Below are 57,671 nucleotides of genomic sequence, written 5' to 3'. Positions count from 1 at the left end.
GTGAAGGGGAGAGCCATGGCACTGAATGATGAAAGCCTGCAAGAATTAAAAGCCGAACTGCTCGACGAGCTGGCCAAGGAAGTGCCGAGTAAATCGGTGCTCTCTTTGCGTTTGGCCGAAACCCGCTCAGCGGATATCGGTGAAGTGCTCGAAGAGATGATTGAAGATGACGAAGAGCTGCCTGCGGCGCTCTTGCTGTTGGATATCCTGTCTGCCGAACGTGCTGCTAACGTGTTGGGTTATTTGCCCGGTGAGAGCCAGCTTGAGGTGGTCGGACAACTGGATGACAGCCAGGTACTGAAGCTGTTGGAAGAGATGAGTTCGGACGAACGTGCCGACCTGTTTAATCTGCTCAGTGAAGACCGCCGAGAGGCGCTATTGCGGCGCATGGCCCACCGCGAGCGTGAAGCTCTCAAGCGGTTAGCAAGCTACGAAGAGGGCACCGCAGGCGCCATCATGACCTCTGACTATGTCTCCATAGCCAGTGGCATGACGGTGTCGCAAGCAATGATGCGGGTGCGTCAAACCGCCCCGGATGCGGAAACGGTCTACCAACTGTATATCCTGGATAGCGATGGGCAACTGATCGGCACCATGTCGCTGCGCCAACTGATGGTGGCGCGCCCTGGTGCCATTGTCGATGACATTATGATCAAAGATGTTATCAGCACCGGGGTCGATAAACCTCAGGAGGATGTCGCGCGTATAGTGGCGAAGTACGACCTTTTAGCCCTGCCGGTGATCGATGCCGATGACCGTATGGTGGGTATTGTGACCCACGATGATGCCATGGACGTAGCCGAATCCGAGGCCACCGAGGATTTCCATAAAGGGATGTCGATTGGCCAGCTAGAAGATGGCGTTAGCCGTGTGAAACTCTGGAGCCTCTACCGTAAGCGGGTGTTTTGGCTGGTTCTGCTGGTCTTCGCCAACCTGTTTTCAGGCGCTGGGATTGCCTACTTTGAAGAGACCATTGCTGCCCAGGTGGCCCTGGTGTTCTTTTTACCGCTGCTGATCGGCAGTGGCGGTAACGCCGGTGCTCAGGCCGCCACACTGATGGTGCGCGGTATGGCGACCGGCGACGTAGGCGTTAAAGATTGGGGTAAACTACTCGGCCGCGAGCTTCTGGTGGCGGGCTCGCTGGGTATTACCATGGCGATTGCGGTAACGCCGATTGGCATCATGCGCGGTGGCGAGGCGCTGGCCATGGTGGTCGCCTTTAGCATGGTGGTTATTGTGCTGTTCGGCAGCCTGCTGGGGATGTGTCTGCCGTTTGTGCTGGAACGCTTTAAGGTTGACCCGGCAACTGCGTCGGCACCGCTGGTGACCACGCTGATTGATGCTTCTGGGGTAGTGATTTACTTCAGTATCGCCACACTCATGCTGTCCGGATTGTAATAACTTTAGATTGTAATAACTTTAGATTGTAAGCTAGCGGTTAAACCTAGTGTATCGAAACTAGTTTATCGAAACTAACGCATCGAACCTAGCGCATCGAACTGCTGGCGGCGCGGGTAATAAACAGCACTTCTACATGACCGAGCCACTCAATATCGCTAGCCAGCGCTTTTAGCTGGCTGGCGAGGCACTGGGGCGGTTGATGCACCGCGTCATCGATGATCAGCGATACTGATACCTTATCGTCCAGGTAGTGCAACTGAAGCTCGTTTAGCGTGCGCCACACCGGGTGCTTATACCAGCGCGCATCCAGGGCGGCCTCCACTTCAGGGCGCAGCGGTAGGCCGGGAAGGCGGCTGGGGTCGCCCGCACCGGCGTCGTCTTCGGGGTCAACGTGGAAGATCACATCGGTCAGCGCGGGGAATTCATGGCGTAGGCGACGGCTCACTTCGTTGCCGATTTCGTGGGCTTCCGAGACGGTAATTTTTGGCCCCACCACCACGTGCAGATCGACCATCACCCAGCCCGCCGACTGGCGGGTGCGCAGGTCGTGCACGCTATCCACACCCGGCACGCTGCAGGCAACGTCGTGCATCTGATTTTGTACATCCACCGGTAGCGCAGTATCCACCAGCTCCCGCGCCGACTCCCACAGCAAGTCCAAACCAACCTTGCCGACCAATAAGCCCACGATGATGGCGGCCACGGCGTCCAGCCAACCCAAACCAAACTGGGCGCCCACCAATGCCACTAGAACCACGGCGGTGGATAGCGCATCGCTGCGCGAGTGCCAGGCGTTGGCTTCGAGTAATTTAGACTTTACCCGCTTGGCGACCCGCATGGTGTAGCGAAAAATCCACTCTTTGCTAAACAGTGCAATCACGGTAATAACGATCGCCACCGCGCCAGGAGCGTTAACGTCGGCCCCGCTAAACAGGCGATCCAGGCTCGACCAGGCAATCGCGCCAGCCACGAAAATCAGCACGCTACCGAGTAGCAGCGTGGTCAGCGTTTCGATTCGGCCGTGGCCGTAGTGGTGGTCTTTATCGGGTTCTTGACGCCCATAGTGAATGGCCGCCAGTACAAAGCCGTCGGTGACTAAATCAGACAGGGAGTGAATGCCATCGGCGATTAATGCCGCTGAGCCGACCATAAAGCCGATCGTGACTTTGACGATGCTCAACAGGCCATCCAACCACGCACCTATGTAGGTGACACGCTTAGCTTCCTGGCTAAGTCGCGCTTGGTCGTGAACCACTGGCGTTTCGATGGTCTGAGTCATGGCTACCTTGCAGGGACGCACGCATTCAATAGTCGCCTATTGTAGCGCACTCCTTATATCCTCTATAGCCTCCACTGCGTTCAAACTGTGAAACGGCTTTTTGAGAGTCAGTGGCGGATAGCGTCAGTAAAAGTGTGTCAGTAAAAGCGTGTCAGTAAAAGCGTGTCAGTAAAAGCAGTGGCGGACAACGAATAAGCGGATGTGTATCCTTAAGCGCCATTGCAAACCATCAAATTGTTTCTATTACACAGGATGTTTTTATGGATTGGCTCCAGGTGGTGGTGTTAGCGATTGTTCAGGGAGTTTCAGAATTTTTACCCGTTTCGAGCTCTGCCCATCTGATTTTGGTGCCCGTTCTGACAGATTGGCAAGATCAAGGCTTAGCCTTTGATGTGGCACTGCATTTAGGCAGCCTCTCCGCAGTTATCCTCTATTTCAGGCACGAAATTTGGCAAATGATCACCAGCAGCCTGGCTGCCATCGGTGGGAAGGGCATCAACGATGATGCGCGGCTCGCCTTTTGGGTAACGCTGGCGACCATCCCCGTGGGGGTTGTTGGCTTGCTGCTGCACGATGTTATTTCTGACTATATGCGTTCTACATTGATTATCGGCGTTAGCTTAATTGGTTTCGGTTTATTGTTGGGCTACGCCGACTGGCGCAAACGGGGAACGCGTAGCGAATACCAACTGCGATTAAAGGATGTGCTGATTATTGGTGGTGCTCAAGCATTGGCGCTGATTCCCGGCACGTCGCGCTCGGGGATTACCATTACGGCGGCGCTCATGGTCGGGATGAGTCGAGAAGGGGCTGCGCGCTTCTCTTTCTTGCTATCGATTCCAGTGATTGTGTTAGCCGGTGGACTGGAAGCCATAGGCCTTGTTAATGCGTCGCAGTCGGTCGACTGGGCCGCGATGCTAGTGGGTACTCTACTTTCAGGGGTAAGCGCGTATTTGTGTATCCACTACTTTCTGGTGATTATAAAAAAATTGGGAATGCAGCCCTTTGTGATTTACCGCGTGCTGTTCGGCGCCTGGTTGCTGTGGTTCTTTCATTTTTAAGCACTTCACTTTTAGGGCTTTAAGTTTAGGTAAGGCAATGATGAAAAAAATGAAACAGAAACTGGGTGGCGAACAGAATCTGGCTGTTGAACGCAGTACAAGGTGGCGACGTGGATTGACCGTGATGGGCGTTTTACTGGGCTTAGTGATAGCCATGGCTGGCTGCTCAGAGAGTGATCGTCCGCTGGAACCTCCGGTACGCTTTGAGGGTAATATTTTTGGCACCTTCTATCAGGTGACCATTATGGATCCGCTTACACAAGGCGAGTCCCTTGAGCTGGAAGCGGGTTTTAAAGCAGAACTGGAGAGCGTTGACCAGGCGATGTCCACCTACCGGGATGATTCAGAGCTGATCGCGTTTAATGAAGCCCCGTTAGGGGAGTGGCAGCCGCTCTCCAATGAACTTATTGAAGTGTTGGCGATCAGCCAGTCAGTGGCTGAAGCCAGTCACGGTGCCTTTGATATTACCGTGGGCGACCTGGTTAATTTATGGAGTTTTGGCCCTGGTGCAAGGCCTGAAGAGGTGCCCGCCGATGATGTTCTGGCCGAGCAGCTTGCTGAGGTAGGCTTTGATGCGGTGGAGGTCGATACGCAAAATATGCAGGCACGACGTATCCGCGATGTGTTTGTCGACCTGTCTGGCGTCGCGAAAGGCCATGCCACTGATAGGGTGGCCGCTTACCTTAATCAGCAGGGCATAGAGCACTACTTGGTGAATTTAGGCGGTGACCTAATTGCTCGTGGAGTGCGTGATGAAGAGGAACAGACACCGTGGCGAATTGGCATTGAGGTGCCCGAGGATGGTGAGCAGCGAGCCCAGCATATCATTCCGCTAGAGAGTATGTCGGTGGCTACCTCCGGCGATTACCGCAACTATTTTGAAGTCGACGGCCAGCGCTTCTCTCACACCATTGATCCACGTTCGGGGCGGCCAGTCACCCACCAGCTTGCATCGGTGTCGGTGTTCCATCCATCCAATGCTTGGGCGGATGCCTGGGCGACAGCGCTACTGGTGGTGGGCGAATCGGACGCTATACAGATGGCCCTCGAGAACAATCTCAAGGTACTCCTGTTGGTGCGCGACGGTGAGCAGTGGCGCAGCATTGCAAGCCCTGAATTTGTTAACTATTTCGGTGAAGCACTGGTCAATGAATTGGGCATTGAATCATTTTCAATCTCTCCATCACCAGCCCCCGAGGCAGTGCCCGCCATCCAACCGGTAACAGGTGAATAACATGCAAGAACTGGATATTGTCATTCTCGCCGCGGGTAAAGGCACACGGATGCATTCGCAAATTCCTAAGGTGCTTCACCCCTTGGCAGGCAAGCCTATGGTGCAGCATGTGCTGGATACAGCTTCTGGGTTGCAGCCTGACAGAACCCATGTGGTGATTGGTCATGGCGCTGACCAGCTGCGCGAAGCGCTGACAGACAATGCCGTGCAGTTTGCCGTCCAGGCCGAGCAGAAGGGCACTGGGCACGCGGTGGCTCAAGCGCTTGAGCAGTTGGGGAGCGGCAAGGTGTTAGTCCTTTACGGTGACGTTCCCTTGCTGCAGCGGGAATCGCTGAGCGAACTATTAGCCTATGTGGATGAGCAGCACATGGGGCTATTAACGGTAACGCTAGCTGACCCCACTGGCTATGGGCGGATCGAGCGCAATGAGGCGGGCGATGCCGTGGCGATTGTTGAGCAAAAAGATGCCAGCAGTGCCCAGCTTGCTATCACCGAATGCAATACCGGCATTATGGCCATGACCAGCGCCCAGCTAAAACGCTGGTTACCGCAACTTTCCGCTGAGAACGCGCAGGGCGAGTACTACTTGACCGATGTGATCGCCATGGCTGCAGATGAGGGCATCAAAGTTTGCACTGTCCAACCGGCCACCACCGTTGAAGTGGAAGGCGTCAACAACCGGGCACAAATGGCTCGCTTGGAGCGTTTTTATCAGCGCCAATTGGCCGATAAGTTAATGGCGCAGGGGGTGGCCCTTGCTGACCCTGAACGTCTCGATGTGCGTGGGCGCCTGACCTGCGGCCACGATGTGTTTATTGATGTGGGCTGCGTGTTTGAAGGCGACGTTGAGCTAGGCGAAGGCGTGCGGGTTGGCCCTTACTGCGTGATTAAAAACAGCACTATTGGTGCCCAGAGCGTGGTAGATACCCATAGCGTGATAGAACGCACCGTGGCTGCGGGCCTCAACCAGATTGGCCCCTTTGCCCGGTTACGCCCCGGCACGCGGCTAGCGGTAAAAGCCAAAGTGGGCAATTTTGTCGAAACCAAAAACGCCGATGTGGGTGAGGGCAGCAAGATTAATCACCTAAGCTACGTTGGGGATGCACGCTTAGGACGGGATGTGAATGTGGGAGCAGGCACCATTACCTGTAACTACGACGGGGCTAATAAGCACCATACTGAGATTGGTGATAATGCCTTTATTGGCTCGAATTCTGCGCTGGTGGCGCCTGTCACCATAGGCAAAGGCGCCACTGTCGGGGCAGGTTCCACGATTGCCAAAGATGTCACCGATTACGCCCTGGCAGTCACCCGTAGTCGCCAGCTAGAAAAAATTGACTGGTTGCGCCCTTGCAAGCACGAAGAGCCATAGTGCTGATAGCAAGCGCTTAAAGTAAGTTTTTAAAATCGCTCTAAAGCAGTTCTAAAAGAGTTTTTAAAAGAGCTCTTAAAAGAGTCCTTAAAATAGCCCTAAGCATCATTAAAAAGCCGTATTTATATTCGCAGGCGGTTGATTTACCGTTCTGCGGATTGGTAGAACTTTTGTAAGGGCTCTGGTTAATAACCTAGGAGAGTAGCTATGTGTGGCATTGTGGCCGCCGTTGCCCAGCGCAACGTCCAAGAAATTTTATTAGAAGGACTGAGGCGCCTGGAGTATCGCGGCTACGATTCGGCCGGTATGACAGTGTTCAGTGACGGCGTATTAACTCGCCACCGGGCGCTTGGTAAAGTCGCGGCGCTGGCTGCACAGCTGGAGGCCTCGGCACTACCGGGTTTGTCGGGGATCGCCCACACTCGCTGGGCCACTCACGGTAAACCCTCTGAGGCCAATGCCCATCCGCATCATAGCAGTGATCAGATTGCCGTTGTTCATAACGGTATTATTGAGAACTACGAACACATAAAAGATAGCCTGCAGCGTAACGGTTACTCGTTCAGCTCCGAAACCGATACTGAAGTGATTGCTCACTTACTCGCTGAGAAGCTGAAAGATGGATTCAGCCTGTTTGCTGCTACCCAGCAGATCGTAAACGGTTTAGGCGGTGCTTACGCGTTGGGTGTGATGAGCGCCAAGGAGCCGGGTGTGGTGGTCGGTGCTCGCCAAGGCAGCCCGCTGGTAGTCGGTGTAGGTATCAACGAAGCCTTTTTAGCTTCTGACCCGCTGGCGCTACTGCCGGTGACCGATCGCTTTATTTACCTTGAAGAGGGCGATTTGGTTGAGCTTCGCGAGCAGGGCACCATTCGCATTGTGGATCGCGACGGTAACGACGTAAAGCGTCCTATTCATACCTTTGAGCACGGCGATGGCGCGGCTAGTAAGGGCGAATATCGTCACTATATGCTTAAGGAAATCTTTGAGCAGCCAACGGTTATCGAGGCAGCATTAGAGGGTCGGCTGAGCGCCCAAAGCGTGTTGGTCGAAAGTTTTGGCCCGGATGCCCAGGCGCTTTTCCAGCGTACTCGCCATGTGCATATTATTGCCTGCGGCACCAGCTATCATGCAGGGCTAGTGGCGCGATACTGGCTAGAGCGTTACGCAGGCGTACCGGTGCAGGTCGAGATTGCTTCTGAATATCGCTACCGCCATCCGGTGGTGCCTGAAGGTACGCTGTTTATCAGCCTCTCACAGTCCGGCGAGACCGCCGATACACTGGCCGCGCTACGCTTCGCTAAAACCCTCAACTATGTAGGCTCGCTGGCGATCTGTAACGTGCCGGGTAGTTCGCTGGTGCGTGAGTCGGATATTACCCTTATGACCCGCGCAGGCCCTGAAATTGGTGTCGCCTCGACCAAAGCCTTTACCACCCAGCTGGTAGCGCTAATGCTGCTAACGCTTTCAGTGAGTAAAGCCAAAGATCAGGCTGAATACCCGGATATTATCGCTGCGCTGCGCTCGCTGCCCGAGGTGTGCCAGCAGGTGCTGGCGCTGGATAGCCAAATTGAAGCGCTTTCCCAGGCGTTTGCTGAAAAACATCACGCGCTGTTTCTGGGGCGCGGTGCCCACTACCCGATTGCCCTGGAAGGCGCACTTAAGCTCAAAGAGATCTCCTATATCCATGCCGAGGCTTACCCCGCCGGGGAGTTAAAGCATGGCCCGCTGGCGCTGGTGGACAGCGAAATGCCAGTGGTTTCGGTCGCCCCCAACGATGACCTGCTGGAAAAGCTTAAATCCAACCTTCAGGAAGTCCGCGCCCGCGGCGGCCAGCTGTTTGTGTTTGCCGATGAGAGTGTGGGGATCGACGCCCAGGAAGATATTCGTGTACTGACCCTGCCCCACGTCCACGAAGCGCTGGCGCCGCTGCTGTATACCCTGCCGTTACAGCTGTTGAGTTACCACGTGGCGGTCTTAAAAGGCACCGATGTCGACCAACCTCGCAACCTAGCCAAAAGTGTCACGGTGGAGTGATTGAGGCGTCAGACTTTCGTTTTAGTTAAACCCATAAAAATGCTTTACAAGATGCGGCGATAAGTCGCATCTTATGCGCAACCGTTGCGTTGCAGCATGTGGTTAGGGTGCTTATGATCGTGGCGGTCTTCCCTCCCTTCTGATTGGATAACATTGCTATGAAACCACCAAACGTCCTCGTAACCCGGCATTATGCCAGCCGGGTCGCTTGGCTGTTGCTCGCCTGCTGTCTGTTTGTTTTTCCTTCCCTCTCTTATGCCGCCGCCGGGCCCCTTGATCTTACTCTTTCGCTTGCCGGTATCTCTTCTGTCGTGATCTTCGTGCTCGCCTACGCGTTGGTGATGAGTGAAGAGCTACTGCATATGCGTAAGTCTAAGCCGGTACTGGTCGCGGCGGGGCTTATCTGGGGGCTAGTGGCTTGGGTTTATGTACAAGCGGGGATGCCGGAAGAGGCGGAAACCGCCTTCCGTGAAACGCTGCTTGAGTACGCCGAACTACTGCTGTTTTTGCTGGTCGCGATGACCTATATCAACGCCATGGAGGAGCGTCGGGTATTTGATGCGCTGCGTTCCTGGCTGGTGCGTAAAGGTTTCAGCTACCGCACGCTATTCTGGATTACCGGTGTGATGGCCTTCGGTATTTCGGCGATCGCCAACAATATGACCACCGCCATGCTGATGTGTGCTGTGGTACTCAAAGTGGCCGAAGGTGACAATAAGTTTATCGGCCTTTGCTGCGTGAACGTGGTGGTCGCCTCTAACGCGGGTGGTGCCTTCAGTCCGTTTGGCGATATCACCACATTAATGGTGTGGCAGGCAGGGCAAGTGCCGTTCGAAGGTTTCTTCGCGCTGCTGCTTCCTGCAGTGGTTAATTTTATGGTGCCTGCGGTCATCATGAACTTCTTTATCGTCAATCGTCAGCCTGCCTCGCTTAAAGAGAATGTCTGGCTCAAGCGTGGCGCGCGGCGCATTATCGTGCTGTTTTTAATCACCGTGGCCATCTCGGTACTGTGTCACTCAGTTCTCTATTTACCGCCTGCCATGGGCATGATGTTTGGTTTGGGCCTGTTGCAGTTCTTTGGCTACTACCTGCGCCGCAGCCTGCCACGTTCGCTTGAACGCAAGCGCGAGCGCTACTCCCGCCGGGGTGACTGGAAGAAGCTGGAGCAGCTTGGCAGCGTCGTTCCCTTTGATATTTTTAGCCGTATCGCGCGCTCCGAGTGGGACACGCTGCTGTTCTTCTATGGGGTAGTCATGTGCGTAGGTGGCCTTGGCTTTATGGGCTATCTCAGCCTGCTTTCCGAAACGCTCTACGGCAGTTGGAACCCGGTGTGGGCGAACGTGGTACTGGGGCTTATCTCGGCCGTCGTCGATAACATCCCGGTGATGTTTGCGGTGCTTTCTATGGCCCCGGATATGAGCGAGGGGAACTGGCTGTTGATTACCCTTACCGCCGGTGTGGGGGGTAGTTTGCTTTCCATGGGCTCCGCTGCGGGGGTTGCCCTTATGGGCCAGGCACGCGGCATCTATACCTTTGCCGTTCACCTGCGCTGGGTGCCGGCCATTTTGTTGGGCTATGCTGCCAGCATTGCGACGCATCTTTGGATTAACGCCGGTTTATTCTAGACAGCGTTAGGTGCGTTAAAACCTAAAACGCCCTTCACCGAGGAATCGGTGAAGGGCGTTTTGCTTTATGCATCCGGCAGTTAAAGGCGATTAACTTAAAACGGTCAGCGATGAAGTGTTATAGGTCGTGGCCGGTAATGACCTGGCAAATCTCCGCGAAGCTCTTCGCTCTGGGCACTGGGTTAATCTCTTTATCCACTGCACTCTGTATATCGCTGGCCGAAATAATGCCGCGAATTCTAAGTTCATGGTGATCATTTTGCTCGGTGATTAACAGGTGTTGCTCGGTAAACGCTTCCATCGACATCACCAAGTCCTCAATTGTCAGCGAGGCCAGTTGGGCGACGGGCATGGCGCTGAGCTTGTGCCACGGGGTCATAATCATTTCCGCCGTTATATCTTCACGCGAGAGATTGCGCTGCTGCATGGCTAAATTAATACGCCGGGTGCCAATCATCTCTTTTGAGGTAATAATGCCGACACAGTGCGCTTGGTGATCCATGACGAATAGCAGTCTAACACCGCTATAACGCATCTTATGATGAGCCTCATCGATAGGGGTATCGGCATCAACCGATTGAGGCGCTACTTGGGAAAAATCGGTCAGCACGGTCATGGCAGGGCTGGTGGGCAGTAGCCGACGCGCTGCTGGGATAGCGAGTAGTGGCGCTGAGTTCAGTTGAATTAAGGGTTTATGTGAAAAGGTGACTTGGTTCATCAGGGGAACCTCCATGTGGAGAAAAGGGCGAGCCGTTGGTATCTGGCTCACCATGCATCTCCACAGTTGCACGCAATTCTTATCGCAATCTTAAGAGAGTCATAAAACGCCGCTTAGTACACAAAGAAAGTGTTATTCCTCTTTCGGGCGCTGCAGAGAAATACGTACGCGCAATCCCCCGCGAGGAGCGTCATCAAGCTGTAGGGATCCGCCGTGACGCGTGACCAGTCGCTCAACAATGGAAAGTCCTAACCCTGATCCTGCGCTGGGGCCAGCACGCTGAAAACGCTCAACCACTTTTTTGCGTTCATTGATCGGTATGCCTGGGCCCTGGTCATCCACCATTAACTGGAAGCCTTGTGATGTCATCGCTAGAGAGATGCTGATCTCACTTTGATTAGGCGAGTGCTGGATGGCATTACCGACCAAATTCTGTACTAGAGTTTCAATGGCGCCCGGTTCTTCTAGCATTAACCAATCCGCCTGTTCATCCGCGTTTATCAACAGCTGCTGCTCGCGTTCAGCGGCCAGTGGCGAAAGTTTGGCCAAGGTTTCTCGCACTTCACTAAGCAAGTGGCTAGTACGGTACTCGGGCTGGGACTCCTCTTCAGGCTCCAGGCGAGCCAGCGTTAATAGCTGGGTGACCAAACGCGTGGCTCGTGCAACGCCTCCGCGCAGGTGGTTGAGTGCCTCTTGGCGATCTTCGAGGTTATCGGCAGTCAAGGCGTTCTGAGCGTGTAGATCAAGAACCGCTAAGGGCGTGCGTAGCTCATGGGCGGCATCGGCAATAAAGCGCTTTTCGCGCACACGCATTATGCGGATTCGCTTTAACAGCCGATTAAGCGCTCCGGCGATAGTGTCTAACTCATGAGGCAGGGGGCTAAGCGTTAAGGGCTGCAAATTATGCGGATCACGGCTGCGAATTTGCTCAGCCATGCGCGATAGCGGTGCTAATCCCCAGCCGATAGACCACCACAGCAGAGCGGTCAGTAGTGGCAGGCCAATGAGGTCGGGCATCAATGTGCGTAGTGCAACCGCTCTTATGATATCGCCGCGAACGTCCTCACGCTCGCTAACGACAATTCGCTGAGTGGAATGGGTGACTTCAAGTACATAAATGCGCCATTCGACTTCATCAATAGAGCGACTAATGAAGCCTGAGGGGAGACTCTCCAGAGGTGGTTCGGGGGCATTGGCCGAGCGTAGCAGGAGGTGGCCCTCTTCCCAGAGTTGGAAGCCCAACTGACTATCCGCACGGTATCCCGCAAAGCGGCGATCAGACCTCGCCGTACCCCCAAGGGCATTTTCCAGACTACTGAGCAGCACGCCGCGTGTCTCATCCGGCAGAGGGGCTTGCAGTAGGCCTGCTAATAAACGCGCGTCTTGCTCAAGACTGGCATCGTACAACGCTTCAATTTCATGGGCAGCGTAGCGATAGCTGATAAAGCCAATCACCAGCATGCTAATGCCAAACACCAGCAGCGCTAGCCCAAGTGTGCGTTGGCGAATAGAGGTCATGGGTGCTGATCCTTATCCGCTTTATCCATTACGTAACCAATGCCGCGCAGCGTGCGAATCAGGTGAGGAAAAAATTTGCGCCGTAGGTGGTGCACATGGACTTCAATGGCATTGCTTTCTACGTCTTCATCCCAGCCATAGACCAAGCGCGTTAGCGTATCGCGGGTGAATACTCGCCCAGGGTGGCTCATAAACTCTTGCAGCAGGGTGAGCTCGCGGCGTGATAATGCCACGAGTTTCCCCTGATAACTCACCTGCATGGTCAAAGGGTCAAGGCGGATTCCACGGCACTCCAAGGCACTGTTGACTTGATCACTACTACGCCGCAACAAGGCACGGAGGCGGGCTTTTAATTCAGCGACTTCAAACGGCTTGGTTAAATAATCATCGGCACCCGCATCTAACCCCGCGATGCGTTCGTCAACAGCATCCCGGGCGGTTAACACCAAAATAGGCACGCGATTGCCTTGCCGCCGAACGGCTTCGAGTACCTGCATGCCATCCATGCGTGGCAGCCCCAGGTCGAGAATGACTACGTCAAAGGGTTCGCCTTCCTTTAATGCAGCCAGAGCGGTAATACCATCGCTAAGGTGATCCACCGTGAAGTGCTCGGGCTTTAACGCCAAGCGAATGCCCGAGGCTAAACTTGGGTCGTCTTCTACCAACAATATACGCATGGCGGGTTGATTACTCCTTCAGAACGATTCCTTCAAAACAATTCCTTCAAAACGATTTCTTCAAGACGATTTCTTCAAGATAATCGCCATCATGAAAACATGAAATAAGCCCTGATAAGGGTGGCGTATAAAGGCTTAGGAAGTCAGGATAAGGCTATAAATTGTAGGCTAATAACGTAGCACGCTTTATTACTCCTTCGGAGCTCTACATTTGATTGATCAGCCATGACGTCTCAGCATCCTTCAAGCACCCCAAAGGTAATGCCTTGCCCACCCGATAAGCGACGCGAGGCGCTGCTGCAGCTTGCTGCCGCCCATAACCCTAAGCTTCAAGCCGCTCTGAGCGCTGCAGTAAAGGCAATGTACAATCAGCCAGATGCCGAGTGGGAAGGGCTATGGGTAACGCTTGAGGCGGGCCAGCTAACGGCTGCTATCTGGGTGCAACGCCTGCCCATGAACATGGCGCAGCTGTGGCTGCCAAAGACGGGGTTACCAAAGACAGGGTTACCAAAGACAGAGTTACCGAAAGCTGGTGTGTCGAGAGCAGGGGGAGAGGCCGCCGATTTGTTGTTAGATAGGGCTCGTCAGTGGGTGAAAACGCAGAATATTCGCCTGTGTCACCTGGAGCTTTCTTGCGAAGACGCCGACACGGAAGGGTTGTTGCTTAAACACGCTATGCAGCGGTTAGTCTGCTTGGCGTATTTAACCGGTAGCAGTGACCGCCGCTTAGCGATGAATGAAGCGGTGCCGCTGTCACTGCAGCCATTTGGCGGGCTTTCTCAAGCGGATCAGCTGAGCCTATTGGCCGCAGTAGGGCAGGATTCGCTGGATAGCCGTCCTCTGCGCGACGTACTCTCGGTTAAAGAGTTGTTAGCTGGGTTTTATCAGCAGGTTCCCCAAGCGCCTCAGCACTGGTACGCCGTTGGTTATCAAGGTGCCGTTGTAGGCGTGTTACTGCTTGCGCCGCGCCCGGCGCTTGGCCGCTGGGAGCTAATGTTAATGGGACTTACACCGGATTGGCGCGGCAGAGGCTTGGGTCGTTCGCTGTTAAATAAAGCCCTGGAGCTTGCCCAACAGGCCGGCGTTCAGGAAATGGTGCTGGGCGTTGATGAGGTTAACTTACCGGCTAAGCGGCTCTACCAGCAGGCCGGTTTTGTGCGCTATGCACAGCAACGTTTATTAGCGTGGAAAGGTGGTGGTGAGAAGGACGAAGCGCCAAAATAAGGCGTAGATAGTACCTATGGATCACGTAAGCGCGCTTAGTAGCATTTTCTTGTGCTTTGCGTTGCCGTTATACTGGTTCTATAAGCGTGTCTTGGCGTCTCGGCGATGCATCGTGGATTTTAGCGCTGCCGCGCATAGGGTTTGAGGCAACGGTTAAGACAGAGGTTGAGAACAAACGTTTGATGACAATACTCAAGAGGTGGTGAGAGTGAAAGCTAAGCTGATCATGAGCGGGCTGGCGGCCCTCGGCTTCATGGCGGGCACATCCAGTGTTTATGCCCAAGATGATGCCGCACGTGATGCGATTGCCGAGCGTTTGGCGCCGGTAGGGCAACTCTGTTTACAAGGCCAAGACTGTGGCACCGCGGCGGCACCGGCGGCAGCCGCTAGCAGCGGCGGTGATATCGACGGAGAGGGCATTTACGGCAATGTGTGTAGCGCCTGCCACGAATCCGGTGCTGCGGGTGCCCCTATCCGTGGCGATGAAGCGGCCTGGGCCGAGCGTACTGAGCAAGGCTTTGCCACGTTGCTAGAGCACTCGATTAACGGTATTGGCGCAATGCCCGCTCGTGGTGGCAATCCCAACCTTTCTGATGAAGAGATGGAAGCAGCCACTGCCTACATGGTTGAGCCGGTCATGGAAGTACCTGAATTAGGCGGTGGCGAAGAAGCGGCTGCTGACGAAGGTGCAGTGGAAGAAACCGCCGCTGCGGAAGATGAAGCAGTAACTGAAGAAACAGCGGTAGCCAGCGACGACGCGGCGAGTGAAGAAGACGCGGCAGCATCAGAAGAAGCGAGCGGTGGTAGCGGCTTAGACGGTGAAGCGCTGTACGCAAGCTCTGGCTGTGTAGCGTGCCACGCATCCGGTGTAGCGGGTTCGCCTATGCTGGGCGATTCTGAAGCTTGGGCAGCGCGTTTAGAAAAAGGTGCTGATGAGCTCTACGCCAGCGCCATCAACGGCATTGGTGCAATGCCAGCCAAAGGCGGTAACCCAAATCTGTCTGATGAAGAAGTGATGGCGATTGTCGATTACATGGTGGCTGAAGTTGAGTAATCGCTGGTAAGCATGCCACTTAAGTAGCGTATCTATCTTATCCACAGGGTGTTTTTTCGTCGCCCTGTGGATTGTTTTTCCTTGTTATTATCCAAGCAGCGAACGCAGCCCCGCAATGGCGTCTTTGCCACGGGCCTGTTTTTTCTCGGGATCCTCTTTATCTGCACGACCTTCCCACTCTAAATCCTCCCCAGGCAGCTCGTCTAAAAAGCGGCTCGGTTGGCAGTCCATCAGTTCACCGTAGGCTTTACGCTGGCGCGCAAGCGTCAAGGTTAGCGTGCGCCGTGCCCGGGTGATGCCCACATAGGCCAAGCGCCTCTCCTCTTCTACGGTGCCAACCTCAATGGCGTTGCGGTGGGGTAGCAAATCTTCCTCAAGCCCCATTAAATAAACGTGGGGGAACTCGAGGCCTTTTGAGGCGTGCATAGTGAGCAGTTGAACGCGATCGGAGTCATCCTCTTCCGCCTGCTGCTCCAGAATATCGCGCAGCACCAAGCGTGAAATCGCTGCTTCCACACCATCGGTTTCCGTATCGGTGGAGTCAGTATCCTCTTCCGGTTCGCGGTTAAGCGATTTTTCCAACTGATCAATGAGAATCCACACATTGGCCATACGTCGTTCAGCAACGGTGGGCGCGCTGGCGTTTTGGTATAGCCAGGCCTCGTAATCCATATCCCGCAGCATGTCGCGAATGGCGGCAATCGCATCACCTTGATCCATACGCTTACGCACACCATCGATGAAATGGGTAAAGCGGCTTAAGCGCTCCGTAGCTCGTGTCGGCAATACCTGCTCTAACCCAAGCTCATGGCAGGCAGCGAACAGCGAAATGGAGCGCTCTGTAGCGTAGTTGGCGAGTTTCTCTACCGTTCCAGGGCCCACTTCACGGCGCGGCACGTTCACAATACGTAAAAAAGCGTTATCGTCAGCGGGGTTAATCAACAGGCGCAGGTAGGCCATGGCGTCTTTAATCTCGTTGCGCGAGAAAAATGACGTGCCGCCGGAGAGCTTGTAAGGAATCTGGTAGTGCTGCAGCTTAAGCTCCAACAAACGGGCCTGGAAGTTACCGCGATACAGCACCGCAAAGTCGCGCCACTCGGCTTTTTCCTTGATGCGCCGGGTAAGCATTTCGCTGGCAACCCGCTCGGACTCCGCCTCTTCATGGCGATTCACAATTACCCGAATCGGCGCGCCGTCGCCCATATCAGACCAAAGCGTTTTGTCATAAATATGAGGGTTATTGGCGATGAGCGTATTTGCCGCGCGCAAAATCGTACCGGTCGAGCGGTAGTTCTGCTCCAGTTTGATCACTTTCAGGCGCGGGAAATCTTCACCCAGGGTAATCAGGTTTTCAGGCCGGGCGCCGCGCCAGGAATAAATCGATTGGTCATCGTCGCCTACCACGGTAAAGGTGGAGCGCTCTGCCATGAGCAGTTTCACCAGCAGGTACTGGGAGACGTTGGTGTCTTGGTACTCATCCACCAGCATATAGTGAATTTTGCGCCGCCAGCGCTCCAGCGCTTCAGGGTCGCGCTGTAGCAGTACCACCGGGAGCAGAATCAGATCATCAAAATCCACCGCATTGTAGGCTTTTAAGTGGCGTACATAGGCTTCATACACCCGGGCGGCAAAGTGCTCATCGTCATCGGCGGCAAACGACAGCGCGTCGCTGGGCAGCACTAAATCATTCTTCCAGGTGGAAATTTTGCTCTGCACGGCGCTGATTTGCTCGGCATCTACCTGGGCGTCTTTGTTCATCAAATCGCGCAGCAGCGCTTTGGCGTCTTCCGGGTCAAACAGCGAAAAGCCCGGCTTGTAACCCAGAGTTTTCAGCTCGCCGCGAATAATATTCAGCCCTAGGGTGTGGAAGGTGGAGACCGTTAGCCCGTGACCCTCTTTGCCGTGAAGCATCTGGCCCACGCGCTCTTTCATCTCCCGGGCGGCTTTATTGGTAAACGTTACCGCAGCGATCTTACGCGCGCTCATCCCACATTCTTGAACTAAATAGGCAATTTTGGTGGTGATTACGCTGGTTTTGCCGGAGCCTGCGCCCGCCAGCACCAGGCAGGGGCCATCGATATAACGCACCGCTTCCTGCTGGCGCGGGTTTAGCCCTTTAATACGGCTAAGAATGCTTTTTGGCGTTGCAGGCGTCATGGCGTCAGTGATCCTCTGCGAGAGTTGCTAGGCGATTTCGATTACAATCGGCGGCGCTTAGTAAAAGCATAATGGGCGAACAATAGGCAGGTGGCGATGTTTGAAGTAGCGCTTTTTGAACCGCGCATGGCGCCCAATACGGGCAATATTATGCGCTTGGTGGCCAATAATGGCTGCCGGTTACACCTGATTGAGCCGCTGGGCTTTGACCTGGAAGAGAAAAAGCTGCGCCGCGCCGGGCTGGATTATCGTGATCTTGATAACGTCACTCGCCACGCCAATTTTAGCGCCTTTCAAGCGGCGATGCAGGGGCGGCGCATCTGGGCGATCACCACCAAGGGTACGCGCAGCTACAGCGATGCCGACTTTGCCCCCGGCGATGTGCTGCTGTTCGGTTCGGAAACTGCCGGGCTTTCACCCCAGGTGCATGAAGCGCTCCCTGCCGAGCACAAACTGCGCCTGCCCATGCAGCCCAATAACCGTAGTCTGAACCTCTCCAACGCCGTGGCTATTGTGAGTTACGAGGCGTGGCGCCAGCAAGGTTTCGCTGGCGCAGGTTCGGTCTAATCAGTTAGCAATGCCGTAGCGATCACGATACGCCCTGATCGCTTCGGCATAGGCAAGCATTTCGCTACCGGCATGCTCTTCAAGGTAAGTGAGCACTTGCTCTAAGGTGACGATACTGACCACCGGCATACCGTACTGGGCCTGCACTTCCTGAATGGCGCTCTGCTCGCCCTGACCGCGCTCCTGGCGATCTAGGGCGATAATTACGCCCGCGGCGCGGGCACCGTTCTGCTCAATTAACGTCATCACTTCGCGAATCGCGGTGCCTGCGGTAATCACATCATCAATGATCAAAATATCGCCCGCGAGTGGTGCACCGACGATGTTGCCGCCTTCGCCGTGAGTCTTGGCCTCTTTGCGATTGAAGGAGTAAGGCATATCCCGGTCATGATGGTCGGCCAAAGCCGCCGCCGTGACTGCGGCCAGGGGAATGCCCTTATACGCTGGGCCAAACAGTACATCGGCGTTTAAATCGCTATCGACAATCGCCTGGGCGTAAAAGCGCCCAAGCTTGGCCAGCGCTCGCCCGGTTTGAAACAGCCCGGCGTTGAAAAAGTAGGGGCTAACGCGACCAGATTTCAGGGTAAACTCGCCAAACTTAAGCACGCCTTGCTCAATGGCAAAGGCAATGAAATCGCGCTGGTAGGGTTGTAGAGTGGTGGCCACGGTATTCCTCACTAGGCGGTAGGAAGCCTCTGATTAACTATTACGCTTGGCCATACGGCGTTAAAAATCGCCTCAAAATGCTCATTTACACCCCGTAAACTCCGCTTTTTCGTTGATTTTTGCCTTGTCTGGCCTGCGCTCATTACATTAATCAGAGGCTCCTTAGGTTTAAATCGGCACGAAAGCAACAATAAAAGTAGGGTAAATGGCAAGTTTTAGCTGCTGCCTTTACCCAAACGTCTAAACGTCGGGTATCATACAGCAGCGACGCAAAAGGGACGATTTATGAAAATTGCCAGCATCAATGTCAATGGTATTCGTGATGCCGTCGATCGTGGCTTCCTGGACTGGCTGGCTCAGCAGGATGTCGACGTGGTCTGCGTGCAGAACATCAAGGCAAAAAGTTTTGAACTGGGTGATCACATTCTCTATCCGGAAGGCTATGAAGGCTATTTCCTGGATGCCGAAGAGGATGGTTTCTCCGGTGTGGCACTCTATTGCCGCAAAATCCCCAAGGCGATTATGTATGGCCTAGGGTTTCCTCAGTGTGATCATGAAGGACGTTTTCTGCAGGCGGATTATGAACGCTTCAGTATCGTCTCCTTCCTGATGCCTGATGGAAGTGACCAAAAAGCCAAACAGGCGTTTATGGAGCAGTATCAAGAGTACCTGACGAAGATGTCGCGCAAACGCCGCGAATACATCCTCTGCGGAACTTGGCATATTGCCCATAAAACCGTTGATTTGGCTAACTGGTCCGACAACCAGCTCACTTCGGGCTTCCGCCCGGAAGAGCGCGCCTGGATGGATCAGGTGCTTGGCCCCACCGGCTTTATTGACACCTTCCGCGAAATTAATCGCGATGCAGGTGAATATACCTGGTGGCCAAAGCTTGACCAAGACGTGCCTCGTGAGCGGCAGGAAGGCTGGCGGATCGACTATCAATTAGTCGGCCCCAACTTCCGCCGCCACGTGGTCGACGCGTGGATTGATTACGATGCGACTTTCTCCGAATTCGCGCCGCTAATCATTGAGTACGACCTAGCGCTTTAAGCGTTAGACAACGCACTTTTCCCGCGTCGCAGTCTGTCAGCAGTGGTAATAAGCAACAAGCCGACCCTTGGGTCGGCTTGTTGCGTTGCGGTGCTCGCTCGCGTTTAGCCTCGAATTCCCAGCGCTTCGCGCTGCTTCTCGCGCAGCTCATCACCGGCTTTTTCGGCCAGATCAAGCATCGCGTTCAACTCGGCGCGGGTAAACGCACCTGCCTCGGCGGTACCCTGTACTTCGATCAGCTCGCCGCTTTCGGTCATCACCACGTTTAGATCGGTATCGGCTTTGCTGTCTTCCGGGTAGTCCAGATCCAGCACCGGCACGCCTTTATAAATGCCTACAGAAATGGCGCTGACCAGCTGCTTAAAAGGATCGCTTTTGATTTTCTTTTCGCGCTGTAAATAGCGGATGGCATCCATCAACGCCACGCAGCCACCGGTAATCGCAGCTGTTCGCGTACCGCCATCGGCCTGGATCACATCGCAATCCACGGTAATGGTGAACTCACCGAGCTTTTTCAAATTCACCGCTGCGCGCAGGCTGCGGCCAATCAAACGCTGAATTTCCAGCGTGCGGCCACCCTGTTTGCCCTGGGTCGCTTCGCGGTTGCTACGCGAGTGCGTCGCCCGGGGCAGCATGCCGTACTCAGCGGTTACCCAGCCCTGATTTTTGCCACGCAGCCAACGCGGTACCGTGGCTTCTACGCTGGCATTACACAGCACCTTGGTATCGCCAAACTCCACCAGTACCGAGCCTTCCGCATGGCGGGTGTAATCGCGGGTTATGCGAATATCACGCAACTGATCGGCCTCGCGACCGCTGGGACGCACAACATCAGGACGCTTAGCACTGCTCACAAATAGTACCTCTCAATAAACACGTAACTAGGAAAAGCCCTCCATTGTACACGTCTGGGCGTGCGCTGATTGGCCTATCGGGTAGACTGGACGCAATGCTATATGAACTGCTATTTACTTTATTAGGATAAATCATGGCCGCTTCCAGCCGCGTACACAGCATGACCGCCTTTGCCCGCACCGAGCAGGCCGCCCCTTTCGGCACTCTGCAGGTGGAAATCCGCTCGGTGAACCAGCGCTATTTAGAGCCGCATTTTCGCCTTCATGAAAGCTTGCGTGACTTAGAGCCGATCTTGCGTGAAGCCCTGCGAGCCCGTTTAGCGCGGGGAAAAGTCGAATGCAGCGTGCGCTTTGAGAGCGCCGAGAGCGCCGAAACCGCCCAAGCTCCCGCGGTTAATAGCACCCGCCTAGCCGCCATTGCGGATGCGCTAAGCGCCATACAGCAGCAGGTGCCCAGCGCTGTGCCGCCCACCACGCTTGCGCTACTCAATCAGCCTGGGGTGATGGAAACCCAACACCTTGACCAAGAGGCCATTAAAGCCGCGGCCAAGGGACTGTTTGACCAAGCGCTGAATGAGCTGATAGACGCCCGCGCTCGTGAAGGCGAAAAGCTCGCCGAGATGATCACTACCCGACTAACGGCCGTAAGCGAGCAGGTGACCACCGTGCGCAGCCTGCTGCCGCAGATTTTAGAGCGCCAGCGCGCTCAACTGCTGGAGCGTTTAGAAATCGCCAAAACCGAACTCGATCCGCAACGCCTGGAAGCCGAGCTGGTATTGGTCGCGCAAAAAGCCGACGTGGACGAAGAGCTGGATCGCTTAACAGCGCATATCGAAGAAGTTAGCCACCAGCTCGCTCAAAAAGGCCCCAAAGGTCGCCGTTTGGACTTTCTAATGCAGGAGCTTAATAGGGAAGCCAATACGCTGTCGTCAAAATCTGTGGTGGCTGAAACGACCCGCTGCGCGGTGGAGCTTAAGGTGCTGATCGAACAGATGAGGGAGCAGATTCAGAATATTGAGTGATAGAAGCTGAAACTATATTTTCTAAATATGCTATTTTTTGCATATATAGTTTCAAATAATCGCGGATGCAATTAGCTGCTGCTCTTGCCGATGGATACCTATTTCATTGGCATAGTGATGCCAACGGCGTGTTACTTTTTGGAGTTGATCAAGAATTAGCCGTGCCTCTCTTGGTGAGAGCTGAAAATAGGGTGAAACTTCCAGCGCTAACGCTAAATCCAGCGCATTGGAGTGTTCATCAATATTTAAATGCAGCCCTGCAGCCCCCAAGGAGATATTGATATCGTAGGCGGGCGACAGTCGCCAGCCGCTATTATTTTCTGCCAACAAGAAACCATGGTTGCGCAGATGATCATCAGCATTTGAGACAAGTATATTGAATACCATTCTGCGCCAAAGTTGGTGCAGATCATGCTCAGTATTGGCGCCTTGCTCGATAAGAAACTGGGCGAGCTCAAGATAGCTCGCGCCTGCATCGCCATCGTAATAACCCAGCTGAGTCATCGCTGAACTAAAGTGCCGACGTAAGCTACCAACACGGTCAAAGCGTTGGGTTAGAAAGGTGTGGTGGGAACTATTGAACCGCTGAAGTCGGCAAGGCGCCATTTCAACGCCCGCATCTACTGCCATGCGATAAAGCAAGTATTCCCATGCGGCTATATCGTAATCGTCATACCGGCTGGGAAATTTAGCTAGCCAAAGATCATCGCCATCCATGACACAGGCTTTTGGTCTCGCCCCACCTAACGATGAGCCGGGTGAAATCAGCATATACAACCACTTTAGATAGTCAGGACTATCCAAGTCGGGCTGTAGCTCTATCTGGCTAACCGCAAACTCCAATTCTCTCAGGCTGGATAATGGCGGAGCAGCTAACTGCTGGTTGTCATCGAGAAAAGGGCCGTCTTCTTGCAACTTAAAACGCAGCCCACCCATTCGAAACGTATCGTGTACTCCCAAGAGATAGTCGGATTCGTTGAGGTTTACTAAACGCCTACCCTCTTGCCTAGCCACAACCGCTTCACGCCGCTGCATGAGCAGGCGACCCCATCTATCTGGGCAGGAATCAAGAAACACACGGAAGTTGCGCGCGTCATTATTGAACTGATCCCCCGCAAACAGCTGCAACTCAGGGTCAATCTGCACCGCAAGCGGAGAGTCGAGCCATGTCTTTGCGTAGGCGAAGCGGTAGACTTCGCTGCCCCGAACAAGGTCGACTTCTAGCCTTCCAACTAGCTCAGGTGGCTGCGTAGCAAGCCAATCAGCATAGACCCATATTGATTTACTCATGATCAACGCCTGCCTTCAGTGGAAGGGCGATAAACCACAGAGCTAGCGTTTTTCGACTTAATAGAGGCCTTGTGAGACGTTTTTAGTAGCTCGATATCTTGCAGTTTACGTCCAAACTCATCATCTAATGCTACTTTCGCTAAATCGCTAGCAAGGCCAAGCGACGATAACACCACTAGGTAATGGCCCATTGAGACGCTGGGCTCACCACGCAGAATATTGCGCAGCGTCGGCATAGAAAGCCCTGTGCGCTCTGATAGCTGGGTTTGAGTGATTTTACGGCGCTTCATGGCTAGCAAGATGTTTTCGCCCAGCGTTTTTAACACCTTGAGATCCTTAGGGAACACAACCGCTGAACGAGATGGCATAAAGCTATACCTTCATTAATACGTAAATTTTGAAATTATAGTTTCAATTTATTCAGTTGCCTAGGTGCCTTACGGCAGAATAGCGCAACTTACTTTTGTAACAACCGAAGATTTTTCGGTTCCGGCTCTGCCGAAAATATAGGGCTGCGTGGATAACAGGAAAATATGGGTCTATAATCCGCTTTACCGGATCGCCATCCTGCCCAGGAGTCGCTCGTGAACCAAGCAGAACTTAATAGAGAAGAGCTGAACAAAGAAGAGCTGTGCCGCTTTATTTGCCAGGAACTACCTAGCCATCGCTTACAACAAATGCTCGAAAGTATAGAGGCGGCTTTTCAGAAGAGCGATAACCACCTCAAAGAGACTTATAGGCATGTGCCGCTAGCGGGGCCAGGGCCGCAGTCCCATCACTTCACCGTGCAGGAAGCACTGCTGAGCCTGCCAAAAGATGAAAAGTTCGAAGCGAGTAACCAAGCGACTAAGCCCGCGGGTGGCTATTACGCACTTATTCGTGCCGGTACCATGCAAATCACTACTAGTGTTATTACGATGGGTAGGGCACCCCCTATTCGAGATGCTAAATTCCGGCGCGATCTTAGTAGGGAAAACGAAAGGCTGGAGAACCAACATCCTGATCTTTTTAAGGCTTCCGCCTCCCCTTTAGGGCCCAGCCAAGAGGCTCTTCATGCGTTATTGCTGCCTCATACAACAAAGTGGTCAGAAAGTGATCACAGTAGCCCAATCTTTGTGACTCTCGCGGTGCCCTACAGTGATCCTAGTGCAGGGTTTCATTTGTATATGGATGTAGGTCAATTGTGGCAGTACTACAGTGAAGCAGGTGATGAAGTAGAGGATATTGCCTATCCAACCCTGCGTGATAGGATGCGTCGCGCAGAGAAGCGAGATCAAAGCGAAGGTGGAAACGAGTGACATGAGAACAGGGGTTGATGGCTTTCAAGGCCAGCGGTTGAACCAACTGCGTATGGCTCAAAATTTGACCCTCGCAGAATTGGGAGAGCAAGTAGGACGCTCTTCCAGTACGGTTTCGGCTTGGGAAAAAGGCACCCAGCTACCTGAGGTCGAGTCATTTGATCGCCTTTGCCACGTGTTTCACGTTTCGCGTATGTGGTTTTTGAAGCCTGTTCCTCCCGTTGTTCAGGAAAGCCAACGACCTTATTTTTTCCGTTCACAAGCCTCTGTTCACAAGCAGGCACGTGAAAGATCACAGCTCTATTTAGCATGGCTCCAAGAGGTTTCTGACTTCTTTCAAGATGCGATGGAGTGGCCAGAAGTCAATGTGCCTATGCTGGATGCAGACGACTGCCGCTTGATCAGCGACGAGGAAATTGAAGACATCGCCAGAGAGTGCCGAGAGGCTTGGAAGTTGGGTTCTGCCCCAATCCCCAACGTGATTCAAGTAATGGAAAATGCGGGAATTATCTGCACTCGCGCTACCCTGGGGCACGTCAAAATGGACGGTGTTTCCCATGTCTCCGTTTTGGATGGCCGTCCCTACGTGTTGATCGCTGAAGACAAAGCGAATGCAATTCGTAACCGCTTTGACGCCGCGCACGAACTTGGGCATATAGTGCTGCACTCCAAAATCCCGGCTGCGCAATACGCTAAAAAAGAGCTTTATGACCTGTTAGAAGGGCAGGCACACCGCTTTGCCAGCGCATTCTTAATGCCGCCCGAGAGCTTTGCGCAAGAGGTGGTATGGCCAACGCTGGATAACCTGCTGTCGCTTAAGTCACGCTGGAAAGTCTCAGTGGCATCAATGATTGTGCGCTGCCGTGATTTATCGCTGCTGACTGAACAGTTAGAGCTAAGGCTGTGGAAAGGGCGCTCGGCACGTAAATGGACGAAAGGCGAGCCAGGCGATGATGCCTTGGCTTTCGAGCAACCCAAGCTGATGATGCGCGGCGCCCACCTTCTGGTAGATAACGACATCTTTGAGCGTACTGAGTTAGTGCATCAGATTGGCTTGCCGCCAGAGACGATTGAGATGCTGTGTAATTTACGTCCGGGTTATCTGAGTGTACACCTTGAGGCTGATAATAATGTGGTACCTATTAAGCTAAAGAGTCGTCCAGTGAAGCCTAAGCGCACAACCTGTGCGGAGATATTGCCTTTTGAGAAATAACATGGTCTATATAAATGTCTTATATGATTACTATAGTGGTTGGATATAAAATAAACAGCACCAGCCAACTTGCTATAAAGAAACATCTAAGTTGGCTGGTGATCAAGTTCTAGAGCTTAATTAAGTGTTAATTAAACGTTTCCGATAATAAGTTAATATTACCCTTTACCATGGTTTTATAGTAATCTATTTTTCAAATTCACTATCAGAAAGACCAACTGCAACGCCTCTAAAAGCTATTAGAGCAGCTTCTAAATGGTCTATGATTTCTTGTTGCAAAATATCTGGCGCAGGTAAATTATCCAGATTGTCCAAGCTGTCATCCTTTAGCCAGAAAACATCAAGGCTAGCTTTATCACGATTAATTAAATTATCATAGCTATAGTACTTGAAGTACTCGGTTTCTGTGCGTTCATGACGGTTTTCAGGATTGTAGCACTGAATAAAATCTTTGAGATCGCTCAACATCATAGGGCGTTGCTTTAGCGTAAAGTGCTTGTTGGTTCTTAAATCGTAAAACCAGATTCCTTTGGTATGCACTTTTTCATCACGAGGCGCGTTATCAAAAAACACCACGTTCGCTTTTACACCATTGGCATAAAAAATCCCTGTTGGTAAGCGTAAAATAGTGTGCACATCGCAGTTGTTTAACCACTTGCGGCGAATTCGCTCACCCGCACCGCCTTCAAACAGTACATTATCAGGTAATACGACTGCGGCTTTGCCTGTATCTTTTAAGCTGGCGACAATATGCTGCAAAAAGTTAAGCTGTTTATTCGTGGTGGTGGCCCAAAAATCTTGACGCTCATAGGTTAGCGCCTCTTTGTCTTCGCCACCTTCCGCATTGGTAATAGTCATGCTGCTTTTTTTACCAAAAGGCGGATTTGCTAATATGTAATCGACTTTGTCTTCACCCTTGATTGCCGTAAGCAAGGCATCGGCGCGTTTAACTTTGGGTTCGCCATCAATACTACCTATATTGTGCAAAAACAAGTTCATTAAACACATGCGGCGAGTTGATGGCACGATTTCATTACCGAAGAAAGTGTCATCACGTAAAAATTTTAATTGGGCTTTATTGAGTTTGGGTTTGGCAACCGTACTGCTATTATCTTTAGATGGGTTCCAGTGGCTCATGCCTTTTTCAATCCACTGTGCATCACCATACGTGATCCAGTCACTGGCACTTAAAAAGAAACCGCCCGTACCACATGCTGGGTCCATAATGGTCTTTTTAGCTTCGGGTCGCACACAAGCCAGTATGGCATCAATGAGTGGGCGTGGAGTAAAGTACTGGCCTGCACCACTTTTGGTATCCTCGGCATTTTTTTGTAACAAGCCTTCGTAAAGATCGCCTTTGGCATCGGCGTCTAGGCTGATCCAGCTCTCTTCATCAATCATTTTGACAATGCGCGACAATTTAGCAGGATCAGGAATTTTGTTTTCAGACTTATAAAAAATAGCACCTAGCATGCCCGGGGCATCCGCAAGTTTTTTTAATACTCGACGGTACTGGTTTTCTAATGCCTCACCTGTTAAGCCTGTTAATGAATCCCAGCTGTAGTCGCTCGGTACTTTGGTATCGCGCAAGTAAGGAGGCTGCGAGAATTCATAGGCCATTTTTAAGAACAATAGGTAAGTTAATTGCTCTAAGTAGTCACCATAGCCAACACCGTCATCACGCAAGGTATGACAATAATTCCAAACTTTTTGTACTAAAGCAGGGGCATTCATTTTAATTTCCAAACTATGATTAATTTCGTGAAATATTACTAATATCTAAAAGATGAAGGATTATACCAATATTGAAAAAAATATTCTCATCTTTTAACTCTGGAACAAGAGTTATTACTTCGAAGACATCAAAAAAATGGCTGCGAGCTTATTTTGCTCATCCTATCGTTCTAATAAACTCGCCTATCCAAGGATGAAGATCATCTTTATCTTTATCTTGTTCAAGCTGATAAACAAGAAATCCTAGGTAAGTGTTTTTACTTTTAGGGTGAAACCATTGTCCTATTTTTTTAAGCTCTTTCTCAAAGCAAGCATCGGCACCCTGGTCGTTATGAAGTTTTTTTAAATACCATTTTTTTGCTTCTTTTACCAATGGTTGTAAAAGTTTCCATTGTGCAATACGCCCTTCATTTAATTTTTGTTGATCAAGATGATATAGTCGAATTGAGAGCTTAACTTTAATATCTTCTGGCGATCCCACTTCACATCGAGAAAACGGCACACCTGCTTTGTCATAGGAGAGTAACCGCCACTCCAATCTTTTACATGGATCAAGTAAGACAGGCACTTCATTGTCTTCATGTAACTCTTCATAGGCACGTTGTGGCTCACTTACCAAGGGAAAGTAATTCCATTTACCACCTGCTGTGCCTTGGAGGTCTTTTCTGTACTCATTGCAGTGTTGGCATGAAAAACGAAGGTTTTCAGGTTTAAATGCTGCCCATTTATAGCCAGAATGTTCAGGCTCAATGTCATATCGGGTTAAGGATTTACCATCAGCAGTTAACGCAACACCTTGAACCTTGCCTTTTGGACGATAATGGTCGACAGCATTATCGGCTCTCGGGATATTTGTTTCGCAATACCAGCATCTCCCATTTGATAGGATTTCTAGATTTTCTTTTAAGTCTTTCCAAATGGCACTACGATCATCAGCAACAATTTCACCGGCCAATAACGCATTTGTGGCAGCCTCCGCTCTATCTTCCCAATTGTCAGGCAAATCGATAAAAGTATTATCAACAAATCTCATCACTGATCCTCTTGCAGCAATTTTGTAATTGCTTGCTTCGCAATTTCATCTCTTTTTTCTTGCGATAAACTTAAAGCAAAATTTACTAGTTGCTGGTAATCATCAGTTCCAGATCGCTCTTTCAAAATTGAATTCCTGATTTTGATATAGCGCTCATAATCATCATCACGCTGAGACATGCTAAATCGATCATTGTCTAGCCATTCAGAAATGATTTGAAAACGAAGTGTTTCAAACGTGGTTTTATTATCGATGCTTGCTAGCGCTCGATATGTTTCAAGCCGTTTTTGAGTTCGTTTATCAAGACTTGAGCCTAAACCAAACATATCACTGGTGATGATACCTGCGTATCCCATACCTTGAGGGTCATACTTTGGCTTATGCGATTCAATAGTGCGAGTTTCATCATCACGGCTTAGGATTTGCACTTGGTCACGGGTTAATTCGGCGATAGCAATCGGGTTATGGGTGGTTAACACGATATGGCTGTTATTGTTACCTGTAGAGCCAGATGTGACAAATTTGTTTAAATAATCAATGTAATCCACGCTCCACTTAGGATTTAAGTGAGTGTCGGGTTCGTCCAGTAAAAACAAGCTTTCTTCTTCTGCGGTAAATCGCAGTAAACCTAACACGGTTAATAGATGCTGTTCGCCTTCACTCAGCTCGCGAAAGGTTACACTACCATCATTTTTTTTGAGCTTTACTCGAATCCGCACTTCGCGAATAAGTTCAGAAACATAAGTACTTTCAAGATCCCGAAAAAACTGCCTTGGCTCTTGGTCGCCAACTAATTCAGTCAGTTTCTGAATATCCTTTATAAACATATAAAGATATTCACGACTCTTTTCGTTCCATAATGTCGTATCACCTTTTCGGCTAATTTTAATTGGGGCTGTGGCAACTTTATGAACTCGATTTAAAAAATCACGCACCACACCTTCGGCACCCCAGAAAATATCCGGATTATCTTTATATGCACCATAAAAGCCTTTTGGATTCTTATTCTTATTTAAATTCCACGGAGGCTCGTTAAGCTCTAATAATACTGAGTCAATACTTTCGGCATTTTCATCGGTTTCTAAACCTAATTGGGTATCTAAAAAATGCCTTACTAAATCATCTTGGTTTAGGACAAACGCTAAAAGCACAAATTGGCTATGTACAGGCAAGGCGTAAAACAGGCGTCTTAAGCCAGGATCTTCGGATTTTGCATTACGTAACTTTTTATCGTATTGCTTAAGGTAGGGACGAAAGACTGATTGCATTCGGTCGCTATGACCTGAGTAGTAGCCAAACACGTATTTCGGTAAAAACTCATCTTGACGTTTTTTAAATTCATTAAACTTAATTTCTGATAACGCTGGTTTATCGGTTAGAGCGCTTAAGAGATCTACTGGTAACGTAGTGGAGCCTTTACTCGCACTTAAATCACGATAACTAACCAAATAGGTATCTTTAGCGCGTTCAGGGTCGGCGCTGATTTCTATTTCTTTGTGATGGCAAAAGTATCTGAGGGTATACGCAAAAGAGGATTTATCTTTTTCCCCCTTGTCATTTTTACCCATGATTAAGTCACGAAAAAGTACCGCCAACGCCTCAAGTACGTTTGATTTACCGGTGCCATTCCTGCCGATGACTAGGGTGATCCATTCTTGTTCTTCAAAGTCGATGGTGACGTTTTTGAGGTTTTTAAACCTTTGACGCTTCCCTTCGCGCTCTGAACCTAGGGTAAAGGAGGCTAAGCGCATTAATTTTCCTCAACGTTTTGCGTAATCAATTTTAGTTGATCGTAGTCACCGCATCGTTGAATGTTAATTTTTCTTGATTTTTCTAATTTGCGCAGTTCTGAATAGATCTCTTCGATACGATCCGTTGAGGTTTCATCAACGATGCCACATTTTTTAAAGGCTTCTTGGGCATCAACCCAGTCGTCTTCTGCGGTTAAAACTTCGAGTAAGGTATCCATCATATCAACTCTTTTTTTAGGTTTATTCGGTATGCTAGGTTTAGGGATTTTTGCTAATGCCTCACGTTCCGCTTTTATTTTTTCAAGCAATACCGAAGCTGACTCATCATTAGGGTTTTGTGGCACCAGTTGACCAGAAAAAGCTGACTTTAAAATATTTTTCCGCTGAGCATCGGATTGTTTTAAGCCAAGGACGGTTGCTTCTATTTGTTGGTCAATCAAATAAAATTCATTTTTTATTTCTTTTATCAATACAAGCTGTTCAGCAACAGGAGGTAAAGGAATTGCTAGACTCCCTAACTTAGTACCATTAACGTTTGCTTGGCCTGCTGTTTGGGTCATTACTTCAGCTAACCACTTTTTACCCAGAACAGAGTTTATATAGTGAGCTGCCATTTCTGGTAAAAAATATTCCGTAAATGTCACTGATATAAGATATGATGCATAGGAAACAGGCTTACCAATATCTCTGTAAACCGCTGTCTTCCCGACTAACTCAGCACTGTTGGTTCGATTAAATAGTAAATCGCCATCATTGAGTAATAAGTCCGGAAACTCTTTATGATCATTAGGCAAATATTTTAGATTACTGTAATCGAGCTTTCCATCCTGGATATTACCCATGCGCAGTACAGGCACACCTGAACTATCATCATTTGTTTTAGATGATGAACCATAACGCTTATTTACAGCTAATTGATCAATACTCGCCCAAATCCAACCTTCAGGCAGTTCGGATAAGCCAGTGGTATCGGGTTGAGCGGGTTCAGGATATTTATCTTTCCAGCCTTTGGGTGGTATTTTGTCTTTCTCGGTAAATTCGGCTAATTTTTGTTGCAGCCACTGTTCTTTGCGTTGCTTTAAAATTCGCGCCAATAGATGCTCGCCGGTTTCTTTTCTTATGTCTTTTTTGGCTTCTCGCCAATTTTTTGTGAGGGAACCTTCCACGGCACTTTTTAATAGCGATTGACGGTACTGGCTAAGTTTTATTTGTGCTGATTTAAGTTCTTTAACCCCTTCGTCAAGCTCGGAGAAAAGCTCATCTATTTTATAAATCATGAGAATTTGTTCATTCTCAGGAGCAAGAAGTAGTGGGAACGAGTTGCCTAGAGTTCCTGTTGAGATACTTGCTTGATTTACATGATTGGTACAATGATGCTTAGTGTAACCACTCTGCCAAAGGAAATGTAAATAATAGGCAATATATTCTGAACTAATACATTTGGGTATCCTTAATCTAGTCATATGGTTTGAAAAAGCATAACCATTTTCAGAAGATGAAATTAGTGTAGTCTTACCAACCAATTCAGGGCTGTTAGTATTATTAAAAAGCACATCTCCAGTTTTTAAAGTTTTTTCTACTCTTGGTAAAACTCTTTTTATCTTTTCTAATTCAATCTTTCCATTTCGCCCTATATTCATTGGCCTTAAATGAGGAACACCTGTTTCATTTTGGTTTTGCTTCCCACTGGCAAATCCAGGTTCCATTTTCAATGACACAAGATCAAATTTTGTTACTATCCAACCATTCGGTTTTTCCGTTATGTTTAACGGGAAATGCTGAAGATCATGTTTTTCAAATATTTCACTCACGCAATTAATTCCTGATTCATTTCAGCTAATAGGCTATCTAATTCATTATCTTGGCTGCTTTTTGGGTTGCTAACAGCAAACAAGCTCCAGGCTCTTTGTAAACCACCATGGTCGGAAAAGGGGCTATAGTCAAAGTCATCCCTTTCGATGGTACAGCTGGCGGCAATATGATCTTTCATCAAACGTAGCCATTGAGTTTGCTGTTCCGTAAATGCCGTTGACCGCTGGGCATTATGGCGGAAAATCCATTTCTTAAACTTAGCATCAACTTGTTCGGCAAAGGGTTTTAGTTCGCTGTCTAAACCAATAGCAAACCTGATGAGAGAGATGATATCCGTCAGTTGCCTTTGGCTGTTCACTTGCTTGTTATTGTTTTTACCCGTTGCTTGCTGATTTCCTTGGTTGTTGTGATTGAGGCGCTCATAGGCGCTCCACAACTTTTCTGTCGAGAGTAGCAAGGGCGGTTTGCTTAACGCTTGGTGCAGTTCTTCCAACATGGCGAAGGTTAAACTCCGGCGCTGATACGGCTGCTGGTAAAAAAAGCTAAGGGCTTGAATATCGTCTTTATGTTGCTTGATAAAATCTTTAAAGCTTAGAATAACTTTGGCTGCATTATCGGCAGCTTGGGTGCTGTAGCCTGAATAGGTAACCGTATCTAAATTGATGTGATCGATAAGCTGCTCACGCTGCCTACGTGCAGATTCTATGCCTTCGCGTATGGCGGGGTTATCAAACGTTTTGCATGCTTTGTCAACCAACTGCTCTTTGGCGGCTTTACGTTCGCTGTCGGTTAACGACTCAGTGCTACGCGTAATGCCTGCGGCTTTCGCATCCGCAAGCGCTTGCTGGTTAATGGCGTCAGCGTCTAATGCGGTCAGTAGTTCTCTGGCCAGTTGCGGTAGTGGTCTACCCGTGAGTTTCTCGACCTCACCTAGTGTTCGCTTGTCCAGCTGTTTACTTAAACGTGTTAAACGATTCGCGAGGCTTTGAATGGTGTCGTCATCTCGATGCCCCATCGCAACGCCTTGCAGTAAGTCCTTTAGCTCCAGATTGGGTTTGCGCTCTAGCGGGCGGCTTTCGGTTTTTAGCGACTTTTCAACCCCGACAGCATCAATCAGCACAAAGCGGTCTTTGTCGCTGGTGGCACTTTTACTGATGTTGTGCAGGTCTTCGTAGCTTAAGCTGCGCACGCCACGGCCTTTCATTTGTTCGTAATAGCCTTTACTGCGCACATCACGCATAAAGAGCAGTATTTCCAATGGCTTTACGTCTGTACCCGTGGCAATCATATCGACGGTAACGGTAATGCGTGGGTTAAAGTCGTTTCGGAAATCATTCAAAATGCCATCCGGGTCTTTGGCGCTGTAAGTGACCTTTTTACAAAACTCGTTACCTTGGCCGTACTCTTCACGCACAATTTGAACAATGTCGTCAGCGTGGCTATCCGTTTTGGCGAAAATCAGCGTTTTGGGCACTTCTTTGCGATTTGGAAAGATGTCGGTTTCGACCGCTTTTTTCATCGCTCGAATGACTTGACGTATTTGGCTGGTATTAACTACAGAGCGGTCGAGCTCTTTACTGGTGTAACTATTGTCTTCTTCGGCTTGCGCCCAGCGCTTTTTGCGGGTGAGCTTATCACGGTGATCCAACCACTCTTTGGCTTTTAACTCTGCGCCTTTATTACCAATTTCTGTTTCAATTTCATAGACATCGTAACCAACGTTGACGCCATCGAGTACTGAGTCTTCGTAGCTGTATTCGGCAACGATGTTCTCATTAAAAAAGCCAAAAGTGCGTTTATCGGGTGTGGCGGTTAAGCCAATGGTAAAGGCATCAAAGTAATCGAGAACCTGCTTCCATAGGTTGTAAATAGAGCGGTGGCATTCGTCGACAATAATGAAATCAAAGGTTTCTACAGGCACAGCTGGGTTGTATTTCACCAGTTTGGCTTGCTGTTGACTCTGGTTAATTTCGTGTAGCGAGATATCTTCAGCGCTCTCATCAATTGGTTTGCCGCTTAAGATGGAGTACATGCGCTGAATGGTACAAATGCATACCTCTGCAGCGCTGTCGATTGTACTGCTCATCAAACGCTGAACGATGTGATTCTCATGGAAAAAGGTTTGTTTGCCTTGCGGTTTAAAAGCATGAAACTCTTGTTGTGCTTGTTTACCCAAATTGCGGGTATCGACCAAGAATAGAATGCGTTTTGCGCCGCCATGATTTAACAAGCGATACACGGCATTAATGGCGGTAAAGGTTTTACCTGCGCCTGTTGCCATGTGAATGAGTGAGCGCGGGCGATTTGCTGCTAATGATATTTCAAGCCCGGTAATGGCGCTAATTTGGCATTCGCGCAGGTTTGCCTTGGGCAATTCAGGCATTTTGTGTTTTAAGCGAGTGCGCAGTGAGCTTTTTTGTTTTATCCACTCTTGCAGGGTTTCTGGCTTGAAAAAGTGAAAAATCTCACGTGCTCGCGGAGCGGGGTCTCGCAGGTCAGTAAAATGAGTCACTTGGCTAGTGGCTTCAAAAAGAAAAGACAAAGGCGCAGAATCTTGACGAAACTTAATTTTGCTTGTGGCGTAACGAAGGGTTTGGTCTTCGACTTGTGACAAAATGCTGTCATCTTTTTTAGCTTCAATCACCCCGAACGCTTTACGATTTACAAACAGAATATAGTCAGCAGGGCCTGAATCGGTTGGGTATTCACGAATAGCCACCCCCAATCCTTCGCCTAGGTTAGCAGCGGGCCAAGTCTGTACTTTCCAGCCCGCAAGCTTGAGCTGTTCATCAATTGATAAACGGGCCTGCGCTTCTGGTTTTAACCCCTTCATATCCATTCATCAGTCCAAATTTTTTTCTAGTTTTCGTCAGAATTTTTCATCAGTCTTTTTAATGTGTAAGCTCTGCTCGTTTCGGCTGTCGATATTGTAGCGCAAATGAGCTTAGCTAGATCGTATCCGCTAACTAATACAATTCTGGCATTCCGTGAAATGTCTACAAGTTGGCAGGCGGTTCTCTCTCTGACCTGCTGCTGATCAAACAAATGCCAAGCGGTCGCTTTTCAGGCTGTAAGCATTACCATTTTTTTGATAGCACCAATGACTTGCTCCTCGCTATATCGTCTTTTTCATAGCGAGATATTCGTTAATCAAAGTTATCTGGAAATATCAAACTCATTAGAGATTACCCCCCAACTTCGTGTGCCTATATCCTGTCTACACTGCATTATCAGCCGTTTCAACCGGGAATATTGGACTCACTTTCGCTATTGATCACTCATCGCCCAGCTCAAGCTGCTGAAGCTGTTCAACGGCCTGAGCCCGCTCCCGCTCTAGCTCGCGTTTGAGCTCATCCTCTGAGGGCAAATACGGCAGGTATTTCGCCGCAAACAGCTGTTTTTGCTCGGCCAGCACCGAATACTTCACCACGGCTTCGCTTTTTTCGCTGCACAGCACCAAGCCAATGGTTGGGTTATCGTCGCTGCCTTTGCGCTGCTCATCGTAGAGGCGCACGTAGGTATCCATCTGGCCAATATCCTGGTGCTTGAGCTTGCCGAGCTTTAGATCCACCAGCAAAAAGCACTTCAGTTTGAAGTTGTAGAACACCAGGTCTAGGTAGAAATCCTCGTCATCAAAACGGATACGTTGCTGGCGCTCCACAAAGGCAAAGCCTTTTCCCAGCTCCAGTAAAAACTGTTGCAGGTTGCTAATAATGGCCTGCTCAAGCTGGCTTTCCTGGTAGGTTTTATCCTGCAGGTTAAGGAAGTCCAGAATGTAGGGATCACGCAGGTAGTCTTTAGCGGTTTCCGCCAACGGCTGGGTGTTTTCTTTTGCTTCCTGTTCAACCGGAGTTTTGTCTTGGCTAGCCAGCAGGCGCTCGTAGTAGAGGGTGCTAATCTGGCGTTCTAGAGCGCGAACACTCCAGCTGTGCTGTTCCGCCTCTTGTTGATACCACGCTCGCGCACTGGAGTTTTCTACCTTGGCTAGAAGATTGTAGTGCGACCAACTCAATTCGAGAGACACTGTCTCCCGATTTGGAAAGGCTCGATAAAAGCGGCGCATATTGCGCAAGTTGGTAACATCAAAGCCCTTTCCCAGCCGCTCGGTAAGCTGTTGGGAGAGCTGCTGTAGCTGTTGCTTACCATACTCAGCACGTCTATTGCCTTGCTGCTCGTGCTCGACAATTAAACGGCCTATTTCCCAGTAGCTTTGTACCATGGCCGTATTCACGGCTTGGCGAACCTGCCCGCGGGCTTGCTCTATCTGTTGGGTAATCGCGCTAACAAGGCTGCTAAAGGCGATTGGGCTTTGCTCGGTCATAGGCTTAACCCTTGGCGTCATAGACTAATTACAGCTGGCTTAGGTTTAACAATATCAAATTTCGCCGATTTAAGGACGCTTCTCCATGCCCACCTTACGCCACCTCACCTTAACCCTACTGCTCAGTGTGTTGGTCATCCAGCCAACAAGCGCCCAGGCAAACGAGGCCACCTGGCAAGCGTTAAAAGAAGGCGGCTTGGTCATTCTAATGCGCCACTCCCTGGCCCCAGGTATTGGCGACCCGCCGGGTTTTGAACGTGGCCGCTGCGAGACTCAGCGCAATCTTTCTGCGGCTGGGCGTGCTCAGGCGGAAGCAGCCGGTCGCGTGTTGCGTGAGAGGGGTATTCCCATTGCCGCGGTGTATTCATCTAGCTGGTGTCGGGCACTGGATACCGCTGAGCTGATGGCTCTGGGCAGTGTTGAACCTGCGCCGTGGCTAGACTCTTTCTTTCGAGGGCGAGGGGATCGATCGTCAATCACCCAGGCCGCCCAAGAGCAGATCGCCGCGTGGCAGGGGCCGGGCAATTTGCTGCTGATCACTCATCAGGTAAATATCACGGCATTGGTGGGTAGCGGAGTGGGTTCGGGAGAAATGATTGTGGTGCGACCCACAGTTGATCCGTTTCAAGTAGTGGGGCGGTTAAACGTTAGCGGCAACTAATTCGCTTCTTATGCCCGGAGCAGTTATAAACGAAAAACAGCGATACAGTTTAGGAGACCTTGATGAAGGCCGTTGTTTTTGAGCAGTTTTCTGCCCCGCCGAGTATTCAGCAGTTGCCTGACCCAACACCTGAACCCCACGGCGTGGTGGTCAAAGTGATGGCGAATGGCGTTTGTCGCAGCGATTGGCATGGCTGGGTAGGGCACGATACCGATATCCAGCTTCCCCACGTGCCGGGGCATGAGTTGGCCGGCGTTGTGGAAGTCGTTGGCAAAGATGTAACGCAATGGCGCGTTGGCGACCGCGTCACGGTGCCGTTCGTGGGTGGCTGCGGCACTTGCCCTGAGTGCCACTCGGGCAACCATCAGGTGTGCGATAGTCAGTTTCAGCCCGGTTTTACCCACTGGGGATCCTTTGCCGAGTATGTAGGTATTCACTACGCGGATGTGAATTTGGTCGCGCTGCCGGAGACACTCGACTTCGCCACCGCGGCCAGCCTGGGCTGTCGGTTTGTCACGTCGTTTCGAGCGGTAGTCGATCAGGGCCAAACATCGGCCGGACAATGGGTGGCTGTTCACGGCTGCGGGGGAGTGGGTCTATCCGCCGTGATGATTGCCAGCGCCATCGGCGCTAACGTTGTCGCCATCGATATTTCGGAAGAGGCGCTTACTCTAGCCCGTCAATTGGGCGCTACCGCCACCGTGAATGCCGCCAAGGTGGCCAATGTGGTTGAAGCGGTGGCGGAAATCACCCGGGGAGGCGCCCACGTGTCGCTGGATGCGCTAGGGCACCCGATGACCTGCTTTAACTCCATCAGCAACCTGCGTAAACGCGGCAAGCATATTCAGGTCGGGCTGATGTTGGCCGAGAACAGCACACCGGCTATTCCCATGAGTAAGGTGATTGCCAACGAGCTGGAAATTCTGGGCAGCCATGGCATGCAGGCCCACCGTTATGACGCCATGCTGGCGATGATTCAGTCTGGCAAGCTGGCGCCTGAAAAGCTTATCGGCAAGCGGATCACTCTTGAGCAGTCGATTGGTGCGCTGATGAACATGGATAAGTTTGAAGGAGCGGGGGTGACGGTGGTGACGGAGTTCTAAACAGGGTATAGCGGCGGCGGCACGTAACAATTTCCTGCAATGAAACGGGGCAAATTATTCGCTCCTCATCCGCCGCTGCAGGTTTTACGCTGGGCGGTATAGATAAGGAGTACGTTATGTCATCAGACACTACCCAATCCGTGCGCCGCGTCATCGCCCAGCACCCCGCCCAGCGCGATGATATTGGTGATTTGGTCACCCGGCGGCCACTGCCGGGGCCTGGTTTGGATCAGCTTGATCCGTTTCTGTTTTTGAACCACCACGGCCCGCAGACCTATCCGGCCAATAACCGTGGGCTGCCGTTTGGCCCTCATCCACATCGCGGCTTTGAAACGGTGACGTTTATTCTGGAAGGCTCGCTTGCCCACGCGGACAGCGCCAGCCATCAAAGCGTCATCCACAAAGGGGGCGTGCAGTGGATGACTGCGGGCAGTGGCATTGTGCATGCGGAAATTTCACCGCCCGAGTTTCTGCGCGACGGCGGTCCGTTGGAGATTCTACAGCTGTGGGTCAATCTGCCGGCGCGTTTGAAGATGAGCGAACCACGCTACGTTGGGCTGCAGCAGGAGTCAATTCCCGCCATTGCGCTGCCGTGCGGCGGTGAACTCAACCTGATTGCCGGGCAGTGGCAGGAAAGCGTTGGCCCTATAGAGACCTTAACCGGTGTCTTTATGTCGACCCTACGGCTGCCTGCGGGGGCGCACGAACTGTTCCCCGTGTTACCTGGGCGGCAGGTGTTTCTCTACGTGGTGGAGGGAAACGTTGAGGTAGGCGGCGAACCCGTTCAGCCTCACCATCTGATCGAGATAGACCGCGATGGCGAGCGCCTCGACATCGAAGCCAGCAGCGATGCACGTCTGCTGTTTGGCCACGGGGAAGTGATAGACGAACCTGTCTACTCCCATGGCCCCTTTGTGATGAATACCCGCGAAGAGATTGTTCAGGCGGTTGATGATTATCAGAACGGCAAATTTGGCGGGCTCGACGGCTAAGATTATTTAAAGACAGGGGGATTGGGTAAATAGAGTCGCTATAACGGCTCGCCGCGGTAGTAGTGCCACAGAAACAGCGACCCCACGCTGCGCCAGGGCGTCCAGTGTTCGACTAGCTGGCGGGCTTGCTTCGGCGCGGGTTTGTCGTCCATACCCTTAAGGCGTCCAAGCGCTACTCGCAGGGCAAGATCATCGGCGGGGAAAATGTCCGGGCGCTTCAGCGAGAACATCAGGTAGATCTCCGCACTCCAGCGGCCAAAGCCGCGTAGCTCGGTAATGGCGGCAATGGCCTCGTCGTCGCTTAACTGCTCAAGCCCATCGACGCTAAACGTCCCCGCCAGTTCCGCTTCTGCCAGCCCCTTGGCGTACTCGATCTTACGCCAGGAGAGCCCGGCATCGCGCAGTGCCTGGCCCTCTACCTCCATAACCGCTTTAGCATGCAGTTCAGGCAGCAGCGTATTGACGCGCGCCATAATCGCACGAGCGGCTTCGGTGGAGAGTTGCTGGCTAACGATGGTACTGAAAAATGTCGCAAAACCCTGGTCGCGCTGGCGTGGGGCCGGTGCTCCTACCAAGGGATAGGCGCGAGCGATATCCAGGTCACATTCAGCGAGGGCTTGCATGGCTTGCTCGATTGTTTCGGGCGTCATTATTGCCTCACGCGTCGAAGTTAAAGCTTCACACTAGCAAAATGAGGGTGAAAGCGTGAAACCTTGGCGTCTTTTTTCTCGACTACTTTCTCAGCTACTTTCTCAATTATTTTCTCAATTACCTTCTCGATTATCTTATTCGCTCGCTAACTTTTTTAAACGCAGTGTATTTCTACTTTCGTCTAATCCTGCGATCATTTGCGCCATCGTGATACCAACTAGGCGGTATCCCAAGGAGATAAGCATGCAGGATTCGACAACATCGTTATCTCAAGATCAGGCGTCGTCTCAAGGGCTGGCGCGCAACCCGCGTTTGGCTGAATTTGTGTTGGCGCTGGGTGGCTTTGGGATCGGCACCAGCGAGTTTGTCATTATGGGTTTGATGAACCGCGTGGCGGGTGATTTAGCGGTGACAGTGCCTCAAGTGGGCTATGCGATTAGCAGCTACGCCCTAGGTGTGGTGGTCGGCGCGCCGCTAATTTCGGCGCTGGCCGCGCGAGCACCAAGACGAATGCTATTGATTATTTTGATGCTGGTGTTTGCAGTAGGCAATATCGCCAGTGCCATGGCGCCAGGGTTCTGGTCATTCGTCGGCCTGCGTTTTCTGGCTGGCTTGCCCCACGGTGCTTATTTTGGCATCGCCGCACTGGTAGCAGCGGGCGCAGTGCCGATAGATCAACGGGCGCGGGCTATCTCCCGGGTGATGATGGGCTTAACGGTGGCGATTTTGATTGGGGCGCCGTTAGGCACCTGGACGGGCAATTTGTTTGGCTGGCAAATCGCCTTTGCGGGTGTCGGCGGTATTGCGCTGCTCACTGCCCTGTTGATTCGGCTTTATGTCCCGGTGCAGCCCGTTGATACCCTGGCAAGCCCGGTGCGTGAGCTTTCAGCGCTGCTTAAACAGCGGGTGTTGGTCACCTTGGCGCTTGCCTGCATCGGCTGCGGCGGTATGTTCGCTATTTTTAGCTATGTGATGCCGACATTGACCCAGCAAGCTGGTATGAGTGAAGCACTGGGGCCGCTGGTGTTGGTGATTTTCGGGCTGGGCTCGATTGCTGGCAATTTAATCGGCGGGCGCATGGCAGATAAAAACTTGATGCGCGCCATACCGGCTATTTTGCTCTGGTGTGGGGTGATCCAGGGGCTGTTTTACTTTGCCGCTAATAATGTCTGGACGGGGCTGCTGTTCGTTGGCCTCGTCGGCACCAGCATGGCGTTGGCGCCTTCGCTGCAAACCCGCTTGATGGATGTGGCCGAAGATGCCCAGACCATGGCAGCCTCCCTCAACCACGCGGCCTTTAACGGTGCTAATGCGTTAGGCGCATGGTTGGCGGGATTGGCAATTAGTGCAGGCTTTAGCTGGTCAAGTACGGGTCTAGTAGGCGCTGTTTTGGCGCTCTGCGGCTTGGTGATTTTTGCCGCTGGGCGCTGGCTGGAGAAGCGCACCTATGACGTCGTGGCCCAGCGTGCATAGCTTTGCCTGACGACGTTGCCTAGTTATTGACCAGTTACATAGTTATCGAACAGTGATAATTAATATGGCTAAAACGTTGAATCCTTTCTAATGTGTAAGAGCAGGAACCCATAAGGAGATGAACATGCACATTCAGGTATTGAATTCGACGCGTATTGTGACCCTTGGCGCCGTAATGGCGTTAACCATTGGCTTGGCAGGCTGCGGAACCTCCACCGGAGAGCGCGCCACTAGTGGCGCCGGTATCGGTGCTGCCGTTGGCGCGGGTGCCGCAGCCGTAACGGGTGGTAGCGTCGTCCAAGGTGCTGTTATTGGTGGTGGCGTTGGTGCTGCTACCGGTGCCGCCACGGACGAAGATGATATCAACCTCGAGTAAGTAGTGGCAGTAAGTAGTGGCTGATCCACTAGCGACATAGCCGAAACCCGCGCATGCCCATATGAAAGTGATCGGCATGCGCGGCGTTGTAGTCAGGCCCTAGCACGTTGCCAAAGGTATTGCAGGCGCCATCCCGTGCGGCGCGTAGAAACTCCCCCACATCACCTTCATCATCCCAGTGATTGATCAATGTGATGCGCTGGCCGTTCTCAAACTGAAAACCCACTACATCCAGCGCTTCGGCGGTGGCGTGTTCGCTGCGCCTGCCGGTTTCGCGGCCATACACGTTGCGGCAGGCAAAGCTACCCACATGGTTAACCTGGCTCACCCGGCTGCCCATAATCTCCTCGGCGGCAGGCTGTAACGCATGCCGCTCATACATGACCCAGGCCAGTGCCATGGGGCAGGAGGCCACAAAGCTCTGATTGAACGCGACGCCGCTTGACTGCATGCGCACGACATTGGAAAGCGGGCAGCTCGCTTTAGGGCTGTAATCGGCTAGCGGCGTGTAGCGTAATTCGCTTTCGGGAACAGTGTCTAGCGCGGCTAAGCAGCCTGCGCGGTCATCCGCCAAGCGGCTTAGCTTAAGCTGCGTGACCAGCGTGATGGGGTCATCAATATGCAGCGGTGCCCAAGGCGCCCAGTGGCGGGGAATGTCTATCAGGCCTTTTTGCAGCGCCACGCCCAGTGCAATGAGACCTAAAATTAATAGCGTACTGCGCATGCCTACCTCCCTGTATGTCACCACCAACGCTACAGTCGTCGCGCTGGGTGTGCGATACTGCGCAGCCTCGCTGCTCTGCTGCAGTCGCGCTAGTTGTTTTGCTACTTTATCCGCTACTTATTTTTCGCTAACTGAAGGGAAAGTACTTCATGTCCCAAGGTACGCTGTTTATCGTTTCTGCCCCCTCAGGTGCTGGCAAGACTAGCTTGGTGCGCGAGCTAATCGAAAGCCTGGATGGGATTCAAGTGTCGGTGTCGCACACTACGCGTGCCAAGCGCGAGGGTGAGGTGGATGGTGTGAACTATCATTTCACCGATGTGGCAGAATTTGAAGCGATGATCGCGCGCGGTGATTTCTTTGAGTATGCCAAAGTATTCGATAATTACTACGGCACCTCGCGCCAGGCGGTAGAGGTATTGCTGGCGGCAGGACAGGACGTGATTCTGGAAATCGACTGGCAGGGCGCTAACCAGGTGCGCGAGCAAATGCCAGACGCGGTATCGATTTTTATTCTACCGCCCTCGCGCAACGAGCTCGAGCGACGCCTTGCTAGCCGCGGCACCGATGAGCATGCAGTGATTGCTCGTCGCATGCGCGATGCCGTTAGTGAAATGTCCCATTATCACGAATATGATTACCTTGTTGTTAACGATGACTTCACCACGGCGCTGCAGGAGTTACAGTCATTGGTGATCAGCCGTCGCTTAAGCCGCCCAGTAATGAGCGAGCGCCACGGGCCGCTGTTGGCTGCACTCTTGTCACAAGCGCCTACGGTCGAGTAATCTATCTGGTTCTACTACTTTTTATTGCGTTGCACGATTTTTTATCGCATCACTTTTTTCGCTGGGTCGGCGCCGTTGGCTTTTATAATGGCGTCGGCCCGGTTCCGTCATAACAGGAAGGCTCCCATGGCTCGCGTCACCGTTGAAGATTGTCTTGAAAATGTTGAAAACCGTTTCAAGCTGGTAATGATTTCCACCCAGCGTGCTCGCCAGCTAGCGCGTGGCTCTCGCGATGCCCTGCTACCTTGGGAAAACGATAAACCCACGGTGATGGCGCTGCGTGAAATTGCCGCAGGCCTGGTCGATCACACTGTACTCGACGAGCCCGTTGAAGCCGCTGTTCGTCCGCGCCCGGCGATGGCGCCTACTCATATCGACGACTAACGTTTTCAACGACACCGATAGAGGCGCGGTAGATGTTTACCATTGATGACCTGGCCGATCGACTCGGCGGCTATTTACCCTCGGATGAAATCCAGCAGGTCAAACGCGCCTTTTACTACGCTGAGCAGGCCCATGATGGCCAGCGGCGGCGTTCCGGTGAGCCTTACGTTACCCATCCGCTCGCGGTGGCGAATATTCTTGCCAATATGCACATGGATCATCAAAGCTTGATGGCCGCCATGCTGCACGACGTGATTGAAGACACCGGCGTTTCCAAAAAAGCCCTGGAAGCACAGTTTGGTAAACCGGTGGCCGAGCTGGTAGACGGAGTCTCCAAGCTTACCCAGATCACCTTTGAAGACAAAGCCGTCGCCCAAGCGGAAAACTTTCAGAAGATGGTGCTGGCGATGTCGCGGGATATTCGCGTCATCATCGTTAAGCTGGCCGACCGGCTGCATAATATGCGCACTCTTGGCGCTTTGCGCCCTGATAAGAAGCGCCGCATCGCCCGCGAAACCCTGGAAATTTACGCACGCATTGCCGGGCGTCTGGGTATCAATACGATTCGTATCGAGCTTGAGGATCTCTCCTTTCAAGCGATTCACCCCATGCGCGCGGAGCGTATCAAACGCGCTGTTGCCAGTGCACGGGGACATCGGCGCAGCGCCATGCGCGAAATACAGTCGTCGCTGCAAAAAAGCCTGGATGACGACGCGCTTAACGGCACGGTGGTTGGACGCCAAAAGCATCTGCTGTCGATCTATAAAAAGATGCGCGACCAGCGTAAGCCCTTTGCCGAAATTATGGATGTGTTTGGTTTTCGCATCATTACCGAAGATGTGGCCAGCTGCTACCGTATTCTAGGCGTGGTGCACAACCTCTATAAGCCAGTGCCTGGGCGCTTTAAAGACTATATTGCGATTCCCAAAGCCAACGGCTACCAGAGCCTGCATACCACCCTGTTTGGCTCTCGCGGTATGCCGATAGAAGTGCAGATACGCACCCGCGAAATGGAAGCGATGGCTAATAACGGCATTGCCGCCCACTGGCTTTATAAGGCGGGCCAGACCTCGCACCCGATTGCCGAAGGCAGCCATGCCCGCGCCCGTGCATGGGTAAAAGGTCTGCTCGAAATGCAGCGTCACGCCGGCGACTCGTTAGAATTTATCGAACACGTTAAAAACGATCTTTTCCCCGACGATATCTACGTGTTCACGCCTAAAGGCGACATTATGGAGTTGCCCCAGGGCGCGACCGTGATCGACTTCGCCTACACAGTGCATACCGATATCGGCAATAACTGCATCGCCTGCCGTATTGATCGCCATTTGGCACCGCTTTCGACGCGCTTAGAGAGCGGCCAGACGCTGGAAATAATTACCGCCCCCGGTGCCAAGCCCAATCTTGCCTGGCTAAATTTTGTCACCACGGCAAAGGCGCGTTCGGCTATTCGCCACGCGCTTAAATATCAGCAGCACACAGAAGCAATAATGCTGGGCCGGCGATTACTCAATAAAGCGCTGGCGCCTTTCGATACCAGCCTGGAAGAGCTGGATGAGAGTGTCCTCAAGCGAGCCTTCAAAGAGCTGGATGTGACGTCCGAAGAGTCGCTATTGGAGTCGTTAGGGTTAGGTAACCGCATGACCCATGTGGTGGCGCGGCGGCTAGTGGATGCAGCCCACGGTGATGATACCTATGAGCATCCTGCAGGCGTTGAAGTCAGCAAAGCCGTGATGATCAACGGCAGCGAAGGCATGGTGATTAACTTTGCACGCTGCTGCCATCCGCTGCCGGGCGATCCAGTGGTCGGTCATCTTTCCACTGGCAAAGGCTTGGTGGTGCATCGCGCCGAATGTAAAAACGTGATTGATAAGAACTTCGCCGATAAAAATGATCCGGATAAGCTGTTCGCGTTGGAGTGGTCAGACACTATTGATGAAGACTTCCCGGTTGCGCTACGTATTGAAATTGAGAGCCGTCGTGGGCTGGTCGCAGAGCTTGCCGGGCTGGTCACCGATGCGGATGCCAACATTGAGCGGATTGGCATTGAAGAGCGTGATGCCCACCTTTCCACCGTCAATCTAACCCTGTCGGTGAAAGGCCGCGTGCATCTGGCGCGGATTATCAAACGTATTCGTAATCTTCCCAACGTTGGCAGAATTACCCGACTCGCTAACTAACACCGGATATAACAATAGGCTGATTAAAATCGGCAGCGATCGCTATTTTTTAGTATCAAATAATTAGCTATTACCCATTACAGGAGCGAAACAACGTATGAGCAATAAAGCTGTTATCAACACTAGCAAGGCCCCTGCGGCTATTGGCCCATACTCCCAGGCCATTAAAGCGGGTAACACGGTGTATCTTTCCGGCCAGATCCCGCTGGATCCCGCGACCATGGCGATTGTGTCCGAGGATTTTGAAGCCCAGGCGCGCCAAGTGTTCACCAACCTGCAAGCGGTATGTGAAGAAGCCGCGGGCTCGCTCAGCGATATCGTAAAATTGAATCTCTATCTGGTGGACTTGGATAACTTTGCGATTGTTAACCAAGTCATGGAAGAGTTCTTCACCGCTCCTTTCCCCGCCCGGGCCGCCGTTGGCGTGAAAGCGCTGCCCAAAGGCAGCCAGGTGGAAGCAGACGCGGTCATGATCATCGGTGATTAAACAGGTGTTGCTTAAACCTTATTAACCTCTAGAAAGCCGCCCTCTTTTAGTACCTGTGCATAACCTTCGCGGTAGCTAGGGAAGCGGAACTGATAGCCAGTGCTTAATAGGCGCTGGTTATCGCAGCGTTTGCTGGTTCGCCGACGTAAAGGGGACTGCATGGTCTCGGTGGCTTCGACGTTAAGCTGCTCGGCCAGCCACATCATGACGTTATGCATGGTGACCGGTTCGCAATCGCTGCCTAGGTAAATATCTGCCAGCGTCTCACCACTTTCTTGGTAGCGAATCAGGTGGGCAAGAATGCCGGTACAATCGTCGCGATGGATGCGGTTGGAGTAAACCACAGGCGTGATTGCGGCCACACGGCCTTCAGCCACCTGATGAATCAGCCGGTCGCGGCCTGGGCCGTAAATGCCGGAAAAGCGCACCACTGTGCCGGGTAGCGCATGATTGATCAGCGCCTGTTCGGCTTCGCACATTAGCGTGCCAGAGAAGCTGGTCGAATCGGGCGGGGTCTCTTCGTTGACCACTTCGCCTTCCTGCTGGCCGTGTACGCTGGTTGATGAGACAAAAAATACCCGACGCGGCGGCGTTTTGTGCTGCTCCATCACGCTCAACACGCGCTTTAAGCCGTCAGGATAAGCACTTTGATAGGCACTCTCTTCGAAACGGTCAGCGCTGACGGTATACACCACATAGTCAGCTTGGGGCAGGCTTTTGGCATCGGCCTCTTCAAGGCTATCCAAGTCTAACGCTAGCGGTTTAATACCGGTGCCTTTTAAGGCTTCCACGTTGCGACGTAAGCCAATCACCTGGTGTCCTTCCTCAAGCAGTTCGCGCCCAAGGTTGATCCCAATATCGCCACAGCCGATAATCAGTACGGTTAGCTTCACCGTGCTTACTCCTCTTGATTAATATTCCCTATTAGATGCAAAGTCTCTACCAAATATGCGATTGTCGGATGAGAAGACCGACGGCAGAGCTTGCTTGTCCTTTTCCATCCCGCTGACTGTCACTATGTTAGTCACACGCTGCTACGAGAGGATGCCACTGGCACCGCTATGACTTTAACAGAACTTCGCTACATCGTAACCCTTGCCCAAGAGCGTCACTTTGGCCGCGCGGCAGAACGCTGCCACGTTTCGCAGCCCACGCTCTCGGTGGCGGTGAAAAAGCTGGAGGAAGAGCTCGAAACGCCGCTATTTGAGCGCTCCAAGTCCACCGTGCAGGTTACCCCGCTGGGTGAAAAAATCGTTGCCCAGGCCCAGCGTGTGCTGGAGCAGAGCAGCCTTATTTTTGAGCTCGCCAGCGCGGGTAAGGATCAGCTGGCCAATCCACTGCGCATTGGCGCGATCTATACCATCGGGCCCTATCTGTTTCCCCATCTGGTGCCAGCCCTGGCTAACGCGGCACCGCAAATGCCGCTGTATATTGAAGAGGGTATGACCGGCACGCTGCGCGCCAAGCTGAGAAGCGGTGAGCTGGATGTGATTATTGTCGCGTTGCCGTTTACCGAAACCGATGTGGTGACTAAGCCGATCTACGACGAAGCCTTTGAAGTACTCATTCCCGCCAATCATCCATGGGTTGAGCGGGAAGCGATCAATAAAGAGGACTTACTCGAAGAGCGCCTGTTGCTGCTTGGCGAAGGTCACTGCTTCCGTGATCAAATTTTGGAAGCCTGCCCGGCGATTACCCAAAAGCTCAACAGCCCCAACAATACGCTGATCGCCGAAGGCGGGTCGCTGGAAACCATACGCCATATGGTGGCTTCCCGGTTAGGCATCACGGTGCTGCCGCAGTCGGCGCTGGGCACCGACCAGTATGAAAATGCCATGCTGGTTAGTCGGCCGTTTGTTGATCCAGCGCCCTCGCGCACCGTGGCGATTGCCTGGCGGGCGAGCTTTCCCCGGCCCAAAGCCATTGAGGCGCTGATTCAGGCGATCAGCCATTGCCGTCAACCTGCCAAAGCCGTGAAAAGCGCCCCATGAGCGACCTCTCCGCGCCGATAACCGCGCTGAAGGGCGTGGGCGAAGCGCTGGCGCTAAAACTTGGCCGGTTGGGGATCGAGCGGGTCAGCGATCTGCTGTTTCATCTGCCGTTGCGCTATCAGGATCGCACGCGGCTGACACCGATTGGCCTGCTACGGGCAGGCCAAGAGGCGGTGATAGAGGGCGAAGTGACCGCCTGCGACGTGGTCAAAGGGCGCCGCCGCAGCCTGCTGGTGCGCCTGCGTGATGCCAGCGGTATTTTGAGCCTGCGCTTTTTTCACTTCTCTCCGGCCCAGCAACAGCAGATGCGCCCCGGCGCTACGGTGAGGGCGTTTGGTGAAGCGCGGGCCGGGGCGACCGGTTTAGAGATCTACCACCCCGAGTATCGCCTGAGTGGCAGTGAAACCCCGGTAGACGAGTATTTCACGCCTATTTACCCCACCACCGAAGGTCTTAATCAGCCGCGGCTGCGTGCATTGGCGCAACAGGCGCTTGGGCTGCTGGATGACGCCCCCGAAGCCTTGCCGGACGTGATCCCCGATACGCTTCTCCAGCGCTTTCAGCTACCGGGGCTCCATGCCAGCCTGCATTTGCTACACCAGCCTCCGCCCGATGTGAATATTGAACAGTTAACTTTCGGTCAGCACCCGGCCACGCGCAGGCTGGCGCTGGAAGAGCTGCTAGCCCACCAATTAAGCTTGCGCGAAGTGCGGCTGCGTATTCAGGCGGATGGCGCGCCGACGCTACCCTCCGGGCGCAGCCTGCAGGCGCGCTTTTTGGCCCAACTGCCGTTTGCCTTAACCGGCGCCCAGCGCCGCGTGCTGGAAGAGATCGGCCACGATTTAAGCCGCCCAGCGCCGATGCTACGGTTGATTCAAGGCGATGTCGGCTCGGGGAAAACCGTTGTCGCTGCTATGGCCGCGTTGAGCGCCCTGGCGGGCAACTGCCAAGCGGCGATCATGGCGCCGACGGAAATCCTCGCCGAGCAGCACTTCCGCTCGTTTAAAGCCTGGTTTGAGCCGCTGGGGATCGAAGTGGCGTGGTTGGCGGGCAAGCTCAAAGGCAAGGCGCGGCTGGATGCCAAGGCGGCGATTGCCGACGGCCGAGCGCGTATGGTGGTGGGCACCCATGCGCTGTTTCAGGATGACGTCCACTTCCAATGTTTAGGGCTGGCGATCATTGACGAGCAGCACCGCTTTGGCGTGCATCAACGCCTGGCGCTACGTGAGAAGGGCGAGGCGGGCGGGCTAACGCCGCACCAACTGATCATGACCGCCACGCCTATTCCCCGCACCCTGGCCATGAGCGCCTACGCGGATCTGGATGTTTCAGTAATCGACGAGCTGCCCCCCGGCCGTACGCCGGTGAAAACGGTGGTAGTGCCCGACGAGCGCCGCCCTGAAGTGGTTGAGCGTATTCGACTAGCCTGCAGCGAAGGCCGCCAGGCGTACTGGGTGTGCACGCTGATCGATGAATCCGAGGTATTGCAGTGCCAGGCCGCCGAAGTCACCCGCGATGAGCTAACCGTAGCCCTGCCTGAACTTGCCGTTGGGTTGGTTCACGGGCGCATGAAATCGAGCGAGAAAGCCGAAGTAATGACCGCCTTCAAAGCGGGAGAACTGGATCTGCTGGTCGCCACCACGGTGATCGAAGTAGGGGTGGATGTTCCCAACGCCAGCCTGATGATTATCGAAAACCCCGAGCGCCTAGGGCTTTCCCAGCTTCACCAGCTTCGCGGCCGCGTGGGCCGTGGCAGCACAGAAAGCTTCTGCGTGCTGCTCTACCATCCGCCGCTATCGAAAAGCTCCCGCCAGCGCTTGGCAGTGATGCGCGAAACCACCGATGGCTTCCGCATCGCCGAAAAAGACCTGGAAATCCGCGGCCCCGGTGAAGTCCTCGGCACCCGCCAAACCGGCCTGGCGCAGATGAAAATTGCCGATCTGGAGCGCGATGCCGACCTGCTAGAGCGAGTAACGGCCATGGCCCAAACACTGCAAGGCAACCCCGGCATCACCGCCGTGCTGGTGCGCCGCTGGCTGGGGGAGGCTGCGGGGCGGTATGGGCAGGTGTAGATGATGTTAGGCTTGCTACCATTGGCCTCAATGTTTCAGTCGTGCTGTTGGTGTGACGCCCTTACCGATCCGGCGACCCTGACCGTCGGATCGGTAAGTGATTTCATGGGTATGTAGCCCTTGCTACTGTTGTGCCTGTCCAGGAGAGTGGTAAAATGCGCTGACTGTGTTGCTCTCACTGGTTGAATTCAGAGACTCTTAAAACGCGCATATTTCATCGTCGTAGTTCCATTTTCCGCCTCTATCCAGACATTTGTCCACTTCCCAAAATTCGCAGCCAGAAAGAAGTGGTAGTATTAGAATCACAGCGATTATTTTATTCATAATTACCTCAATATTCAGATGGTAGTCCATTAGGTCTAAATGACTCGCATGTTTGACTGTAATCCTAGGGCGAATTTGCAGTCCCAGCACTTCGGCCATGATGGTTAGCCACTTAATCATCTTTGGAAGATGATGCTGAGACGCCTCACGGTGGAAATACTTGTCGCCGCCAATGGTATTGGCTTCCCGCATATCGAGATAGCTTCTCCCCAAAATTATTGAACCGCTAACCAAACCATTCATATAATCAGCTGTTTTAGTTATACTTAATTTTGGTATGGGGGATCTGGTATTAGCAGCGTTTTCAGCCTATTCCACAGATCTGGAAATGTGATTTGACGGTGAATACGGGCTACCGCCTAGCACATCGCTCACCCCCAGCGGATCCTGACTTATATACTGCCGGGTCGTAGTAACGGTGAAGATTGTAGTAAAGCCCGCTCTCTTCGTCGTGGCCTTGGAAGCGGAGCGGTTGGGTGAGGTTGCGCACGGCGCGTCTGTTGCTTCCCGCGCGATACGATCATCGTCCCAGCCGTAGTGGATGTTAGTGTCCGGGCTGCGCAGGGTCTCCCGGTGCAGGGGTATCGGGTTTGAGGGCGATTTCCAGATCAAGGCCGGGGCACTCATGTCGTGCAGATGGCCGCTGCCGTAGGTGTGCCTAAGTTTGATGTAGGTCATGGTAAAAGGTGCTTACTGGCACGCGACCACCAAGGAAAACAGTACATGCCTTACTTGGTGGTGGTTGGTGGATTTATTGCTTCGCGAATTCAGAAAAAGATGGTTCAAGTCTTATTGGCAGGCTGGACTGTGACATCTCCTGAAGTCCAACGAACATAACCTTTCACGCCATTGTGAAGTTGAACCTTGTAGTACATAGAGTCTTTTGCATATTCAGGGTAGAGTATCTGTGCCGCCTCACCCTTGCTCATCATACCAATGACCTGTACTTGTTCGCTAGGAGGACCACTAGCTGGAAAATCTTCATAAACCTCGATAGGAACTTCAGCTATCAAAATAAATTCTGATTTACTCTTCATAAAAAAATTCAATGCGTATAAGGCAGCGAAAGCTGCCAAACCTGCCAAAATAACATACAGAATTATTTTGCCCATGGTGCGGTGCTTTCCTCAAAAGGCCATATAACATTGCTTTTCTCAGCTGGATGATAAAACTCAGATCCTGAAAACAATTCAGAGTCCAGTAGGGAGAAACCAAGAGATACCGGAAGTATATTCCAGTCTAAATCATAACCAAGTTGCTTTAAGCAGTCTTGAATGGGGGGGGCACAATTGTTTGTTAATATACTGTATGACGAATTGTAATTGCTCATACAATTTTGTAGTAGCTCCTCCTCTTCTTCGGTCAGATCTAGATGTATTCCTCTTCCGAGGCGAAAGTCGGTATTGTCCGAGATATACTCACTCGTCGGCACTACAGACATACCCCCCCCCCCCGGGCCTTAAGTATACGTTGTATCATTAATGCTTGTCGAAACATGACCAAAGGACGAAGCTCCCCGCCCTACTGGTCTCCATATTGTTACAGTTGTTTCCAACCCCAACGGATCCACCATCCCCGTCGGGTTCGTCACATACCCATACAGATTCGTACCACCCCTTAACCCAATCGGATCCTGGCTAATATACCTCCCTTGCTGCGGGTCATAATAGCGGTGACGGTTGTAGTAAAGCCCGCTCTCTTCATCGTGCCACTGGCCCTGGAACCGGATCGGTTGGGTAACGTTGCGCACGGCGCGCTGGTTTTTGACTGCGGCCCAGTCGTCGGGTTCGGCGAGCCAACGGGGTTGGCCGTTGGGGGTGACCAGTTGCATCGGTGTGCCGAGGGCGTCGGTGATATAGGCGCTGACTAACTGGCCTTGTTGAGTATCATCGATTCTGAGCATGGGCACAAAACTGCCCGGTTCGTAGACCACGGTAGTGCGCTGGTTCTCGGTTTCTTCCCGCACGATGCGATCACCGTCCCAGCCGTAGTGGGTGGTGGCAGTAGTGCCGTTGGTGTGGCGCACGGTTTTGCTGATGCGTCTTCCCAGGCCATCGTAGCGGTAGGTGGCTTCGCGGGTCGCTCCTAGCTCGCTGGCGTGGATCAGGTGGACTAAGCGGTTGGCGCCGTCGTAGCCCAGGGTTAAGCGTTCGCCGTTGGGCTGTTGACGTTCGATCAGGTTGCCTGCGCCGTCGTAGCGGTAGCGGGTACCGTTGAGTTGGCCGAGGCGGTTATCAGACAGGGCCTGTTGGCCTTCTAACCGATTACCTGCCGCGTCCACGCTGTAGCGGTGGGCGTGGTCGCTGCCGATCAAGCGCCCGGCTGCGTCGTAACTGTAAGCAATCACCTTAGAGGCCGGATCACCTTCCAGGCTGCGGAAGCTCATCCGGCCCAGGGCGTCGTATTGATAGCTTTGCTGGCTGGTGGTGTCCGGGCTGCGCAGGGTCTCCCGGTGCAGGGCATCGGGTTCCAGGGCGATTTCCAGATCCAGGCCGGGGACGCTGATGCCGTGCAGGTGGCCGCTGCCGCAGGTGTGCCTAAGTTTGATATGATTCATGATGAAAGGCGCATATTGCCATGCTACCGCCGCCGCCAGGGAACGCAGCAACCTTCTTCTGTTGGGAAGATTCGGTCTCTTCCAGCGCCGTAGAGCAAATGAACCATACCTTCAGAATTACTCATATTGTAGTTAGGTAGTCCTAATTCATTTAAGTAATCGTTGAAGTCAAGATAAGAGTCGATAAGTGTTACCGAGTTGTTTTCAGTATTTATTAAAAAATAAATGTCACGGTCATCCATAGCAATGCCATAGAGGGTGTTGTCTTTAACAATCCATTCCGAAGCGTCTTGGACGAGGACTTTGTTGTTAGTGCAATTGATTAGATCATATTCATCTTTCATAAATACTTGATCAATGCAGATGTCTTCAACTATTCGTGTGCTGAAGTTGTACACATGCTGGAAAACAAAAAATACTATAACCAATATGACGAAAAAGATAACGCCAGTGAAAAATATAAGAATTTTTCTCATCGACATATTCCTCCTCCCTGATAGGTTTTAGACCACTGGTCAGAGATGTTATATGGCGTTCCGTCTGGATTCCAATCACGTTCAAAAACATTAAAGGTGTCATAAGGGTCTGTGAATTCGTCATAGAAGTTTATTTCAGTATCACCTGAATATGCGTATGCGCCGTTTGAATCAATATCAATGGTGCCATTAAAATCTCCAGATAATGTAGCGCTTCCAATAAAAAACTTATCGTTATAGAAGCTGTAACTTCTATGAAATTTTTGGTTTATATCAAACGTTCCTGGGCCATTTGATGCACATATGGCCGTGGCAGTCTCATTTATCTGATTGCCAAACCTAGATAGGACTCCTTGAGTCGTAGCAGAGTTTTGTATGGTTGATAAATGACCTATTTCCCTAAGGGTGACATCAGGCCCATCATTTCTATAATGGCTCAATGAGTCTAAGTTAGACCAACGGCTGCCAATGTTTTCTGTGGATCTTCTTATCATGTTGGATTGGCTGTTAAGGCTTCCCAATCCATAAGGACCTCTTCTATTTCTCAACCCTAACGGATCCACCATCCCCGTCGGGTTGGTCACGTAGCCATACAGGTTAGTGCCGCCGTTAAGACCAATCGGATCCTGACTGATATACCGCCCCTGCTGCGGGTCGTAATAACGGTGGCGGTTGTAGTAAAGCCCCGATTCTTCGTCGTGCCATTGGCCCTGGAACCGGATGGGTTGTATAACGTTGCGCACGGCGCGTTGGTTTTTGACGGCTGCCCAGTCGTCGGGTTCGGCGAGCCAGCGGGGTTGGCCGTTGGGGGTAACCAACTGCATGGGCGTGCCCAGGGCGTCGGTTATATAGGCGCTGAGCACTTGGCCTTGCTGGGTATCATCGATCCGAAGCATGGGTACAAAACTCCCAGGCTCATACACCACGGTAGTGCGCTGGTTGTCGGTTTCTTCCTGTACGATGCGGTCACCGTCCCAGCCGTAGTGGGTGGTGGCGGTGGTGCCGTTGGGGTGGCGTACGGTTTTGCTGATGCGTCTTCCCAGGCCGTCGTAGCGGTAGATGGCTTCGCGGGTGTAGCCCAGCTCACTGGCATGAGTGAGATGCACCAAGCGGTTGGCACCGTCGTAGCCCAGGGTTAAACGTTCGCCGTTGGGCTGCTGCCGTTCGATCAGGTTGCCTGCGCCGTCGTAGCGGTAACGCGCCCCGTTGAGTTGGGTGAGGCGGTTATCCGTCAGCCCTTGCTGCTTGTCTTGTTGCGGCTCTAACCGATTACCCGCCGCGTCCACTGCGTAGCGGTGGGCATGATCGCCGTGCTGGCTGCCGATCAAGCGCCCGGCGGCGTCGTAGCTGTAGGCGATCACCTTAGAGGCGGGGTCACCTTCGAGGCTACGGAAGCTCATCCGGCCCAGGGCGTCGTATTGATAGCTTTGCTGGCTGGTGGCGTCCGGGCTGCGCAGGGTGAGGTGATCCAGCTGGCCGAGGTTGGTGTAGCCCCGCTCCAACATTAATGGTTGGTTGTGCGCATTGGCGCTGGTACTAAGACGGCGCTGGGACTCCCGGTGCAGGGCATCGGGTTCCAGGGCGATTTCCAGATCCAGGCCGGGGGCACTCATGCCGTGCAGGTGGCCGCTGCCGTAGGTGTGCCAATTAAGCGCGGGTAGGTCACCGAACTGACTGGCTTCGGGGGCGCCGGTGGCGGTGAGGCTGTGCTGGTGTTGCCACTGCCAGCCACTCTCGCCTGCTAGGCCCGCATGTTGCTGCTGTTCGCCGATTAAGCGTTGGGCTGCGTCGTAGCGGAAGGTCACTTCGCCATGATCGTTGGTGACGCTGAGGAGTTGGCCATTGGCGCCCCACTGGTACTGCTCCGTGCTGGCCGGGGCGTGTTCCGTAGCGGGCAGGTGGCGCGCAGTCAGGCGACCAACTTCGTCATAGTCGTACCGGGTGACCAGCGGCTGGCCGTCGGGGCCTGTTCGGTTGGTCTCAATACGTTCGATCAGTTGCCCAGCATCATCGTAGCGGTACTGCTGCTCGCGGCCATCGGGGCCAGTCTCGCTGGCTAAGCGATCCATGTCGTCATAAGCAAAACGGTAGACGGCGCCGTTGCCCAGGGTCAGCTCGCTCAAGCGGCCAATGTCGTCGTAAGCGGTAAACTGTTGGCTACCATCGGCCTCGATGCGCTGCACCGGGCGGCCGTGGTCATCAAAGAAGAACTGCTGCCGAAACCCTTGCGGGCCTTCCAGCTCTACCAAGCGTCCTAGGGAATCCACATGGTGGTGCCAATAGAGCCCGTCAGGAAGCTGGGTGGCGATGCGCCGCCCCATCTTGTCGTGCTGGGTGCGGGTAGTTTCCCCGAGGGCATTGGTGATGCTGGCTAGATAGCCGTGGCGGTCATAGCTATAAGTTGTACGCTGCTGGGAGCAGTCGATCTGGGCGGTCATCTGACCCAGGGCGTTCCACTCGCGCTGGTGGGTGGCGCCACCTGCATCGGTAATGGTCGTGGGGCGGTCGGGCAGGTCAGTATTGTCATAGGCAAAAGCGGTGGTGCCTTCCGGCCCGGTGACTTCCAACGGATGACCGAGGTCGTTGCGTGTGATCTGCCAGCGCTGATTTTCGGGGCCTTCGATATTCACCGGCTGCCCGAGAGCATCGCGCTCAATCGCCCAGCGCGTGCCGTCCGGGCCGGTCTGGGCAATGACTTGGCCGTGATCGTCGCGCTCGATCAGCGTCTCGTGCCCCAGGGGATCCACAGTGGCTACCTTAAGACCGGCCCGGTCGTAGCGGAACTCGATCCGCGAACCGTCGGCGCGGGTATGAGCCGTCCAGCGGCGGCCGGGGCCGCTGCCCACAAAGTGGTAGCGCTCCTCCCGGCCCAGGCTGTCGGTGACCAGGGTATGGTCTACATGATAGGTATAAGAGCGCGCCAGGCCACCGGCTTCCTGCTGACCCACCACGCGGCCATCTGGGGCGTGGCGATCCCAAGTGTAGTGGGCTTCCATGCCACCGGGTACCCGGTGAGCGGTGAGCATATGATCCTGCCACTCAAACTCGCGCACCACCTCGCCGTGACGGTGGCGCACCGCGATCAAATCCCCAGCGGAACTAAACGAGTAGCGCACCAACCACTCGTCCGCCGATTTACCGTCGTGCTCCTGCACCAGCTTGACGCCGGTCAAGCGCTGCCCACTATCGCCCTGCATGGCGGGCAACAGGCCATCATAGACCAACTGGTAGTGGCGCTGGGCGCTGTCGATCACCCGCACCAACTGATTACCTTCCCAGCGGTACTGGGTGGTATAGCCATTGCGGTCGCGCTCTTCGATCAAGGGCCAGCGAGCAGCGCTATTTTCTGGACTATCACCGGAAGGTGCACCCGTGGTGGTGGCCGCGTCTGCTGGATGGGCAGAGGCTGGGCTGACAAACACAGAGTAAAGCCCACTGGCATTGCTTAACACGATACGCTCAGGATCACTACGCAGCGTCTCGTCCAGGGCTTGCCAGCGGATATCGTCGCCCGGAGTACTATCTTGTTCAGAGGTGCTGGCGCTCGCGTTGCCCCCACGACGAATCCACAGCTGCTCGGTGGGCGAGAAGCGCGCCTGGCCGGGGGCCAGTGAACCAAAGGTAATCGCTCGACCCTGGGCATCATGAACAATACAGGCGTCGTCGTTGAGGGTAATGGCCAGGGACACGCCGGGGAGTGACCAGCCCTGACCCAGAGCACCTATTTGTTCGTTGCTGGAGAGATAGCCGCGGCTAAACACAAACGGCCGGGGCGCGGGGAGTGCAAAGTCGGTCTCCGCAGGCAGCAGCTTGGCGCCCAAGAGCGGGTTCACCGGGCTGCCCACGGCGGGTTGGCAGGCGCTGCAGTCGTCGGCCAGGCCATCGGTAATATCGATATCGTCCAGCGCCAACGGGGTAGCGGCGGTGATATCGCTGCTGAGTAGCGGGGTCTGGTGCGGGTCGAGGGTGACGTCCTCGCTCTCCTCGGGCTCGGCCTCAAAGGGTAAGCGGGGCAGTACAATGGCGTGGCCCTGGCCGCGCCCAGGGCTACCGCCGGAGTTGATCTTGACCTGAGGCCCCACAATGGTCACCCCGCCGGGGTCGAGCTTAATAAAGCTGCCGCCGGCTTTGAGGGTGATCTCGCTGCCTGCTTCCAACACAATTTGGCTGCCCGCCTTGTGGTGCAGCTCGCGGCCGGTCTCCACCAATTGGGACTCGCCGTACACCTCATGGCGGGTTTGATCGATCTGAAGGTGGTCATCGCCCTTGATCTGGGTGTAGCGTTTCCCGTGCACGGTAAGGTGATCGTCGTTATGGATCTCGCTCAAGCGGTTGCGATGCAGCTTGAGGTGGCTGTCCCGGCGGATCTCCTCGGTGCGGTCGTTAAGTGTTAGCAACTCCAGGTCTTTCTGGGCATGCAGCCAGATCTGCTCTTCACCGGTGGCGTCTTCAAAACGCAGTTCGTTAAAG

47 protein-coding genes are annotated in these 57,671 nt (G+C 52.8%); 24 read left to right on the top strand and 23 right to left on the bottom strand.

Annotated features, from left to right (window positions below; genetic code table 11):
• Positions 1-15 precede the first annotated feature (15 nt).
• The gene (mgtE, locus tag J7J49_RS20505; RefSeq protein WP_215095306.1) at positions 16-1,398 is read left to right on the top strand and encodes a magnesium transporter; all 1,383 of its coding nucleotides are present in this window, start codon (positions 16-18) and stop codon (positions 1,396-1,398) included.
• Between the two features lie 88 nt (positions 1,399-1,486).
• On the opposite strand, the gene J7J49_RS20500 is transcribed toward mgtE, so the two are convergent.
• Positions 1,487-2,680 (bottom strand): cation diffusion facilitator family transporter, encoded by a 1,194-nt coding sequence (locus tag J7J49_RS20500; protein ID WP_064232392.1) that lies wholly within the window; start codon positions 2,678-2,680, stop codon positions 1,487-1,489.
• Positions 2,681-2,940: 260 nt separating this feature from the next.
• On the opposite strand from J7J49_RS20500, the gene J7J49_RS20495 reads away from it, so the two are divergent.
• From J7J49_RS20495 to nhaD, 5 genes are all read left to right on the top strand, one after another.
• The gene (locus J7J49_RS20495; protein WP_215095304.1) at positions 2,941-3,741 is read left to right on the top strand and encodes an undecaprenyl-diphosphate phosphatase; all 801 of its coding nucleotides are present in this window, start codon (positions 2,941-2,943) and stop codon (positions 3,739-3,741) included.
• Positions 3,742-3,865: 124 nt separating this feature from the next.
• Entirely contained in the window at positions 3,866-4,975 is a 1,110-nt protein-coding gene (locus J7J49_RS20490) for an FAD:protein FMN transferase (protein ID WP_215095330.1), read from the top strand.
• 1 nt (position 4,976) lies between these two features.
• Entirely contained in the window at positions 4,977-6,347 is a 1,371-nt protein-coding gene (glmU, locus tag J7J49_RS20485; protein WP_064232389.1) for a bifunctional UDP-N-acetylglucosamine diphosphorylase/glucosamine-1-phosphate N-acetyltransferase GlmU, read from the top strand.
• Between the two features lie 207 nt (positions 6,348-6,554).
• Positions 6,555-8,381: a glutamine--fructose-6-phosphate transaminase (isomerizing) gene (glmS, locus tag J7J49_RS20480; protein ID WP_215095302.1), complete on the top strand. Its 1,827-nt coding sequence runs from the start codon at positions 6,555-6,557 to the stop codon at positions 8,379-8,381.
• 158 nt (positions 8,382-8,539) lie between these two features.
• The gene (gene nhaD / locus J7J49_RS20475) at positions 8,540-10,006 is read left to right on the top strand and encodes a sodium:proton antiporter NhaD (RefSeq protein WP_215095300.1); all 1,467 of its coding nucleotides are present in this window, start codon (positions 8,540-8,542) and stop codon (positions 10,004-10,006) included.
• Between the two features lie 118 nt (positions 10,007-10,124).
• On the opposite strand, the gene J7J49_RS20470 is transcribed toward nhaD, so the two are convergent.
• The 3 genes from J7J49_RS20470 to J7J49_RS20460 form a co-directional block, all read right to left on the bottom strand.
• Entirely contained in the window at positions 10,125-10,724 is a 600-nt protein-coding gene (locus tag J7J49_RS20470) for a CBS domain-containing protein (RefSeq protein WP_215095298.1), read from the bottom strand.
• Positions 10,725-10,856: 132 nt separating this feature from the next.
• A complete protein-coding gene (locus tag J7J49_RS20465) occupies positions 10,857-12,242 on the bottom strand; it encodes an ATP-binding protein (RefSeq protein ID WP_215095296.1) in 1,386 nt (461 codons plus the stop codon).
• Entirely contained in the window at positions 12,239-12,919 is a 681-nt protein-coding gene (locus tag J7J49_RS20460; protein WP_215095294.1) for a response regulator transcription factor, read from the bottom strand. The genes J7J49_RS20465 and J7J49_RS20460 overlap by 4 nt, the downstream gene beginning before the upstream one ends.
• A 225-nt stretch (positions 12,920-13,144) precedes the next feature.
• On the opposite strand from J7J49_RS20460, the gene J7J49_RS20455 reads away from it, so the two are divergent.
• Positions 13,145-14,143: a GNAT family N-acetyltransferase gene (locus J7J49_RS20455; protein WP_064232383.1), complete on the top strand. Its 999-nt coding sequence runs from the start codon at positions 13,145-13,147 to the stop codon at positions 14,141-14,143.
• A gap of 208 nt (positions 14,144-14,351) precedes the next feature.
• Complete coding sequence (locus tag J7J49_RS20450) at positions 14,352-15,197, top strand: c-type cytochrome (protein WP_215095292.1); 846 nt, start codon at positions 14,352-14,354, stop codon at positions 15,195-15,197.
• 87 nt (positions 15,198-15,284) lie between these two features.
• Here J7J49_RS20450 and rep read toward each other — a convergent pair whose 3' ends face one another.
• Positions 15,285-17,354, bottom strand: a complete 2,070-nt coding sequence (rep, locus tag J7J49_RS20445) for a DNA helicase Rep (RefSeq protein ID WP_215095290.1) — start codon at positions 17,352-17,354, stop codon at positions 15,285-15,287.
• Between the two features lie 96 nt (positions 17,355-17,450).
• Between rep and J7J49_RS20440 the strand changes: the two genes are divergently transcribed.
• Positions 17,451-17,921: a tRNA (cytidine(34)-2'-O)-methyltransferase gene (locus J7J49_RS20440; RefSeq protein WP_064232380.1), complete on the top strand. Its 471-nt coding sequence runs from the start codon at positions 17,451-17,453 to the stop codon at positions 17,919-17,921.
• Here the strand turns inward: J7J49_RS20440 and pyrE are convergent, their stop codons facing one another.
• Entirely contained in the window at positions 17,922-18,587 is a 666-nt protein-coding gene (gene pyrE, locus J7J49_RS20435; RefSeq protein WP_064232379.1) for an orotate phosphoribosyltransferase, read from the bottom strand.
• 285 nt (positions 18,588-18,872) lie between these two features.
• Here pyrE and J7J49_RS20430 point away from each other — a divergent pair, with 285 nt between their 5' ends.
• The gene (locus J7J49_RS20430) at positions 18,873-19,640 is read left to right on the top strand and encodes an exodeoxyribonuclease III (RefSeq protein WP_007112246.1); all 768 of its coding nucleotides are present in this window, start codon (positions 18,873-18,875) and stop codon (positions 19,638-19,640) included.
• Between the two features lie 104 nt (positions 19,641-19,744).
• Here J7J49_RS20430 and rph read toward each other — a convergent pair whose 3' ends face one another.
• Positions 19,745-20,467: a ribonuclease PH gene (gene rph, locus J7J49_RS20425; protein ID WP_205634119.1), complete on the bottom strand. Its 723-nt coding sequence runs from the start codon at positions 20,465-20,467 to the stop codon at positions 19,745-19,747.
• Positions 20,468-20,628: 161 nt separating this feature from the next.
• On the opposite strand from rph, the gene J7J49_RS20420 reads away from it, so the two are divergent.
• A complete protein-coding gene (locus J7J49_RS20420) occupies positions 20,629-21,516 on the top strand; it encodes a YicC/YloC family endoribonuclease (protein WP_215095288.1) in 888 nt (295 codons plus the stop codon).
• 51 nt (positions 21,517-21,567) lie between these two features.
• On the opposite strand, the gene J7J49_RS20415 is transcribed toward J7J49_RS20420, so the two are convergent.
• Both J7J49_RS20415 and J7J49_RS20410 read right to left on the bottom strand, forming a co-directional pair.
• A complete protein-coding gene (locus J7J49_RS20415) occupies positions 21,568-22,806 on the bottom strand; it encodes a type II toxin-antitoxin system HipA family toxin (RefSeq protein ID WP_215095286.1) in 1,239 nt (412 codons plus the stop codon).
• 2 nt (positions 22,807-22,808) lie between these two features.
• The gene (locus tag J7J49_RS20410) at positions 22,809-23,174 is read right to left on the bottom strand and encodes a helix-turn-helix domain-containing protein (RefSeq protein ID WP_082906528.1); all 366 of its coding nucleotides are present in this window, start codon (positions 23,172-23,174) and stop codon (positions 22,809-22,811) included.
• A 216-nt stretch (positions 23,175-23,390) separates the two neighbouring features.
• Here J7J49_RS20410 and J7J49_RS20405 point away from each other — a divergent pair, with 216 nt between their 5' ends.
• Positions 23,391-24,104: a hypothetical protein gene (locus J7J49_RS20405; protein ID WP_215095283.1), complete on the top strand. Its 714-nt coding sequence runs from the start codon at positions 23,391-23,393 to the stop codon at positions 24,102-24,104.
• A 1-nt stretch (position 24,105) separates the two neighbouring features.
• A complete protein-coding gene (locus J7J49_RS20400) occupies positions 24,106-25,317 on the top strand; it encodes a helix-turn-helix domain-containing protein (protein ID WP_215095281.1) in 1,212 nt (403 codons plus the stop codon).
• A 186-nt stretch (positions 25,318-25,503) separates the two neighbouring features.
• Here the strand turns inward: J7J49_RS20400 and J7J49_RS20395 are convergent, their stop codons facing one another.
• The 6 genes from J7J49_RS20395 to J7J49_RS20370 all read right to left on the bottom strand — a co-directional run bounded on the left by J7J49_RS20395 (position 25,504) and on the right by J7J49_RS20370 (position 35,968).
• Entirely contained in the window at positions 25,504-27,051 is a 1,548-nt protein-coding gene (locus J7J49_RS20395; RefSeq protein ID WP_215095280.1) for a class I SAM-dependent DNA methyltransferase, read from the bottom strand.
• A 157-nt stretch (positions 27,052-27,208) separates the two neighbouring features.
• Positions 27,209-28,084 (bottom strand): HNH endonuclease, encoded by an 876-nt coding sequence (locus J7J49_RS20390; RefSeq protein ID WP_215095278.1) that lies wholly within the window; start codon positions 28,082-28,084, stop codon positions 27,209-27,211.
• Entirely contained in the window at positions 28,084-29,835 is a 1,752-nt protein-coding gene (locus tag J7J49_RS20385) for an AAA family ATPase (RefSeq protein WP_215095276.1), read from the bottom strand. The genes J7J49_RS20390 and J7J49_RS20385 overlap by 1 nt, the downstream gene beginning before the upstream one ends.
• Positions 29,835-31,646 carry a restriction endonuclease subunit S gene (locus J7J49_RS20380; protein WP_215095274.1) on the bottom strand — a complete coding sequence of 604 codons (1,812 nt, stop codon included), beginning with the start codon at positions 31,644-31,646 and terminating at the stop codon, positions 29,835-29,837. The genes J7J49_RS20385 and J7J49_RS20380 overlap by 1 nt, the downstream gene beginning before the upstream one ends.
• Positions 31,643-34,486 carry a type I restriction endonuclease subunit R gene (locus J7J49_RS20375; RefSeq protein ID WP_215095272.1) on the bottom strand — a complete coding sequence of 948 codons (2,844 nt, stop codon included), beginning with the start codon at positions 34,484-34,486 and terminating at the stop codon, positions 31,643-31,645. The genes J7J49_RS20380 and J7J49_RS20375 overlap by 4 nt, the downstream gene beginning before the upstream one ends.
• A gap of 435 nt (positions 34,487-34,921) precedes the next feature.
• Positions 34,922-35,968, bottom strand: a complete 1,047-nt coding sequence (locus tag J7J49_RS20370) for a PDDEXK nuclease domain-containing protein (protein ID WP_215095269.1) — start codon at positions 35,966-35,968, stop codon at positions 34,922-34,924.
• An 85-nt stretch (positions 35,969-36,053) separates the two neighbouring features.
• Here J7J49_RS20370 and J7J49_RS20365 point away from each other — a divergent pair, with 85 nt between their 5' ends.
• From J7J49_RS20365 to J7J49_RS20355, 3 genes are all read left to right on the top strand, one after another.
• Positions 36,054-36,629 carry a histidine phosphatase family protein gene (locus tag J7J49_RS20365; protein WP_215095267.1) on the top strand — a complete coding sequence of 192 codons (576 nt, stop codon included), beginning with the start codon at positions 36,054-36,056 and terminating at the stop codon, positions 36,627-36,629.
• A 62-nt stretch (positions 36,630-36,691) separates the two neighbouring features.
• Positions 36,692-37,732 (top strand): zinc-dependent alcohol dehydrogenase family protein, encoded by a 1,041-nt coding sequence (locus J7J49_RS20360; protein ID WP_215095265.1) that lies wholly within the window; start codon positions 36,692-36,694, stop codon positions 37,730-37,732.
• A gap of 116 nt (positions 37,733-37,848) precedes the next feature.
• Positions 37,849-38,724 carry a pirin family protein gene (locus J7J49_RS20355; protein ID WP_215095263.1) on the top strand — a complete coding sequence of 292 codons (876 nt, stop codon included), beginning with the start codon at positions 37,849-37,851 and terminating at the stop codon, positions 38,722-38,724.
• A 38-nt stretch (positions 38,725-38,762) separates the two neighbouring features.
• Here J7J49_RS20355 and J7J49_RS20350 read toward each other — a convergent pair whose 3' ends face one another.
• Positions 38,763-39,374, bottom strand: coding sequence for a DNA-3-methyladenine glycosylase family protein (locus J7J49_RS20350; RefSeq protein ID WP_215095261.1), 612 nt, complete (start codon positions 39,372-39,374; stop codon positions 38,763-38,765).
• Between the two features lie 244 nt (positions 39,375-39,618).
• Between J7J49_RS20350 and J7J49_RS20345 the strand changes: the two genes are divergently transcribed.
• Positions 39,619-40,848 carry an MFS transporter gene (locus J7J49_RS20345; RefSeq protein ID WP_215095259.1) on the top strand — a complete coding sequence of 410 codons (1,230 nt, stop codon included), beginning with the start codon at positions 39,619-39,621 and terminating at the stop codon, positions 40,846-40,848.
• Positions 40,849-40,972: 124 nt separating this feature from the next.
• Positions 40,973-41,224, top strand: coding sequence for a YMGG-like glycine zipper-containing protein (locus J7J49_RS20340; protein WP_064232368.1), 252 nt, complete (start codon positions 40,973-40,975; stop codon positions 41,222-41,224).
• A 28-nt stretch (positions 41,225-41,252) separates the two neighbouring features.
• Here the strand turns inward: J7J49_RS20340 and J7J49_RS20335 are convergent, their stop codons facing one another.
• Positions 41,253-41,948: an extensin-like domain-containing protein gene (locus tag J7J49_RS20335; RefSeq protein WP_215095257.1), complete on the bottom strand. Its 696-nt coding sequence runs from the start codon at positions 41,946-41,948 to the stop codon at positions 41,253-41,255.
• 149 nt (positions 41,949-42,097) lie between these two features.
• Between J7J49_RS20335 and gmk the strand changes: the two genes are divergently transcribed.
• From gmk to ridA, 4 genes are all read left to right on the top strand, one after another.
• Positions 42,098-42,730: a guanylate kinase gene (gene gmk / locus J7J49_RS20330; RefSeq protein WP_215095255.1), complete on the top strand. Its 633-nt coding sequence runs from the start codon at positions 42,098-42,100 to the stop codon at positions 42,728-42,730.
• A 126-nt stretch (positions 42,731-42,856) separates the two neighbouring features.
• The gene (gene rpoZ, locus J7J49_RS20325) at positions 42,857-43,114 is read left to right on the top strand and encodes a DNA-directed RNA polymerase subunit omega (RefSeq protein WP_007112267.1); all 258 of its coding nucleotides are present in this window, start codon (positions 42,857-42,859) and stop codon (positions 43,112-43,114) included.
• 32 nt (positions 43,115-43,146) lie between these two features.
• Positions 43,147-45,294: a RelA/SpoT family protein gene (locus tag J7J49_RS20320; RefSeq protein ID WP_064232365.1), complete on the top strand. Its 2,148-nt coding sequence runs from the start codon at positions 43,147-43,149 to the stop codon at positions 45,292-45,294.
• Between the two features lie 97 nt (positions 45,295-45,391).
• On the top strand, positions 45,392-45,781 hold the full coding sequence (gene ridA / locus J7J49_RS20315; protein ID WP_064232364.1) for a deaminase RidA: 390 nt from the start codon (positions 45,392-45,394) through the stop codon (positions 45,779-45,781).
• Between the two features lie 11 nt (positions 45,782-45,792).
• On the opposite strand, the gene J7J49_RS20310 is transcribed toward ridA, so the two are convergent.
• Positions 45,793-46,674: an SDR family oxidoreductase gene (locus J7J49_RS20310; protein WP_064232363.1), complete on the bottom strand. Its 882-nt coding sequence runs from the start codon at positions 46,672-46,674 to the stop codon at positions 45,793-45,795.
• Between the two features lie 168 nt (positions 46,675-46,842).
• Here J7J49_RS20310 and J7J49_RS20305 point away from each other — a divergent pair, with 168 nt between their 5' ends.
• Both J7J49_RS20305 and recG read left to right on the top strand, forming a co-directional pair.
• The gene (locus J7J49_RS20305) at positions 46,843-47,772 is read left to right on the top strand and encodes a hydrogen peroxide-inducible genes activator (RefSeq protein WP_064232362.1); all 930 of its coding nucleotides are present in this window, start codon (positions 46,843-46,845) and stop codon (positions 47,770-47,772) included.
• Positions 47,769-49,844: an ATP-dependent DNA helicase RecG gene (gene recG / locus J7J49_RS20300; protein WP_215095253.1), complete on the top strand. Its 2,076-nt coding sequence runs from the start codon at positions 47,769-47,771 to the stop codon at positions 49,842-49,844. The genes J7J49_RS20305 and recG overlap by 4 nt, the downstream gene beginning before the upstream one ends.
• Before the next feature lie 198 nt (positions 49,845-50,042).
• On the opposite strand, the gene J7J49_RS20295 is transcribed toward recG, so the two are convergent.
• The 5 genes from J7J49_RS20295 to J7J49_RS20275 form a co-directional block, all read right to left on the bottom strand.
• A complete protein-coding gene (locus J7J49_RS20295; protein ID WP_215095251.1) occupies positions 50,043-50,411 on the bottom strand; it encodes a hypothetical protein in 369 nt (122 codons plus the stop codon).
• Positions 50,412-50,950: 539 nt separating this feature from the next.
• Complete coding sequence (locus J7J49_RS20290; protein WP_215095249.1) at positions 50,951-51,280, bottom strand: SH3 domain-containing protein; 330 nt, start codon at positions 51,278-51,280, stop codon at positions 50,951-50,953.
• Positions 51,281-51,627: 347 nt separating this feature from the next.
• Positions 51,628-52,725, bottom strand: a complete 1,098-nt coding sequence (locus J7J49_RS20285; protein WP_215095247.1) for an RHS repeat-associated core domain-containing protein — start codon at positions 52,723-52,725, stop codon at positions 51,628-51,630.
• Positions 52,726-52,748: 23 nt separating this feature from the next.
• A complete protein-coding gene (locus J7J49_RS20280; protein ID WP_215095245.1) occupies positions 52,749-53,201 on the bottom strand; it encodes a hypothetical protein in 453 nt (150 codons plus the stop codon).
• Positions 53,198-57,671 (bottom strand): RHS repeat-associated core domain-containing protein (locus tag J7J49_RS20275; protein ID WP_215095243.1); only part of this gene is annotated, 4,474 nt, incomplete at its 5' end. The genes J7J49_RS20280 and J7J49_RS20275, both read right to left, overlap by 4 nt.

Origin of the sequence: Halomonas sp. ISL-56 (assembly GCF_018612805.1) — a bacterium.
Taxonomy (GTDB): Bacteria; Pseudomonadota; Gammaproteobacteria; order Pseudomonadales; family Halomonadaceae; genus Vreelandella.
This window is presented reverse-complemented; position numbering and strand designations above follow the sequence as displayed.

Excerpts from the sequence above, each read along its gene's own strand:
- J7J49_RS20295 (WP_215095251.1), bottom strand. The coding sequence starts at position 50,411 with ATGAATGGTTTGGTTAGCGGTTCAATAATTTTGGGGAGAAGCTATCTC.
- J7J49_RS20305 (WP_064232362.1), top strand. The coding sequence starts at position 46,843 with ATGACTTTAACAGAACTTCGCTACATCGTAACCCTTGCCCAAGAGCGT.
- J7J49_RS20495 (WP_215095304.1), top strand. The coding sequence starts at position 2,941 with ATGGATTGGCTCCAGGTGGTGGTGTTAGCGATTGTTCAGGGAGTTTCA.
- J7J49_RS20350 (WP_215095261.1), bottom strand. The coding sequence starts at position 39,374 with ATGACGCCCGAAACAATCGAGCAAGCCATGCAAGCCCTCGCTGAATGT.
- J7J49_RS20490 (WP_215095330.1), top strand. The coding sequence starts at position 3,866 with ATGGGCGTTTTACTGGGCTTAGTGATAGCCATGGCTGGCTGCTCAGAG.
- J7J49_RS20455 (WP_064232383.1), top strand. The coding sequence starts at position 13,145 with ATGACGTCTCAGCATCCTTCAAGCACCCCAAAGGTAATGCCTTGCCCA.
- J7J49_RS20365 (WP_215095267.1), top strand. The coding sequence starts at position 36,054 with ATGCCCACCTTACGCCACCTCACCTTAACCCTACTGCTCAGTGTGTTG.
- J7J49_RS20360 (WP_215095265.1), top strand. The coding sequence starts at position 36,692 with ATGAAGGCCGTTGTTTTTGAGCAGTTTTCTGCCCCGCCGAGTATTCAG.
- mgtE (WP_215095306.1), top strand. The coding sequence starts at position 16 with ATGGCACTGAATGATGAAAGCCTGCAAGAATTAAAAGCCGAACTGCTC.
- J7J49_RS20375 (WP_215095272.1), bottom strand. The coding sequence starts at position 34,486 with ATGGATATGAAGGGGTTAAAACCAGAAGCGCAGGCCCGTTTATCAATT.
- J7J49_RS20400 (WP_215095281.1), top strand. The coding sequence starts at position 24,106 with ATGAGAACAGGGGTTGATGGCTTTCAAGGCCAGCGGTTGAACCAACTG.
- J7J49_RS20460 (WP_215095294.1), bottom strand. The coding sequence starts at position 12,919 with ATGCGTATATTGTTGGTAGAAGACGACCCAAGTTTAGCCTCGGGCATT.
- gmk (WP_215095255.1), top strand. The coding sequence starts at position 42,098 with ATGTCCCAAGGTACGCTGTTTATCGTTTCTGCCCCCTCAGGTGCTGGC.
- glmU (WP_064232389.1), top strand. The coding sequence starts at position 4,977 with ATGCAAGAACTGGATATTGTCATTCTCGCCGCGGGTAAAGGCACACGG.
- J7J49_RS20345 (WP_215095259.1), top strand. The coding sequence starts at position 39,619 with ATGCAGGATTCGACAACATCGTTATCTCAAGATCAGGCGTCGTCTCAA.
- J7J49_RS20470 (WP_215095298.1), bottom strand. The coding sequence starts at position 10,724 with ATGAACCAAGTCACCTTTTCACATAAACCCTTAATTCAACTGAACTCA.
- J7J49_RS20280 (WP_215095245.1), bottom strand. The coding sequence starts at position 53,201 with ATGAGAAAAATTCTTATATTTTTCACTGGCGTTATCTTTTTCGTCATA.
- rpoZ (WP_007112267.1), top strand. The coding sequence starts at position 42,857 with ATGGCTCGCGTCACCGTTGAAGATTGTCTTGAAAATGTTGAAAACCGT.
- J7J49_RS20395 (WP_215095280.1), bottom strand. The coding sequence starts at position 27,051 with ATGAATGCCCCTGCTTTAGTACAAAAAGTTTGGAATTATTGTCATACC.
- J7J49_RS20370 (WP_215095269.1), bottom strand. The coding sequence starts at position 35,968 with ATGACCGAGCAAAGCCCAATCGCCTTTAGCAGCCTTGTTAGCGCGATT.
- J7J49_RS20290 (WP_215095249.1), bottom strand. The coding sequence starts at position 51,280 with ATGGGCAAAATAATTCTGTATGTTATTTTGGCAGGTTTGGCAGCTTTC.
- rep (WP_215095290.1), bottom strand. The coding sequence starts at position 17,354 with ATGACGCCTGCAACGCCAAAAAGCATTCTTAGCCGTATTAAAGGGCTA.
- nhaD (WP_215095300.1), top strand. The coding sequence starts at position 8,540 with ATGAAACCACCAAACGTCCTCGTAACCCGGCATTATGCCAGCCGGGTC.
- glmS (WP_215095302.1), top strand. The coding sequence starts at position 6,555 with ATGTGTGGCATTGTGGCCGCCGTTGCCCAGCGCAACGTCCAAGAAATT.
- J7J49_RS20285 (WP_215095247.1), bottom strand. The coding sequence starts at position 52,725 with ATGAATCATATCAAACTTAGGCACACCTGCGGCAGCGGCCACCTGCAC.
- J7J49_RS20440 (WP_064232380.1), top strand. The coding sequence starts at position 17,451 with ATGTTTGAAGTAGCGCTTTTTGAACCGCGCATGGCGCCCAATACGGGC.
- J7J49_RS20500 (WP_064232392.1), bottom strand. The coding sequence starts at position 2,680 with ATGACTCAGACCATCGAAACGCCAGTGGTTCACGACCAAGCGCGACTT.
- ridA (WP_064232364.1), top strand. The coding sequence starts at position 45,392 with ATGAGCAATAAAGCTGTTATCAACACTAGCAAGGCCCCTGCGGCTATT.
- J7J49_RS20465 (WP_215095296.1), bottom strand. The coding sequence starts at position 12,242 with ATGACCTCTATTCGCCAACGCACACTTGGGCTAGCGCTGCTGGTGTTT.
- J7J49_RS20390 (WP_215095278.1), bottom strand. The coding sequence starts at position 28,084 with ATGAGATTTGTTGATAATACTTTTATCGATTTGCCTGACAATTGGGAA.
- J7J49_RS20335 (WP_215095257.1), bottom strand. The coding sequence starts at position 41,948 with ATGCGCAGTACGCTATTAATTTTAGGTCTCATTGCACTGGGCGTGGCG.
- J7J49_RS20385 (WP_215095276.1), bottom strand. The coding sequence starts at position 29,835 with ATGCGCTTAGCCTCCTTTACCCTAGGTTCAGAGCGCGAAGGGAAGCGT.
- recG (WP_215095253.1), top strand. The coding sequence starts at position 47,769 with ATGAGCGACCTCTCCGCGCCGATAACCGCGCTGAAGGGCGTGGGCGAA.
- J7J49_RS20415 (WP_215095286.1), bottom strand. The coding sequence starts at position 22,806 with ATGAGTAAATCAATATGGGTCTATGCTGATTGGCTTGCTACGCAGCCA.
- J7J49_RS20355 (WP_215095263.1), top strand. The coding sequence starts at position 37,849 with ATGTCATCAGACACTACCCAATCCGTGCGCCGCGTCATCGCCCAGCAC.
- J7J49_RS20430 (WP_007112246.1), top strand. The coding sequence starts at position 18,873 with ATGAAAATTGCCAGCATCAATGTCAATGGTATTCGTGATGCCGTCGAT.
- J7J49_RS20420 (WP_215095288.1), top strand. The coding sequence starts at position 20,629 with ATGGCCGCTTCCAGCCGCGTACACAGCATGACCGCCTTTGCCCGCACC.
- J7J49_RS20320 (WP_064232365.1), top strand. The coding sequence starts at position 43,147 with ATGTTTACCATTGATGACCTGGCCGATCGACTCGGCGGCTATTTACCC.
- J7J49_RS20410 (WP_082906528.1), bottom strand. The coding sequence starts at position 23,174 with ATGCCATCTCGTTCAGCGGTTGTGTTCCCTAAGGATCTCAAGGTGTTA.
- J7J49_RS20340 (WP_064232368.1), top strand. The coding sequence starts at position 40,973 with ATGCACATTCAGGTATTGAATTCGACGCGTATTGTGACCCTTGGCGCC.